This is a genomic window from Methylorubrum salsuginis, assembly GCF_900114375.1.
Lineage (GTDB): Bacteria > Pseudomonadota > Alphaproteobacteria > Rhizobiales > Beijerinckiaceae > Methylobacterium > Methylobacterium salsuginis.
This window is the reverse complement of the sequence record NZ_FOSV01000009.1, coordinates 113,190-169,766: the sequence shown is the minus strand read 5'-3', so window position 1 is coordinate 169,766 and position 56,577 is coordinate 113,190. Positions and strand designations below refer to the sequence as shown.

49 protein-coding genes and 1 tRNA gene (2 of these 50 running past the window's edge) are annotated in these 56,577 nt (G+C 70.3%); 31 read left to right on the top strand and 19 right to left on the bottom strand.

Going from position 1 to position 56,577, the window contains the following annotated elements; translation table 11 throughout:
* From BM140_RS12870 to BM140_RS12845, 6 genes are all read right to left on the bottom strand, one after another.
* On the bottom strand, window positions 1–461 hold the 5' portion of the coding sequence (locus tag BM140_RS12870; protein WP_091946554.1) for a F0F1 ATP synthase subunit B family protein. It extends 142 nt beyond the left edge of the window; the window shows 461 of its 603 coding nt (coding positions 1–461); its start codon is at window positions 459–461; the stop codon falls past the left edge of the window.
* Window positions 462–577: 116 nt separating this feature from the next.
* The gene (locus BM140_RS12865; protein ID WP_003601125.1) at window positions 578–805 is read right to left on the bottom strand and encodes a F0F1 ATP synthase subunit C; all 228 of its coding nucleotides are present in this window, start codon (window positions 803–805) and stop codon (window positions 578–580) included.
* A 56-nt stretch (window positions 806–861) separates the two neighbouring features.
* A complete protein-coding gene (locus BM140_RS12860; protein ID WP_091946551.1) occupies window positions 862–1,617 on the bottom strand; it encodes a F0F1 ATP synthase subunit A in 756 nt (251 codons plus the stop codon).
* 87 nt (window positions 1,618–1,704) lie between these two features.
* Window positions 1,705–2,079, bottom strand: coding sequence for an AtpZ/AtpI family protein (locus BM140_RS12855; protein ID WP_091946548.1), 375 nt, complete (start codon window positions 2,077–2,079; stop codon window positions 1,705–1,707).
* A gap of 163 nt (window positions 2,080–2,242) precedes the next feature.
* A complete protein-coding gene (locus BM140_RS12850; RefSeq protein WP_091946546.1) occupies window positions 2,243–2,896 on the bottom strand; it encodes a DsbA family protein in 654 nt (217 codons plus the stop codon).
* A 141-nt stretch (window positions 2,897–3,037) separates the two neighbouring features.
* Window positions 3,038–3,520, bottom strand: coding sequence for a DUF721 domain-containing protein (locus BM140_RS12845; RefSeq protein WP_091946543.1), 483 nt, complete (start codon window positions 3,518–3,520; stop codon window positions 3,038–3,040).
* A 186-nt stretch (window positions 3,521–3,706) separates the two neighbouring features.
* On the opposite strand from BM140_RS12845, the gene mutY reads away from it, so the two are divergent.
* Window positions 3,707–4,912, top strand: coding sequence for an A/G-specific adenine glycosylase (mutY, locus tag BM140_RS12840; RefSeq protein ID WP_091946540.1), 1,206 nt, complete (start codon window positions 3,707–3,709; stop codon window positions 4,910–4,912).
* 56 nt (window positions 4,913–4,968) lie between these two features.
* Here the strand turns inward: mutY and BM140_RS12835 are convergent, their stop codons facing one another.
* Complete coding sequence (locus tag BM140_RS12835) at window positions 4,969–6,162, bottom strand: site-specific DNA-methyltransferase (protein ID WP_091946538.1); 1,194 nt, start codon at window positions 6,160–6,162, stop codon at window positions 4,969–4,971.
* A 429-nt stretch (window positions 6,163–6,591) separates the two neighbouring features.
* On the opposite strand from BM140_RS12835, the gene BM140_RS12830 reads away from it, so the two are divergent.
* From BM140_RS12830 to BM140_RS12800, 7 genes are all read left to right on the top strand, one after another.
* Window positions 6,592–6,939, top strand: a complete 348-nt coding sequence (locus BM140_RS12830) for a septal ring lytic transglycosylase RlpA family protein (protein WP_091946616.1) — start codon at window positions 6,592–6,594, stop codon at window positions 6,937–6,939.
* A gap of 145 nt (window positions 6,940–7,084) precedes the next feature.
* A complete protein-coding gene (locus tag BM140_RS12825) occupies window positions 7,085–7,402 on the top strand; it encodes a polyhydroxyalkanoic acid system family protein (RefSeq protein WP_091946535.1) in 318 nt (105 codons plus the stop codon).
* Between the two features lie 75 nt (window positions 7,403–7,477).
* Entirely contained in the window at window positions 7,478–7,696 is a 219-nt protein-coding gene (locus tag BM140_RS12820) for a hypothetical protein (protein WP_091946533.1), read from the top strand.
* A gap of 180 nt (window positions 7,697–7,876) precedes the next feature.
* The gene (locus BM140_RS12815; protein WP_091946530.1) at window positions 7,877–9,682 is read left to right on the top strand and encodes an ATP-binding cassette domain-containing protein; all 1,806 of its coding nucleotides are present in this window, start codon (window positions 7,877–7,879) and stop codon (window positions 9,680–9,682) included.
* A gap of 387 nt (window positions 9,683–10,069) precedes the next feature.
* A complete protein-coding gene (locus BM140_RS12810) occupies window positions 10,070–11,764 on the top strand; it encodes a porin (RefSeq protein WP_091946527.1) in 1,695 nt (564 codons plus the stop codon).
* Window positions 11,765–11,997: 233 nt separating this feature from the next.
* Window positions 11,998–13,920, top strand: coding sequence for an OmpA family protein (locus BM140_RS12805; RefSeq protein WP_244535413.1), 1,923 nt, complete (start codon window positions 11,998–12,000; stop codon window positions 13,918–13,920).
* The gene (locus tag BM140_RS12800; RefSeq protein ID WP_091946521.1) at window positions 13,917–14,195 is read left to right on the top strand and encodes a hypothetical protein; all 279 of its coding nucleotides are present in this window, start codon (window positions 13,917–13,919) and stop codon (window positions 14,193–14,195) included. Before BM140_RS12805 ends, BM140_RS12800 begins: the two co-directional genes overlap by 4 nt.
* Here BM140_RS12800 and BM140_RS12795 read toward each other — a convergent pair.
* On the bottom strand, window positions 14,186–15,388 hold the full coding sequence (locus BM140_RS12795) for an adenylate/guanylate cyclase domain-containing protein (RefSeq protein ID WP_091946517.1): 1,203 nt from the start codon (window positions 15,386–15,388) through the stop codon (window positions 14,186–14,188). The two genes, BM140_RS12800 and BM140_RS12795, sit on opposite strands and share 10 nt — an antisense overlap.
* A 96-nt stretch (window positions 15,389–15,484) precedes the next feature.
* Window positions 15,485–17,797 (bottom strand): lytic transglycosylase domain-containing protein, encoded by a 2,313-nt coding sequence (locus BM140_RS12790; RefSeq protein WP_091946514.1) that lies wholly within the window; start codon window positions 17,795–17,797, stop codon window positions 15,485–15,487.
* 293 nt (window positions 17,798–18,090) lie between these two features.
* On the opposite strand from BM140_RS12790, the gene dapA reads away from it, so the two are divergent.
* From dapA to BM140_RS12775, 3 genes are all read left to right on the top strand, one after another.
* On the top strand, window positions 18,091–18,981 hold the full coding sequence (dapA, locus tag BM140_RS12785) for a 4-hydroxy-tetrahydrodipicolinate synthase (RefSeq protein WP_091946512.1): 891 nt from the start codon (window positions 18,091–18,093) through the stop codon (window positions 18,979–18,981).
* Window positions 18,982–19,051: 70 nt separating this feature from the next.
* Window positions 19,052–19,525, top strand: a complete 474-nt coding sequence (smpB, locus tag BM140_RS12780) for an SsrA-binding protein SmpB (RefSeq protein ID WP_091946509.1) — start codon at window positions 19,052–19,054, stop codon at window positions 19,523–19,525.
* A 21-nt stretch (window positions 19,526–19,546) separates the two neighbouring features.
* Window positions 19,547–20,116 (top strand): peroxiredoxin, encoded by a 570-nt coding sequence (locus BM140_RS12775; RefSeq protein ID WP_091946507.1) that lies wholly within the window; start codon window positions 19,547–19,549, stop codon window positions 20,114–20,116.
* Window positions 20,117–20,125: 9 nt separating this feature from the next.
* On the opposite strand, the gene BM140_RS12770 is transcribed toward BM140_RS12775, so the two are convergent.
* The 5 genes from BM140_RS12770 to gntA form a co-directional block, all read right to left on the bottom strand.
* Window positions 20,126–20,623 carry a lipocalin-like domain-containing protein gene (locus tag BM140_RS12770; protein WP_091946504.1) on the bottom strand — a complete coding sequence of 166 codons (498 nt, stop codon included), beginning with the start codon at window positions 20,621–20,623 and terminating at the stop codon, window positions 20,126–20,128.
* Window positions 20,624–20,820: 197 nt separating this feature from the next.
* Complete coding sequence (locus tag BM140_RS12765) at window positions 20,821–21,087, bottom strand: DUF2312 domain-containing protein (RefSeq protein ID WP_003601858.1); 267 nt, start codon at window positions 21,085–21,087, stop codon at window positions 20,821–20,823.
* 111 nt (window positions 21,088–21,198) lie between these two features.
* Window positions 21,199–22,125 (bottom strand): L-histidine N(alpha)-methyltransferase, encoded by a 927-nt coding sequence (gene egtD, locus BM140_RS12760; RefSeq protein ID WP_091946501.1) that lies wholly within the window; start codon window positions 22,123–22,125, stop codon window positions 21,199–21,201.
* A gap of 1 nt (window position 22,126) precedes the next feature.
* The gene (locus tag BM140_RS12755) at window positions 22,127–23,089 is read right to left on the bottom strand and encodes a class I SAM-dependent methyltransferase (protein ID WP_091946496.1); all 963 of its coding nucleotides are present in this window, start codon (window positions 23,087–23,089) and stop codon (window positions 22,127–22,129) included.
* A 2-nt stretch (window positions 23,090–23,091) separates the two neighbouring features.
* Window positions 23,092–23,847 carry a guanitoxin biosynthesis heme-dependent pre-guanitoxin N-hydroxylase GntA gene (gntA, locus tag BM140_RS12750; RefSeq protein ID WP_091946494.1) on the bottom strand — a complete coding sequence of 252 codons (756 nt, stop codon included), beginning with the start codon at window positions 23,845–23,847 and terminating at the stop codon, window positions 23,092–23,094.
* Between the two features lie 331 nt (window positions 23,848–24,178).
* Between gntA and rpoZ the strand changes: the two genes are divergently transcribed.
* The 6 genes from rpoZ to mepK all read left to right on the top strand — a co-directional run bounded on the left by rpoZ (window position 24,179) and on the right by mepK (window position 33,193).
* Entirely contained in the window at window positions 24,179–24,589 is a 411-nt protein-coding gene (rpoZ, locus tag BM140_RS12745) for a DNA-directed RNA polymerase subunit omega (RefSeq protein WP_091946491.1), read from the top strand.
* A gap of 255 nt (window positions 24,590–24,844) precedes the next feature.
* Window positions 24,845–27,055 (top strand): RelA/SpoT family protein, encoded by a 2,211-nt coding sequence (locus BM140_RS12740; protein WP_091946488.1) that lies wholly within the window; start codon window positions 24,845–24,847, stop codon window positions 27,053–27,055.
* 210 nt (window positions 27,056–27,265) lie between these two features.
* The gene (locus BM140_RS12735; RefSeq protein WP_091946485.1) at window positions 27,266–27,814 is read left to right on the top strand and encodes a fasciclin domain-containing protein; all 549 of its coding nucleotides are present in this window, start codon (window positions 27,266–27,268) and stop codon (window positions 27,812–27,814) included.
* A gap of 199 nt (window positions 27,815–28,013) precedes the next feature.
* Window positions 28,014–29,504 (top strand): sigma-54-dependent transcriptional regulator, encoded by a 1,491-nt coding sequence (locus BM140_RS12730; RefSeq protein ID WP_091946482.1) that lies wholly within the window; start codon window positions 28,014–28,016, stop codon window positions 29,502–29,504.
* A 278-nt stretch (window positions 29,505–29,782) separates the two neighbouring features.
* Window positions 29,783–31,528 (top strand): L,D-transpeptidase scaffold domain-containing protein, encoded by a 1,746-nt coding sequence (locus BM140_RS12725; protein WP_091946614.1) that lies wholly within the window; start codon window positions 29,783–29,785, stop codon window positions 31,526–31,528.
* A 180-nt stretch (window positions 31,529–31,708) separates the two neighbouring features.
* A complete protein-coding gene (mepK, locus tag BM140_RS12720) occupies window positions 31,709–33,193 on the top strand; it encodes a peptidoglycan L,D-endopeptidase MepK (protein ID WP_091946480.1) in 1,485 nt (494 codons plus the stop codon).
* Window positions 33,194–33,240: 47 nt separating this feature from the next.
* Here the strand turns inward: mepK and BM140_RS12715 are convergent, their stop codons facing one another.
* Window positions 33,241–33,900 (bottom strand): LabA-like NYN domain-containing protein, encoded by a 660-nt coding sequence (locus BM140_RS12715; RefSeq protein WP_091946477.1) that lies wholly within the window; start codon window positions 33,898–33,900, stop codon window positions 33,241–33,243.
* Between the two features lie 392 nt (window positions 33,901–34,292).
* The gene (gene pyrE, locus BM140_RS12710; RefSeq protein ID WP_091946611.1) at window positions 34,293–34,883 is read right to left on the bottom strand and encodes an orotate phosphoribosyltransferase; all 591 of its coding nucleotides are present in this window, start codon (window positions 34,881–34,883) and stop codon (window positions 34,293–34,295) included.
* Window positions 34,884–35,138: 255 nt separating this feature from the next.
* Between pyrE and BM140_RS12705 the strand changes: the two genes are divergently transcribed.
* The 14 genes from BM140_RS12705 (at window position 35,139) to BM140_RS12640 (ending at window position 53,094) form a co-directional block, all read left to right on the top strand.
* The gene (locus BM140_RS12705; protein WP_091946473.1) at window positions 35,139–37,013 is read left to right on the top strand and encodes a M3 family oligoendopeptidase; all 1,875 of its coding nucleotides are present in this window, start codon (window positions 35,139–35,141) and stop codon (window positions 37,011–37,013) included.
* A 50-nt stretch (window positions 37,014–37,063) separates the two neighbouring features.
* Window positions 37,064–37,288, top strand: coding sequence for an AbrB/MazE/SpoVT family DNA-binding domain-containing protein (locus tag BM140_RS12700; RefSeq protein WP_091946469.1), 225 nt, complete (start codon window positions 37,064–37,066; stop codon window positions 37,286–37,288).
* Complete coding sequence (locus BM140_RS12695; RefSeq protein ID WP_091946466.1) at window positions 37,285–37,671, top strand: type II toxin-antitoxin system death-on-curing family toxin; 387 nt, start codon at window positions 37,285–37,287, stop codon at window positions 37,669–37,671. The genes BM140_RS12700 and BM140_RS12695 overlap by 4 nt, the downstream gene beginning before the upstream one ends.
* 91 nt (window positions 37,672–37,762) lie before the next feature.
* On the top strand, window positions 37,763–39,133 hold the full coding sequence (locus tag BM140_RS12690; RefSeq protein ID WP_091946461.1) for an ABC1 kinase family protein: 1,371 nt from the start codon (window positions 37,763–37,765) through the stop codon (window positions 39,131–39,133).
* Window positions 39,134–39,256: 123 nt separating this feature from the next.
* Window positions 39,257–39,550, top strand: a complete 294-nt coding sequence (locus tag BM140_RS12685) for an aa3-type cytochrome c oxidase subunit IV (protein ID WP_091946458.1) — start codon at window positions 39,257–39,259, stop codon at window positions 39,548–39,550.
* Between the two features lie 119 nt (window positions 39,551–39,669).
* Complete coding sequence (locus BM140_RS12680; protein ID WP_091946454.1) at window positions 39,670–40,809, top strand: Re/Si-specific NAD(P)(+) transhydrogenase subunit alpha; 1,140 nt, start codon at window positions 39,670–39,672, stop codon at window positions 40,807–40,809.
* A 23-nt stretch (window positions 40,810–40,832) separates the two neighbouring features.
* Complete coding sequence (locus BM140_RS12675; RefSeq protein WP_091946451.1) at window positions 40,833–41,279, top strand: proton-translocating transhydrogenase family protein; 447 nt, start codon at window positions 40,833–40,835, stop codon at window positions 41,277–41,279.
* A 4-nt stretch (window positions 41,280–41,283) separates the two neighbouring features.
* Window positions 41,284–42,681: an NAD(P)(+) transhydrogenase (Re/Si-specific) subunit beta gene (locus tag BM140_RS12670; protein WP_091946448.1), complete on the top strand. Its 1,398-nt coding sequence runs from the start codon at window positions 41,284–41,286 to the stop codon at window positions 42,679–42,681.
* A gap of 91 nt (window positions 42,682–42,772) precedes the next feature.
* Window positions 42,773–44,596: a single-stranded-DNA-specific exonuclease RecJ gene (recJ, locus tag BM140_RS12665; RefSeq protein ID WP_091946445.1), complete on the top strand. Its 1,824-nt coding sequence runs from the start codon at window positions 42,773–42,775 to the stop codon at window positions 44,594–44,596.
* Window positions 44,597–44,796: 200 nt separating this feature from the next.
* Window positions 44,797–44,880 (top strand) — tRNA-Tyr (locus BM140_RS12660).
* A 174-nt stretch (window positions 44,881–45,054) separates the two neighbouring features.
* Window positions 45,055–45,795: a Crp/Fnr family transcriptional regulator gene (locus BM140_RS12655; RefSeq protein WP_091946442.1), complete on the top strand. Its 741-nt coding sequence runs from the start codon at window positions 45,055–45,057 to the stop codon at window positions 45,793–45,795.
* A gap of 49 nt (window positions 45,796–45,844) precedes the next feature.
* Window positions 45,845–46,537: a sensor histidine kinase gene (locus tag BM140_RS12650; protein WP_091946439.1), complete on the top strand. Its 693-nt coding sequence runs from the start codon at window positions 45,845–45,847 to the stop codon at window positions 46,535–46,537.
* A gap of 179 nt (window positions 46,538–46,716) precedes the next feature.
* The gene (locus BM140_RS12645; protein WP_091946436.1) at window positions 46,717–48,702 is read left to right on the top strand and encodes an autotransporter assembly complex protein TamA; all 1,986 of its coding nucleotides are present in this window, start codon (window positions 46,717–46,719) and stop codon (window positions 48,700–48,702) included.
* A gap of 66 nt (window positions 48,703–48,768) precedes the next feature.
* The gene (locus BM140_RS12640) at window positions 48,769–53,094 is read left to right on the top strand and encodes a translocation/assembly module TamB domain-containing protein (protein WP_244535412.1); all 4,326 of its coding nucleotides are present in this window, start codon (window positions 48,769–48,771) and stop codon (window positions 53,092–53,094) included.
* 132 nt (window positions 53,095–53,226) lie between these two features.
* On the opposite strand, the gene cynS is transcribed toward BM140_RS12640, so the two are convergent.
* From cynS to BM140_RS12625, 3 genes are all read right to left on the bottom strand, one after another.
* Window positions 53,227–53,715, bottom strand: a complete 489-nt coding sequence (gene cynS / locus BM140_RS12635) for a cyanase (protein ID WP_091946430.1) — start codon at window positions 53,713–53,715, stop codon at window positions 53,227–53,229.
* 117 nt (window positions 53,716–53,832) lie between these two features.
* Window positions 53,833–54,906 (bottom strand): adenylate/guanylate cyclase domain-containing protein, encoded by a 1,074-nt coding sequence (locus BM140_RS12630; protein ID WP_091946427.1) that lies wholly within the window; start codon window positions 54,904–54,906, stop codon window positions 53,833–53,835.
* Between the two features lie 257 nt (window positions 54,907–55,163).
* A protein-coding gene (locus tag BM140_RS12625) for a transglycosylase domain-containing protein (RefSeq protein ID WP_091946608.1) crosses the window boundary here: on the bottom strand, window positions 55,164–56,577 show its 3' portion. It continues 779 nt past the right edge of the window; only the last 1,414 of its 2,193 coding nucleotides appear in the window; its start codon lies beyond the right edge, outside the window — the gene reads right to left on this strand; the stop codon is at window positions 55,164–55,166.

Sequence of the window (56,577 nt, the reverse complement as noted above, 5' to 3'; positions counted from 1 at the left end):
CGGATCGTCGCATCGGAGGCGGCGAGGCGCTGATTCAGCTCGGCCTCGACGGACTTGCGCTTGGCGTCGGCTTCCGCCGAAAGGGCGTTGCGGGTGTCCTGGGCGATGGACTGGGCCTTGGCCTGGGCCTGCCGCAGGGAGGTCTCGTAGGCGGCGCCGGCGGCGTCGGCCTCGGCCTTCATGCGCTGGGCCTCGTCGAGATCGGCCGACAGGCGCCGGGCGCGGTCGCCGAGGATGGCCTCGATGCGCGGGAGCGCAATCTTGGACATCAGATAGTAGAGCAGGCCGAAGGCGAGCGCGAGCCAGATCAGCTGCGAGAGGAAGGTGTGGCTCTCGAAGGGCGGGAAGGCGGAATGGTGGCCGCCGGAAGCCTGTTCGGTGTGAGCCTGGGGGCTCCCGGGCGGAACGATCTTCGTATCCGCGTTCGGGGAAGGGGTCGTGAGGGGATTCTTCTCGGCCATGGCCCTGTCCGGTGACGTCGGAAGGCCGGCTCCGCGGGCGGAGCGGCCGGATCAGAAAGCGGGGGAGGAAAGGCGGGCCGTGTCGGCCGCCTCCCTCTCCCCCGACGTGCGATGCGTCAGACGGCGAACAGGAGCAGCAGGGCGACGAGCAGCGAGAAGATGCCGAGCGCCTCGGTGAGCGCGAAGCCCAGGAGGAGGTTGGTGCGCTGGCTATCGGCGGCCGACGGGTTGCGCAGGGCACCCGCGTAGAACTGACCGAACAGGTTGCCGAGGCCGATGCTGGCGCCCGCCATGCCGAGGCAGGCGAGGCCGGCGCCGATGTACTTCGCAGCGACGGGATCCATGAAACACTCCTGAGGTTCGAACGGTGTTCTCGAGGGGAAGGTCCGACCGATGAGGATCAGTGGCCGGGGTGAAGAGCGTCGGCGAGGTAGACCGCCGTCAGCGTCGCGAACACGTAGGCCTGGAGGGCCGCGACGAGGAATTCGAGGGCCGTCAGCGCGACGGTGAGCGCGAGCGGCAGGGGCGAGAGCACGCCCCAGGCGCCGGCGACCAGCAGCTGGACCACGAAGAAGGCGAAGATCTTCAGCGCGATGTGGCCGGCCAGGACGTTGGCGAAGAGACGGACCGAGAGGCTGATCGGACGCGACAGGAACGACACGATCTCGATCGGAACCATGATCAGCAGCAGCGGCTTGGGCACGCCCGAGGGCACGAACACGCCGAGGAAGTGGGTGCCGTGCTTGGCCACGCCGTAGATCACCACGGTGAGGATCACGATCAGGGCGAGGCCGAAGGTGACGATGAGATGGCTGGTCACCGCGAAGGCGTAGGGAATCATGCCGAACAGGTTGAGCACCAGCACGAACATGAACAGCGAGAAGACCAGCGGCAGGAAGCGCTTGCCGTCGGCGCCCGTGGCCTGGTGAACCGTGTCGGCGATGAATTCGTAGAGCGTCTCGGCGAGCGCCTGAAGGCGGCCCGGCACGACGGAGCGCCCCGAGGTGGCCACGATGGTCAGGAGCGCGATGACGCCCACCGCCGCGAACATGTACAGAGCCGATTGCGTAAACGCGATCTGCTGGTTGCCGATATGCCCCAGCGAGACGAGCGGCTGCAGCTCGAACTGGTGGATCGGGTCGACACTGACCGCCATTGGCTCGCTTCCGCCCTTCTTCGTGTCGCGCCGGGTGCCTGGCGGCTCCCATGTCGCGCGTCGCCCTTACACGATGCCGGGCGAGTCTCAAGACCCTTCCCGGCGATCTTTCTCAGCTTTCTGGCCGCTGAAGCCGCTGACCCGCATGACGTTGTAGATGCCGGTGATGAAGCCCAGCATCAGCAACACGATCATTCCCCAGGGCTTGGTGCCGAAGAGATGATCGAACAGGTATCCGAGGATTCCCCCGGCGATCACACCCGCGATGAACTCGGTCGAGAGGCGCATGGCCTGCCCGAGCTGGGCCGACCCGCCGGGCGTGCCGGCGCGCGCAGGGGCCGGGGCGGCTTTGGGCCGCCTGCCCTCGAGCTGCGTCTCGAGACGTTTGAGCCTCGCGGAGAGATCGCCATCGTCGGGAGGCCCGCCCGGACCGCTCCCAGTGCCGGAGGGATCGCCGCTCACGGGCGACCCCACACGTCGTCGGGAGCGGAGGGATAAGGCCTGCCCCCTCGGCGCGGCGCACCATAGTTTCGCCATCCTAGCGAGTCAAGGCGCATACGGCTCGGGTTAAGCCTCTGATTTTGCATGACTATCCGTGTTTCCGCGCGCCTCGTCCGGCTCCCGTTCACGCGCCGAGGATCGGCTTGATGATCTTCTCCAACTCTTCGATCGAGAGCGCGCCGCTATACTTGGTGCCGTTGATGAAGAAGGTCGGGGTCGATTCGACCTTGAAGGTCTCCAGGCCGCGGGTCTTCACCGCATTGATGGCGCCATAGGTCTTCTGGTCCTTGAGGCAGGTCTCGAACTTCTCCTTCGAGAAGCCCGCCTGGCGCAGAATCTGCTCCAGGGCGTCGACGGGCGATTGGGGCTTGCGCACGAAGGCCCAGTTCTGCTGCTGATCGAACAGGAGGTCGGAGATCGGGTAGTACTTCTCGTTGCCGTCGCAGCGCGACAGCATGAAGGCCGCGGTCGAGAGCGGATCGAGCGGGAATTCACGCAGGGTGAAGCGTACCTTGCCGGTGTCGATGTAGCGCTCCTTCAGGAGCGGATACGTGTCCTTGTGGAAGTGGGCGCAGTGCGAGCAGGTCAGCGAGGCGTACTCGATGATCGTGACCTTGGCATCCGCCGGCCCGAGCCAGACGTCGCCGAGCGGGCCGGGCTGCAGCAGGGCCGCCGTGTCGGCCGACTGCGCCAGCGCCCCGGCGATGAGGCGGGGCATCAGGACGGCCGCGCCGAGGGCGAGACCGGTGGTCTTGAGGGCGTCGCGCCGGGTGATCATGGCAGGGACGGGCTCCGTTGAGGCCGCGAGGGGCCAGAGGCGTCGAGGTATAGGCGGATCGGGGGCGCGCTGACCGCGCACACGTCGCCGCACGGGGTTTGGGCGCCCCTTATCACGTCGCGCGAACCCGAGGCAGCCCCGTCAGCGCGGTTGCCCGGCCACCACGGCGATGCCGAGCCGGTCGAGGGCGTCGCGCAGGGGGTCGTCCTCGATCCGCGAGACCGCGACTGCCACCTCGCCGCGGCGCACCGGATCGAGGGGCGGCGCGGGCTTGCGGCGCGGCGCCCGGTGCAGCCGGTCCTGGCGCAGCACCAGCTTGCCGACGCAGGCCCAGCCGTAATGCGCGTTGACCCGCTGGATCACCACCGGGGCGAGATGCTGGAGTTCGAGCGCGAACGCACCCTCGACCCGCACCACCAGGGTGCCGGGCTCGGGCCGCCCCTCGGCGTCACGCCGGGCGCGGCGGGGCCATTCGAGCTTCACCGGCTGGCAGGCATCGGCCAGCCGCGACCCGACGATGCCGGGCCATACGGAAATAATGTCGGCGGACGCAAAACCCTGCGCCGCGAAGGCCGGGCCGACGCAGGCACCGATCAGGTCGGCCAGGGGTTTTGCGCGCGCCATCGGCTGTCCGGAAGGGGAGGGGTCGGGATCGAGCGGCGGGCCTGCCGCGCCGGGAGTCGTGTCGGCGTCGGAGAGGATACCGGACTTTCCTTTCTCGATCTCCCCATCGCAAAAGCGAAGCTTTGTCGTCCCGGCGTGGCGCGGGGCGTCTTTTGCCGTCCGCGCCGCCCCGCTATGGACTGGCGCATGCCCGCCGCCACGGCCGCCGACCTCCTGACATGGTACGACCGGCACCGCCGGGCGCTGCCCTGGCGCGCGCTCCCCGGCGTGCGGCCCGACCCCTACCGGGTCTGGCTCTCCGAGGTGATGCTGCAGCAGACCACCGTCACGGCGGTCAAACCCTACTTCGAAAAATTCCTGACGCTGTTTCCGAACGTGAAGGCGCTCGCGGCGGCGCCGGAAGAGGCGGTGATGTCGGCCTGGGCCGGGCTCGGCTATTATTCCCGCGCGCGCAACCTCCACGCCTGCGCCAAGGCGGTCGCCGCCGTCGGGCGCTTCCCCGACACGGAAGAGGGATTACGAAAACTTCCCGGCATCGGCGCCTACACGGCGGGCGCCATCGCGGCCATCGCCTTCGACCGGCCCGCGGCGGCGGTGGACGGCAATGTCGAGCGGGTGATGACGCGCCTCCACGCCATCGAAACCCCGCTCCCCGCCGCCCGGGCGCAGATCCGCCTGCTGACGCAGGCCATGGTGCCGCACGACCGGCCCGGCGACTTCGCGCAAGCGGTGATGGACCTCGGCGCCACCCTCTGCACCCCGAAGCGCCCGGCCTGCGCCCTGTGCCCCTGGATGCGCCCCTGCCGCGCCCGCGCCGAGGGCTTGCAGGACACCTTCCCGCGCAAGCTGAAGAAGGAGAAGGGGATTTTGCGCAAGGGCGCGGCCTTCGTCGCGCTCAGGGCCGGCGACGAGGCGATCCTCCTGCGCACGCGCCCGCCGGAAGGGCTGCTGGGTTCGATGGCCGAGCCGCCCGGAAGCCCGTGGCTGCCCGATTACGATCCGGCCAAGGGCCTGCTCGACGCGCCCCTCGACGCCCGTTGGAAGCGCCTGCCCGGCGTGGTGAAGCACGGCTTCACCCATTTCCCGCTGGAGCTGACGGTGTTCTTCGCCCGCGTCGCCGCCGGGACAGTGGCCCCGGAGGGCATGCGCTTCACTCCGCGCGAAAAGCTCGATGAGGAGCCGATTCCCGGCGCGATGAAGAAGGTGCTGGCCCACGCGCTCGCCGGCCCGGTGCCGGTCGCCGTCGCAGCGCCGCCGCCCGTGCGGGAGCCCGATCTAGCGACCCCGCCGGAGCCCGAGCCGGTCAAGCGGCGCGGGCCGATCCCGAAGCCGCCCTCCTTGCGGCCTTCGGAACTGGCGCGGGTCGTGAAAAGGCCGCCGAAGGCCCGTTGACAATCGAGCGCAGGGCTCTGCCCTGCACCCGCGAAAGGACTCGTCCTTTCGTATCCTTATCCCTGCGTCTGCGCCCGCATCTTGGAGCGGAACTCGTCGATACAGACGAGTTTGCCGCCGCGCTCGGCGTACCAGAAGGTCCAGCCGTTGCAGGCGGGCAGACCCTGGACCAGGGCGCCGACCTTGTGGATCGAGCCCATCGCCGGGCCGATGCCGAGCTGACCGTCCGGGCGCACCGTCGCCTTGAAGCGGCGGCGCTCGTCGGTCAGCGTCTCGCCGGGGCGCACCAGCCCCGCCTCGACCACGCTGAGGAACGGCACCCGCGGCTCCGCGCGCTTCGGCGTCGCCAAGGCGAGCGAGGCGGAGGACAGGGGCTCGACCGCGTCGATCCGCGCCTGCGCCGCTGCGGCGTAGGTCGCGTCGCGCTCGCAGCCGATGAAGTGACGGCCGAGCCGCTTGGCCACGGCGCCGGTGGTGCCGGAGCCGAAGAAGGGATCGAGCACCACGTCGCCGGGATTGGTCGCGGCCAAGAGCGTGCGGGCGACGAGCGCCTCAGGCTTCTGGGTCGGATGGACCTTGCGGCCCGCCCCGTCCTTCAGCCGTTCCTCACCGGTGCAGAGCGGCAGGAACCAGTCGGAGCGCATCTGGAGGTCTTCGTTGCCGGCCTTCAGGGCGTCGTAATGGAACGTGTACTTGGCCTGCGGCGAGCGCGAGGCCCAGATCAGGGTTTCGTGGGCGTTGGTGAACCGCTTGCCGCGGAAATTCGGCATCGGGTTGGCCTTGCGCCACACGATGTCGTTCAGGATCCAGTAACCGAGATCCTGCAACGCGCTCCCGACCCGGAAGATGTTGTGGTACGACCCGATCACCCAAAGGGTCGCGTTCGGCTTCATCGCCCGGCGCGCGGCCTTCAGCCAGGCACGGGTGAAGTCGTCGTAGGCTTCGAAGCTCGAGAACTTGTCCCAGTCGTCGTCGACCGCATCGACCACGCTGTGGTCGGGGCGCGTGAGACCGGCTTCTCCGAGCTGGAGATTGTAGGGCGGGTCGGCGAAGACGCAGTCGACGCTTTCCGCCGGCAGACGCTCCATCGCGGCGATGCAGTCGCCGAGCAGGATTTCGTCGAGGGGAAGTCTGGGGAGACGCTGGACGGAGGGTGCGAGACCCATCCGCGGCGCCGACGCGATCCGCCCGGTACGCGAGACTTGTTTCCGGGCGGTGGCGCCGGCAACCGCGGTACGCGGGGAAGCCATGGCAAACACCGGTTACGCGACTGACCACCGGACCATGACGCGGTCACGGTAAAGGCCGCGTTTGCCGTTTCACGAAACATGCGTCTCACTATGGGTCGGCAGTTTTTGCCGGGCCCTGCCATGCGGCGAGCGCGGGGCTGGTCCGCCGCGCATGGTCAGCCGGATACGGGGCTTATTCCGGTCGTCGCGCCCCTCGAACCCATCCGCCGAATGCTTTCGCGGCAAGCAACGATGATTTGGCACGCCGGCCTGCCCAGGCAACGGCAAATAATCAATTCTTACCCGCCGGCCTCACTCTGAAAACCCCTGGCTGTAGTCGCATGCGGGGCGTTTTTGCGGCGCAACATCCGCGTCTTATTTTGGCCGGGTTCAGGCTCATTTTCCGCGGCGCTCGCAACGAACAGCAACAACAAGGGAATGCGTTCGAAGATGAAGGTCACCAGCTGGACCGCCGCCGCCTGTCTCGCCACCGTCCTCGGCAGCGCCGCGGCGCTGCCCGCCCAGGCCCAAGGGGGCAAGGCATCCTGGTACGGGAGCGGTCACCGCACGGCGAACGGCGAGCGGTTCAACCCCAACGGACTCACCGCCGCCCATCGCAGCCTGCCCTTCGGCACCCGCGTCCGCGTCACCAACCGGTCCAACGGCCGCTCCGTGGTCGTGCGCATCAACGACCGCGGCCCGTTCGTCGGCGGTCGCGTGATCGATCTGGCCCGCGGCTCGGCCCGCGCCATCGGTCTCGGCGGCGTCAGCTACGTCTCGCTGTCCGTGGTGCGCTGAGAGCGCCAGCGGATCGGCTCCCTGCGTGGAGCCCCCCTCGGCAACCCCGTTTGCGGCTGGAAAGCCCGGTCGGCGTTGCCGAGGGGACGGCCTCTTCCCATAATCCGGCACACCGATTGTCCGGCGTTGAGGAGGAGAAGTCGCGATGGCGAAGCCGATGGTGGTCGAGATTCCGCACGAACTCGGCCGCGAGGAAGCCCGCCGCCGCATCGCGGAGGGCACCGCCAAGGCGCGGGATGCCCTGGGCAAGAGCGGCATCGCCATCAACGCCCTCGACTGGACCGGCGACCGTCTCGACTATTCCGTCACGGCGCTCGCCCAGACGGTGACCGGCCAGATCGATGTCGGCCAGGACAGCGTCCGGGTCGAGGTGCGCCTGCCGCTGTTGCTCTCGGTTTTCGCCTCGAAGCTCCAGAAGATCGTCGGCCGCGAGGGCAACAACCTGCTCATCACCAAGAAGTAGCGGAACTCCGCTTCGGGCGGCGCTGTTGGCCCCGGTCGCGGCTCCGTCGGGCCGCAGAACCGAAGCGTGCCGCCCATGTCGAATCCCGGACCGATCCCGGAAGCCCCGCAGCCGACGACGCCCGATCCCGCCCCGCCGGTCGAGCCGCCGCAGGTGCCCGAACCCGGACCGGGCCCGGAAATCCCCGGCGGCACCCCTGCCGAGGCGCCGGGCGGGACCCCGACGGAGATTCCGGTCGAGGCTCCCGGATTGCCGGGCTCGACGCCCACCGGACCGGCCAACCCGGTCGCCTGACGCGCGCGCCCGACATCGAACGACGAGGATCCGACTCATCCTCGTTCGCCCACGCGACTGCGTGGCGGCGGCCGTGCGCCGGACGCTCGGACCGGGATCATCGATCCCGGTCCGTGCAACATGAAAAGCCTATCCCGAATCGGGTTTGTTCCGGGCTGCGGCTGCTGCCATAAGCCCGGCATGGCCGCCCCCCCGCTCCTCACCCTGCAAGACGTCGCGCTCACCTTCGGCGGCACGCCGCTGATCGAGCGGGCGGAGTTGACGATCGCCCCCGGCGAGCGCGCCTGCCTCGTCGGCCGCAACGGCTCGGGCAAGTCGACCTTGATGCGCATTGCCGCCGGTTTCGCCGAACCGGACAAGGGCGAGCGCTTCCTCCAGCCCGGCACCACTCTTCGCTACCTCGCGCAGGAGCCGGACTTCACGGGCTTTGCCTCGACGCTCGACTTCGTGCAGGCCGGCCTCGCGCCGGGCGACGACCCCTATCGCGGCCGCTACCTGCTGGAGAGCCTGGGGCTCACCGGCGAGGAGGACCCGTCCCGGCTTTCCGGCGGCGAGGCGCGCCGTGCCGCGCTCGCCCAGGCGCTGGCGCCCGAGCCCGACATCCTGCTGCTGGACGAGCCGACCAACCATCTCGACCTTCCGGCCATCGAGTGGCTCGAGACCGAATTGAAGCGTTCGCGCTCGGCTCTCATCCTGATCAGCCACGACCGGCGCTTCCTCACGGCGCTCTCGCGCGCCACGATCTGGCTCGACCGCGGCGTCACCCGCCGGATCGAGCAGGGCTTCGGCAGCTTCGAGGCGTGGCGCGACGCCTTCTTCGAGGAAGAGGAGCGCGACAAGCACAAGCTCGACCGCAAGATCGCCGCGGAAGAGGACTGGCTTCGCTACGGCGTCACCGCCCGGCGCAAGCGCAACGTCCGCCGCCTGTCTGACCTGCACACCCTGCGCAAGCAGAGCCGCGACCACCGCCGCCCCGTGGGCCAGGCGGTGATGACCGCGACCGAGGGCGAGGCCTCCGGCACGCTCATCGCCGAGGCCCGGCGGGTGTCGAAATCCTACGGAGACCGCAAGATCGTCGACGATCTCTCCCTGCGCGTCGTGCGCGGCGACCGGCTCGGCATCGTCGGCCCCAACGGCGCGGGCAAGACCACGCTGATCAACCTGCTCACCGGCGCGCTCGCCCCCGATTCGGGCGAGATGCGCCTCGGCACCGGCCTCAACATGGTCCATCTCGACCAGCGCCGGGCCTCGCTCGATCCCGAAGCCACCGTCTCCGAGGTGCTGACGGGCGGGCGCGGCGACACCGTCGATGTCGGCGGCCGGAGCCGCCACGTCATCGGCTATCTCAAGGACTTCCTGTTCTCCCCCGAGCAGGCCCGCACGCCGGTGAGCGTCCTGTCGGGCGGCGAGCGCAACCGCCTGCTGATCGCCCGCACCCTGGCGCAGGCCTCCAATCTCCTCGTCCTCGACGAGCCGACCAACGACCTCGATCTCGAGACCCTCGACCTGCTGCAGGAGATGCTCGGCGACTATGCCGGCACCCTGATCCTCGTGAGCCACGACCGCGACTTCCTCGACCGCGTCGCCGGCAGCGTGCTGGTGAGCGAGGGGGAGGGCCGCTGGGTCGAGTATGCCGGCGGCTACACCGACATGCTGGCCCAGCGCGGGCGCGGCGTGGAAGCGCGCGAGGCGAAGGAGAAAGTCCGCGAGCGGGCGCCGCGTGCCGATTCGCCGAAGGAGCCTCAGAAGGAAGCGAAGGCCAAGCTCGGCTTCAAGGAGCAGCACGAACTCAAGACCCTGCCGAACCGGATCGCCGAACTGGAGGCCGGCATCGCCAAGCTGCGCGAGGTGCTGTCCGATTCCGGTCTCTATGCCCGCGATCCCGAGCGCTTCCGCAAGGCCACCGCGCTGCTGGGCGCGGCCGAGACCGAACTCGCGAGCGCCGAGGACCGCTGGCTCACCCTGGAGATGATGCGCGAGGCGTGAGGGCGCCCGAGGGAGTCGGGCCGGAAGCCGTCGGTGATGCTCGACGGCAACGTTAGGCCGATCCGTTAGACAGCAAAGTTCTCCTGTAATTACCGCGATGTGGGGAAAAGCCGCCGGTTGAGCCGACCAATACGTTGCGGCTCTGCAACAGCCCCCGACGAAGCCGGTTTCGGACGCCGTTACGGCCCTCGACTCGGTTGCCCGTACGGCCGCGCTCGCTCATGGTGCCTCGGCGAACGGGAAAACCCCGGCGCACGTTTGGCCGATGTCCCGGCGGGGAGGGCCAAGCACCAAGGGAAATAAGGATTGCGGGCGCGATTCGCCGGAAGGCGGACGTCCCGAAAGAAGTCCGATCCCGTGGGTCTCGAAACTTCTGGAGGTTTCACTATGAAGCTCGTCAAGAGCCTTCTCCTGGGTACGGCGGCGGGGCTGACCGTCGTGGGCGGGGCTCAGGCCGCCGATCTGCCGGTGAAGAAGGCGATTCCGATCGAGTACGTCCGCGTCTGCACCGCCTACGGTGCCGGCTTCTTCTACATCCCGGGCACCGACACCTGCCTTCGCGTCTCGGGCCGTGCCCGCGCCGAGTACGGCTACATCGGCAGCGACAGCCGCAACGTTCCGGGCGGCGGCGACCTCTCGGGCTTCACCGGCCTCGCGCGCTTCAACATCGACGCCCGCACCCAGACCGGCTACGGCACCCTGCGCGCCTTCCTGCGCCTCGACGCCGCCAGCCGCACCGGCCACACCAAGTTCGCCTCGGGCACCAACGAGCGCATCGGCTACGCCTTCTCCGGCACCGGCCAGGACCAGCGCGGCCGCGTGCAGAACTTCATCAACGTCGACAAGGCGTTCGTGCAGTTCGCCGGCCTGACCGCCGGTCGCGCCTCCTCGTTCTTCGACTTCTACGCCGCCGACTACGAGATCATCGGCTCGTCGCTGGGCTCCAACCTGGCCTCCACGAACCTGCTTGCCTACACCCAGAAGTTCGGTGAGGGCTGGTCGGCCACGATCTCGATGGAAGATCCGAACTACCGCAAGAACCCGCTCTTCTCCGACGCCTTCGCGGCGACGGCGCAGCCGGGCGCGGGCGGCATCTCGGGCGTGAACAACGTGTTCACGACGGCGCCGAGCCCGATCATCCTCGCCACCAACGCCGCCGGCAACGCCACCGCGGTCTACTTCGTCGATGCCGTGCAGCGCTCGCGCATGCCCGACTTCGTCGGCACCCTGCGCTACGACGCTCCCTGGGGCTCGGCTCAGCTCTCGGCTGCCGTGAAGGACATCAACATCGGCGGTCCGATCGCCAACTCGGGCATCACCAACCTGCCGGCTCTCGGCGCCACCGTGAACCCTCTCACGGGCGCAATCACGAATGGCGGCCTCAGCAACGCTCAGATCGCCGCTCTGCAGGCCGCTCGCGGCGTCACGGCGGGCTCGCAGACCGAATACGGCTGGGCCGTGCAGGCCGGTGCCAAGTTCAACCTGCCCTTCATCGCCCCGGGCGACGGCCTCTACCTCCAGGGCGCCTACGGCGAGGGCGCTTCGCTCTACACCGGCATCAACCGCTTCACCGCCGGCTACCTGAGCAACGCCTCCGTCTACACCGGCAACCCGTTCAACCAGTTCTTCTCGGACGCGATCATCAACCCGCTCAGCGGCCGGATCGAACTGTCGAACAGCTTCACCGCGGTGGCCTCGTTCCTCCACTACTGGTCGCCCGAGTGGCGTTCGGCCTTCTACGCCAGCTACGGCGAGATCTGGTTCTCGCAGGGCGCCCGCCAGGCCGTCAGCCTGACCAGCACCCTCGTCAACCAGGGCGCGGCCAACTCGCCGCCCTCGTACCTGACCAACCCCTTCGGCTACGCCAACAGCGCCGCGCTCCGCGACACCTACCAGGTCGTCACCGGCGCGAGCCTGATCTGGTCGCCGGTCAAGGATCTCGATATCGGCGTCGAGGGCCAGTACATCAAGACGGGCGTCAAGAACGGCCGCGTCTTCGACGCGAACCGCGGCGGCAACCCGTTCACGGTCTCCTCCGAGGACGTCTACCAAGCCCGCTTCCGCGTCCAGCGCGACTTCTAAGAAGCGGCCCCCTCACGACAGCTCTCCCGTCCCTGCGGACGGGAGAGACATCGATGACAAACCTCCAAGCCCCGGCCTCACGGCCGGGTTTTTTGCGTTTCGGCGCTCTGCCCGTGAGCCGGCTTCCACGCCGTCGCGACGAGCGGCCTTCAAGTCGCCCCGAAGGCGCGTATCCTTGCCGGTCCGTGCATCCGGGCGCCCGCGACGCGCGCCGGCACGCGAGGTCGATGTCCTTGTCCCTGCCTTCGCTTTCCCTGTTCCGCACCCGGCTCGGCTGGCTCGCCGGGCTGCCGGCGCTCGTCCTGATCGGCGCGGGCACGGCCTATCTCGCGGTCCCGAGCATCGAGGATCAGATCGCCCGGGCCGCCGCGGAGGTCGCCCGCACCACGGGGGAGGGGCAGCCCGAGCCGTGGCTGCGGGTTTCCGTTCAAGGCCGCGACCTCGTCGCCGCGGGCGAGGCACCGCAGGCCCCCGACCGCGAGGCCGCCCTCGGGCGGCTCGCCGGAATCGAGGGCGCGCGCCACCTGACCGACCGCACCGGGGTCATCGAGGAGGCCTCGCCCTTCGTCTGGACCGTAGAGCGCCCCGCCGCCGACCGGCTCGAATCGGCCGGCAGCCGTCCGGCGGAGATCGGCGCCTTCGAACTGGCGCAACGCCTCAAGCCGGTCCTGCCCCGCGAAGCGACCCTGGAGGACAAGACGCGCGCCGCCCGCGGCGCGCCGCCTGACTTCCCCGATGCGGCGGCCTACGCGGTCGAGCGGCTGTCCGACCTCACCACCGGTTCGGTCGCGACCGTCAACGACACCGTGATCTCGATCCGCGGCGCCGCCGCGAGTCTGGCCGCCTACGACGCGCTGCGCACCGCGCTCGCCCGCCCGCCGGAGGGCTTCAGCCTCGGCACGATCGAAATCCTGCCGCCGGTCGTGGCCGATATCCGCCTCACCGTGGAGCGCCGGCCCGACGGCAGCCTCGAACTCGGTGGCCACGTCGCCTCGCCCGAGGCCCGCGCGGCGATCCGCGCCGCGGCCGCGGAAACCGCCGAGGGCGCGGCGGTCGACGACCGGATGCAGGACGCCCGCGGCCTCGGGCTCGACGCCCCCACGCTCGCCACCTCCCTGCTCAAGGTCGCCACCCTGCTGCATGAGGGCCGCGTCGCCTACGAGGGCGGCCTCGTCTCGGTCTCCGGTAACGCGCTCGATGCCGGCGCGGTGGGTGAGATCGAGGCGCTGATGCGCGATGGCCTGCCCGCCGGCACCAGGGCCGGATCGATCGCACTCACAGCCAGACCGATTACGCCTTACGTCCTGCGCGTCCGCCGCAGCGAGGACCGGGTCACCGTGAGTGGCCACCTGCCTGACGAGGCCGCCCGCGAGACCCTGCTCGCACGGCTTCGCTCTCGCCTGTTCCGCGAGGCGGTGCAGGACAAGGCGCGCCTCGCCTCCGGCGCCCCCGACGGTTTCGCGGCCGCGGCCGGGGCCGGACTCGACGCGCTGACGACCCTGTCGGGCGGCGAACTCATCATCGCCGGCACGCGGCTGAGCCTGTCCGGCACGAGTCTCTATCCGGAGGCCGCCGCGCGCCTGTCGCGCACGCTGCCGGCCGCGATGCCCGCCGGCTGGAGCGCCGACGTTTCCGTCTCGGGGGGAGATCCGGTGGTGCGGCTCGACCCGCAGGAATGCGGGCGCCGCCTCGCCGAGCGGATCGCCGGCCACCCCTTACGATTTGCTCCCGGCAGCACCGCGCTGGCCGCCGACTTCTATCCCATCCTCGATGCGGTGGCGGCGCTCGCCCGCGACTGCCCGTCCGAGCGCATCGAGATCGTCGGCCATCTCGACGCGCCGAATGCCAAGCCGCCCGAGCCCGACCCGATCGCCGCGGACGCCGCCCGCGAATCGGCGCCCAAGCCCAAGCCCGCCCCGCCGAAGAAGGCGGCCAAGGACGACAAGAAGGCGAGCAAGGCCGAGGCGAAGCCGGCGGCGCCGGAAAAACCCGAACCCGGTCCGGTCGAGACCGGCGCGGACCTCGCCCGCGCGCGGGCGCTGGCCGTGGTCGATTACCTGCAGAAGGCGGGGGTGCCCCTCGACCGCGCCACCGCCGCGGAGAGCGCCTCGCCTCTGACCGAACGCCAGGGCGTCGGCCTCGCCCTCCGCTCGTGACCGCCATCCTCCCGCTCTGGCCCGGCCTCGCGGCCGCCCTCGCGCTCGGCCTGACGATCGGTGCGCTCACCGGCTTTCCGCGCAGCCGCGCCACCTGGATCGCCGCCGCCCTGCCGCTGATGGCGCTCGCCGCGCTGGTCGGCCTCACCGCGGCCGGCACGGTGCCGGGCCGCGCCGGCCTGGGCGTCGAGATCGCAGCGCTGGTGCTCGGCTGCTATCTCGCCGGCTGCGGATTCGGCGCGCTCGGGCGGGTTCTGTCCGGCCGTCAGCCTTGACGCAGGGTCCAGACGCGCTGGGCCCGCTCGATTCCGCGCAACTCGAACGCACCGATCTCGGTGAGCGGCGCGGCACAGCGGCCGGCGAAGGCATCCGAGATCAGGAGCGGCCGGTCGAGGGCGTCGCACAGCCGCTCGATCCGGCTCGCCTCGTTGACGGCACGGCCGATCACCGTGAAGTCGAGGCGCCGGTCGGTGCCGACATTGCCGTACACCACCGGCCCGAAATGCAGGACGATGTCGGCCTCCAGGGTCGGCAGGCCCTGACGCCGACGGTCTGCGTTGAGTTCGTCGTTGCGGGCCAGCGCTTCTTTCGCCGCCGCGAGCGCTCCGGCGCAGGCCGGGCAGGCGGGCGCGTCCGAATCGGCCCTGGAGAAGACCGCCAGGAAGCCGTCGCCGAGGAACTTGAGAATTTCGCCACCGTGACGCCGCACCGGCTCGCCGAGCGCATCGAAATGCTCGTCGAGCCAGCCGACGACCTTCAGCGGGTCGTCGCGGTCGGCGAGCGCCGTGAAACCGCGCAGGTCCACGAGCAGGATCGCCGCCGGCACCACCGTGCTCTGCCCGCGCCGCGTCTCGCCCGACAGCACCCGCGCCGCGGCCGCCGGCCCGAGATAGGTGGACGACACCTCGCGCAGGGTGTGGCTGACGGTGAGCTTGGCGGTGACCAGCGCGATGGTCGGCACCAGCCCGGACAGCGCATCGAGTTCCTCGGGCGTGAAACCGCCGGCCCGGTCGGTGGCAAACGAGAGGCCGACGCCCTCGATCGCGTTGCCCGGCGCGAAGCCGACGAGATGGAGCAGGTAATCCGTGGCCCCGGCCGCCCGAAGCTCGGCCAGCAGCGGCAGGTCCGGAGCCTCGGCGCCTTCGAGGCGCCAGCGCACCACCTCCCGGTCGTTGTCCTTCAGCCAAGCGATCGGAGAGCCGGTGTAGCTCTTCTCGCCCTCCGGCCCGTGCATCGCCGGAAACAGCGCCAGCCCCTCACCGCGGCGCCACGCGAGGCTCATGCCGCGCAACAGCGGATCGATCGCCGGCACCGACAGGCTGAAACGCCACAGCGGAATCCCGGCGGCGATCAGGCCCTCGCAGAGTTCGGTGACGATCGCCTCGCCCGCGTCCGAGGCGACGGCCCCGGCGATCAGCCGGGTTTGGACGGCGTGGAGGGCGGACGGGGGAATCGATGGGGGCGCCATGGTGGCGGGACTGTAGTCTTACGGACGTTTCGTCGTCATGTCGGGGCTCTGCCCCGACGCCCCGCCGAAGGGCCTGGCCTTCGGTAACCCGTTACCTCAAGGCTGCGCTTCGGCGCTCACGGCGGCTCGGGCGCCGCGGGCGAGATCGCGCTCGATGGCGAGCGTGCTCTTGCCGTCGAGGCGGTTGCGATAGACCTGCAGGTTCTCCATCACCCGTTGCACGTAGTTGCGCGTCTCGGTGAAGGGGATGCGCTCGACCCAGTCGACGGCGTCGACCTCTGGCCGGCGCGGATCGCCATAGGCGTCGATCCACTTCTTCACGTTGCCGCCGCCCGCGTTGTAGGAGGCGAAGGCGAGGATGTAGGAGCCCTTCCAATCCTCCATCAGCTCGCCGAGATGGGCCTGCCCCAGCCGCGCGTTGTAGGCCGGATCGCTGGTGAGGCGGTCGGTGTCGTAGGAGGTCGAGACCCGCCGCGCGGTGCGCTGGGCGGTCGCCGGCATCATCTGCATCAGGCCGCGGGCGCCGACGCCGGATTGGGCGCGGGGATCGAACTGGCTCTCCTGCCGGGCGATGGCGAACACCATGGCCCGCTCGACCTGCGGCACCGCCGTAAAGGTCTCGTATTCGGGAATACCGATGGTCGGGTAGGCGTGGGCGTCGAGCGCCAGCCCCCGCTGGGTCGCGAGCTTGCCGATGGCGACGAGGGCGCGAGCGTCCTTCACCTCCACCGCCGTCTCGCCGAGGGCGTTGACCTGCGCCTCGTCGGTCAGCGACTTCGCCGCATCGATGTAGAGCGGCAGCGCCAATTCCTTGAGGCTCGCCGCCGCCAGGAGCTTGAGGCCCCGCACGAACAGACGGTCGTCGAAGGCGGTCCGCGCCGGGGCCGACAACTCCGCGGCCTTGCGCAGGGGCAGGCTGTTCTGGCCGAGCTTGGCCCGGGCGAGCTGGCCGTAATAGGCGATCGGCTGGAGCGCGGCGCGCTCATAGAACCCCTTGGCCTCCGCGGCCTTTCCGGCGGCCTCGGCCGCGCGGCCCTGCCAGTAGGCGGCGCGTGCCAGCGAGATCGGCGTCTCGGCGACCGCGGCGGCCTGGGCGAAGCGGCGCTCGGCCTCGGCCGGATCGTTGAGGAATCGCAGGGCGATCCAACCGGCGTGGAACTCGGCCTCGATCCGCTTCTCGGTGGTGCGGGCGGAATGGCCCGCCGCGACGGCCTGCGCGGTTTTGGCGTCGCCCGCATCCATCAGCTTGCGGGCGACGATGCGGCGCTCGACCCACCACTCGTCGCCGTCGATCAGGATCTCGGGATTGGAGGGCGCGGCGAGCAGGACCTTCGCGGCCTCCTCGGTCTTGTCGGCGCGGCGGAAATACTGCGCCCGGGACAGGAGGTAGGAAGCGTCGTTGCGCAGGGACGGCGGCACCGCGTTGAGCGCCGCGGCGGCGCCCGACTTGTTCTCGACGGCACGGCGGGCCCGCACGAGGCTGGCATAGGAGCCGCCCGCATAGTCCGCGGCGCGGCTCGCCGCCGTGTAATCCTCCTTGAGGAGGGCGCGCTCCATCCGGGCGCGGTGATCGATCACGGTGAGCACGCCGGGGAAGGCGTCGGCCACCTTGGTCTCGAGGCTCTTGCCGAAGCTGTCCTCGCGCCAGAGGTCGCGCACCAAAGCGGCGGCATCCGCATCGAGCCCGTCGGCGCGCAGCGCCAGGGCGAGGGCGAACTTGCCCGGCGCGCTCGCGGGCTTCGAGGTCGCGAAGAAGGCCCGGACGACGGCGGGGCTCTTCTTCTCCGAAAGCAGCATCTCCTCGGCACGCCGCCGCAGCAGCGGGCCGGCGGGCCAATCCGGATTGGCGCGGGTGAAGGCCACGACCCGCTCGAAGCCGATGCCGGCGCCGGCGCGAATCGCCACCCATTCGAGCAGAGCGCGGGCGGCCGGATCGGTGAAGCCCGCCGCCAGCCGGTCGCCGTCCGAGACCTTGCCCTTGCGATAGAGGTCGATCGCCTGCCGCAGCTGGCCCAGATCGGTCTCGCCGGACAGGACCGGGCGGTTCGGATCGGGCACCTCCGGCGCGGGGGCGGCGGGCGAGACTGAGGCGTCGGGGAGCGGGAAGGCGACCGGCGCATCCGAATCGGTCGAGGCGTAGCCGGAGGCGGCAGCGGGCAACGCCTTGTCGGGCGCCGCCTCGCCGGTCCCCTTCGGATCGAGGCGCAGCGCATCGGCCGCGACCGGGTCGGCGGCAGGCTTGGCCTCGTCCTTCATCTGCGCGGCGGGCGCGGTGGCGTCGCTCGCCGGCACCTGCGGGGCGGAGGCCGGGTTCGGGTTGCGGATCTCACCTTGCTGGGCGGCCAGCACGGCGCTGCCGGTCAGCGCGAGACCGAGGATCAGGGGCAGGGAGCGGGCGGGGAACGCCATGTGTGAAGACACCCCGACTCGTGAGGCCAAGCCTTAAGCTGGCCTCCGGGTCGTTAAGAAGGGATAAACCACGCCGGAAATCGAACGCCGATCCTGACGGATCCGCGCCCATCCCCGGCTCGTCCTGTCGGCGCGCCGGCCCGTGTCGAACCGGCCTCCGCTTCGGCGGCCGGGGCACCCGCGAAGCGTTTGCTTACGGCCAAGCGAGCGCCTATGTCTGCGCGTCCCGTCGGCGGGCGGCTCCGGAGCCGGGCCCGCGCGAGGACACGAGAAGTACGGCCGGGAACGCCAGGATGACCGAGACCCACGCCCGCCTCCGCGGTTCGATGACCGCGCTCGCGACCCCCTTCCGCGACGGCGCGTTCGACGAGGCGGCGTTCCGAAAGTTCGTGAACTGGCAGATCGAGCAGGGCACCCACGCTCTGGTACCCACCGGCACCACCGGCGAGAGCCCGACCCTGAGCCACGCCGAACACGATCGCGTGGTCGAGACCTGCATCCGCGAGGCCAACGGCCGGGTGCCGGTGATCGCGGGCGCCGGCTCGAACTCGACCGCCGAGGCGGTGGCGCGGGCCCGTCATGCGGAAAGCGTCGGCGCGGACGCGGTGCTCACGGTCACGCCCTACTACAACAAGCCGACCCAGGACGGGCTGTACGCCCACTTCAAGGCCGTCAACGACGCCGTCGGCATCCCGATCATCATCTACAACATCCCCGGCCGCTCCGTGGTCGACATGAGCGTCGACACGATGAAGCGGCTGTTCGAGCTGAAGAACATCGCCGGCGTGAAGGACGCCACGGCCAAGATCGACCGCGTCAGCCTCCAGCGGCAGGCTTTGGGAGAAGATTTCATCCAGCTTTCTGGCGAAGATGCGACGGCGCTGGGCTTCAACGCCCATGGCGGCCATGGCTGCATCTCGGTCGTCTCGAACGTCGCGCCCCGGCTCTGCGCCGACCTGCAGGAGGCGACGCTCAAGGGCGACTTCGCCAAGGCGCTGGCGATCCAGGACCGGCTGATGCCGCTGCACGTCAACATGTTCTACGAGTCGAACCCCGTGCCGGCGAAGTATGCCCTGTCGCGCCTCGGCCTGATGTCCGAGGAGGTGCGCCTGCCGCTGGTGCCGGCCACCGAGGGCTGCCGCAAGGCGGTCGATGCCGCGCTGGCGCATGCCGGGTTGATCTGAAGCCTCGCCGCCGGACCCGGCGGTCCCCATATCGGAGGACCGCCGCCTTCAGGCTTCGAACGACAAGAAAATGGCACCCAAACCCGAACCCGGCCGGCGCGTCGTCGCCGACAACCGCTCCGCGCGCTACCACTACGCCATCGAGGACGTGATCGAGGCCGGCATCGCCTTGACCGGCACCGAGGTGAAGTCCCTGCGCGGCGGCAAGGCGACCATCGGCGAATCCTATGCCGGCCCGTCGGGCAACGACCTGATGCTGTTCAACGCCTACATCCCGGAATACCTGGAGGCGAACCGCTTCAACCACGACACCAAGCGGCCCCGCCGCCTGCTGCTGCACCGCCGCCAGATCAACAAGCTGATCGGCGCGACCCAGCGCCAGGGCTACACGGTGATCCCGTTGAAGATCTACTTCAACGACAAGGGCCGGGCGAAGGTCGAGCTGGGGCTGGGCAAGGGCAAGCAGCTCCACGACAAGCGCGAGAGCGTGAAGGAGCGCGACTGGCAGCGCGACAAGGCCCGGCTGATGCGCGACAAGGGCTGAGTCCCCGATCGAGCGCACTCGATGACCGCACCCGATTATACTCGATTGCCCGACGACCTTCCGGCGCCTTCCGACGACGGCGCCGCCGATCAACTGACCGGTCTCAAGCTGCCCGACGTGGCCCTGCGGGCGACCGATGGCAGCCTCGTCTCGCTGGCCCGGCTGCCCGGCCGTACCGTCGTCTTCGCCTATCCGCGCACCGGCGTGCCGGGCCAGCCGAATCTCGTGGAGGACTGGGACGCGATCCCCGGGGCGCGGGGCTGCACGCCGCAGGCCTGCGCCTTCCGCGACGCCCATGCCGACCTGCTCGGGCGCGGGGTCGCGCGGGTGTTCGGGCTCTCGACCCAGGACGGGCCGCACCAGCGCGAGGCGGCGGCGCGTCTCCATCTGCCCTACGCGATCCTGTCCGACCGTTCCCGGGCGCTGACCCTGGCCCTGCGCCTGCCGACCTTCGAGGCCGGCGGCGAGGTCCTGCTGAAGCGCCTCACCCTGGTGATCGACGACGGCGCCGTCGCGAAGGTGTTCTACCCGGTCTTCCCGCCGGACCGCAGCGCCGAGGCGGTGGTCGCCTGGCTCGACGCCGAGGCGTGAGGCGGCCGATCAGTCCTTGCCGCGCACGAAGGTGACGATGCTGCGGGTCTCGCCCTTGTCGGCCCAGTTGGGCATGACGCGCCAGGGCGTCAGCACCCGCAGGCGCTCGCCGTCGAGGGTGAACATGCGGGTCTGCTCGGTGCCGACCCATTTCGGGTCCCAGGCCACGTCGAGCTTGGCGGTCCAGCTGTCGCCCTCGGTGCGGAACGTGCCGCTATACGAGACCAGCGTCCCCATCAGGGCGGCGCGCTGGGCGTCCGTCTCGGCGGGCTTGCGGCCTTCGCCGGTCAGCACGAAGAACACGCGGTTCTCGGGCGTGAAGTAGGCGTAGCCGGTGGGGCGCTCGCCCATCACCGGCGCCTTGCTGCCGTCGGCCCGGACCTCGACCTCGTAGGAGACGAGCTTCCACAGCCCGGTCAGCCGCGGATCGGATTCCGCCCACGCGGGCCCCGGCGCGGCGCAGACCGCGAGGGTGAGGAGGGCGGCGAAACGGCCCGATCGATCCATCAAGAAAATCCCCCGTCCGATGTGCGAAGCGCACGTTAACACCAGACGAGGGCGTTCGAGGCCGCCTGCCTGAGACGGTCGGCGGGGTTCGTAACCCGCCCCGTGAGCATCGGCCCGAAAGGTGGGGACCGGCTTTCGGGCCGATGCGGCCCAACAACGGAGAGCATCGTCCCGGATCCGATGTCCGGGACGATGCTTTAGGCCATGCCCAGCGCCTGGAGGTACAGTTCGAGGATCGCCTCCTCCTCTTGGCGCTCGTCGTGGTCGCGCTTGCGCAGGGAGATGATCTTGCGCAGCACCTTCACGTCGAAGCCGTTGGCCTTGGCCTCGGCGTAGACGTCCTTGATGTCGCCCGCGATGCCGGCCTTTTCCTCTTCCAGGCGCTCGATGCGCTCGATGATGCTCTTGAGCTGGTCGGCGGCGACCGAGGACGGGTCGACGGCGGGGGCAGGCGATGCGGCCATGGCGGCGCTCCTTCGTGCGGCAGGCGGGCCGACCCCCACGGGCCGGCGCGCCGGATCGTCCGGGGGTAGCCCATCAACCTTACCCAGCCGTTGATGCCGCGCCGGCTCGCCTCACCCCCGCAGCAGGTGCAGGCTGAACGCACCCTGCTGATCGAGCCACATCTTCTCCGGCCTCCAGCCGCCGCGCTCGGCCAGGGCCCGGAAGGCGGCGGGGGCGTATTTGTGCGAGGTGTCGGTGCGGATGCTCTCGCCCGGCTCGAACCGGATCTCTCGGCCTCCAAGCCGGTAGATCGCGGGGCGGAGCGCCACGAGATGGGCCTCGACCCGAAACGGCGCGTCCACCACCCGCGCCTCGTGGCGGAAGTTGTCGAGGGCGAAATCGGCGCCCAGTTCCCGGTTCATCCGGGCGAGCAGGTTGAGATGGAGCGCGGGCATCAGCCCGTCGCAGGCGCCGTAGGCCCGCTTCAAACGGTCGGGGTCGCGGGTCGGGTCGGCGCCGACGAGGAAGCGGCTGACGCCCAGCGTGTCGCGGGCGCGGGCGAGGAAGCCCGCGGCCTCGTCGGGCGAGAAATTGCCGATGCTGGTGCCGGCGAAGAAGCCGAGCACGTTTTTGCCCGCCAGGCCCTCGGGCAGGCGGATCGGCCGCGAGTAATCGGCGGCGAACGGCGTCATGGTCACGTGCGGATAGTCGGGCGCGAGCCGGGCGATGGCCGCGGCCAAAAAATCACCCGAGATGTCGAGGGCGACGTAGGCCTCGGGCGCCTCCATCGCGTCGAGCAGCACGCGGATCTTGCGGCTCGCCCCCGCCCCGAACTCGACCACGCCGACGCCCGCACCGACGATCCCCGCCACGTCGGCGGCGACCTCGGGCAGAAGCGCCATCTCATGCTTCGTCGGGTAGTAGTCGGGATGGGCGCAGATCCGGTCGAACAGGTCCGAGCCGGTATCGTCCCAGAGATACTTTCCGGGCAGCGTCTTGGTGGGCGCCGTGAGGCCGGCGAGCGCATCCCGCAGGAAGGTCTCGGACGCGTCCGCCATCTCATGCCCTCCGCGTCGCGGTGAGGACGCAAAGGGCGAGGCGCTCGACCTCGGCGTAGACCGGGCCGGACAATTCCTCGCCGTAGGCGTCGGGGTCGTATTCCCGGTAGGCCCAATCCAACCCGGCGCGGTCGCACAGGGCGGTCGCCGCTTCGCGGAAGCCGTCGCGGCCCTCGACGATGGCCGAGCCGGTGAACAGGACGAGGCTTCCGCCGGGGTTCAGCCGCTCGGTCGCGGCTTCCACCACCCGCAGGGGCAGGCCGGCGCCGAGCGTGCCGCCGCCGTCGCGGTAGGCGCGCCCGCCGGCATCGACCATGAAGGGCGGGTTGGAGACGATGAGGTCGAACCCGCCCTCGACGCCCGACAGCATGTCGCTCAGCGCCGGGCGGACGTTCGCCACGCCCGCCACCCGCGCGTTCACCGCGGCGAGTTCGAGCGCGGCGGGGTTGATGTCCACCAGAACCACCTCGGCCTCGGGGACGCGCTTGGCGACCACGATGCCGGCGGCACCCGAGCCGCAGCCGAGATCGACGACACGGCGCGGCAGCGGACGGCCCTCCCGCGCCAGCGCGTCGAGATGCGCCTGCACGGCGCGGACGTAGCGCACGGTGTCGGGGCCGAAGAACACCGCGTCGGCGGCGAGCGGCGGGTAGGCGGCATGGAAGAACAGGTCGTCGTCGAGGCTCGACAGGCGCAAGGCGGCTCGGAACAATCCGGTCTCGGGATCGCGCCCGAGGATGCCGGCCCGCTCCATCAGGTCGGTCAGTTCCGCGGGCAGCAGCCCGGCCTCGAACGGGCGGCTCCAGCCGAGCACGTCGCGCAGGTTTCGGGCGCGGGCATTCTCGGGCCGCGCATTGACGTGGGCGTGGGAGGCCGGCGTCACCGTGGTGAAGCGGTAACCGGAGGCGCGCACGGCGTCGGCGAGGGCGAGAAGCGCGTCGGCGCGCTCGGGGCCGGTCGCCATCCTCAGCCCTCCATCTGGCCGGCCAGGAAGGCGCCCTGGCGCAGGTCGGCGGCGATCTGCTGCGCGTCGTAATCCGGGGCGCCGGCCCGGCGCCGATAGGGGCAGACCCAATCCTCCGGGACCGCCCGGCCGCTGAACTGGCGGGCGGCGGAGCGCTCGCCGTGCTGGGCCAGCATCGGGTTCGGAGAGCCGGCCCAGGCGACGTCGCGCTCGACGATCGACTCGCGCAGACGCTCGTAGCGTCCCTCCTCGCGCAGCCGCTCGAACTGGTCGTGCAGGTTGAACACCAGGGCCGGCGCCTCGAAGCGCCGCGCCTTGCGGCTGGCGCCGGGATGCAGGCCGACGATGAAGAAGCCCTCGCCGCCGAGACTCATCGAGAAATGCGGATCGTCCGGGTCGGCCGCGACCCGCGGGTCGTGCGTGTGCCCGAGCCCGCTGTCGCGGTCGGACAGCGACTGCATCCGCGCCCACAGCGCCGCCTCGAACGCCTCCTCGGACAGGCGGCCCGTGTTCTCGAACACCACCGCGAAGCTCTGAAAAAGTTCGGGCCGGCTCCGATAGCGGGCGATGAAGGCGAGCAGCGCCGGATAGATGCGCCCGTCGTCGCGGTCGGAGGCGACGTCGCGGGCGACCATCACCCTCAGGCGCCCGCGCGACAGCGCGGATTTGGCGCCGACACAGGGGAAGGGCTGTTGGCGGATGAAGTGCCGGAAGCGCTCGGAAAGGGGATGGCCGGCGTCGTCGGTGGGCAGCAGCATGGTACCTCGGGCGAGCGGGCAAGAAGACGGCAGGCAAGAAAACGCAGGCAAGCGTCGTCGACGGACCGGGCGAACCGGCCACCATGAAAGGCTGGGGGAAGTCCTCCGATGGCGCCGCGCGGATCGCGTCCGGTGCAGGTCGGAGTGCCTGGGGAACCGCAGGTTTCTGGCAATGTTCCGGGCAAGCTCGGCTGTCCACAGGCGCGTGGAACCGTTCGGAACGGGGATGGGACACCCCGATTCACCCAGCTTGTTGCCCGCCCCCAACCGGTGTAAGACGCGCGTTCATCACGCATATCGTCCGTTCTGCCCGAGGAAGGAGCCGCCTCGCATGGCTCGCGTCACCGTCGAAGACTGCATCGAGAAGGTCGAGAACCGGTTCGAGCTGGTGCTGCTCGCCAGCCACCGCGCCCGCCTGCTCGCCGCCGGCGCCCCGCTGACGATCGAGCGCGACCGCGACAAGAACCCGGTCGTGGCGCTCCGCGAGATCGGCGACGAGACCATCACCGCCGAGGATCTCAAGGAGCAGCTTATCCACTCGATGCAGAAATACGTCGAGGTGGACGAGCCCGAGGCCGAGACCGTGCCGCTGCTCTCCTCCTCGCCGGCCGCCGCCGCGGTGGCGCCCCAGTCCTCCTCGGACGACAAGGACGTGCAGTTCGACCGCATGAGCGAGGACGACCTGCTCCGCGGCCTGGAAAACCTCGCCCCGCCGACCGAGACGGACGACGAAGCCGAGTAAGTTTCTCGCATTCCTTGCGATTCGCGCCCGCCCTCGCATCCCGAGCGGCGGGCGCTTCCTTTTGGCCCCACCCCGTCATGGCAATCCGGGCCCGGCCCGCCGCGCATGCGTCGCATGCGGGTTTTGGAACACCGCCGTGCGCGTTCTGCGACGCCTTGCATCTGGCGCGCGCGGCTCCGATGCGGGACAGTAAGGCCGGAGCGTCGCGGCCAGCCCGGCCGGACCTGTGATCGTGCTGCTAGGAACCCTCGGCGGATGATGCGCCAATACGAGCTCGTGGAACGGGTCAAGCGCTACAACCCGGCCACGAACGAGGCGCTTCTCAACCGCGCCTACGTCTACGCCATGCGCGCGCACGGCACGCAGAAGCGCGCCTCGGGCGATCCGTTCTTCGCCCACCCGCTCGAGGTGGCGGCCCTCCTCACCGACCTGCATCTCGACGACGCGACCATCGTCGCCGCCGTTTTGCACGACACGGTGGAGGACACCGCCGCGACGCTCGACGAGATCCGCGACATCTTCGGCGACGAGATCCGGGCGCTGGTCGACGGTCTGACCAAGCTCAAGCGGCTCGATCTCGTCTCGAAGCGGGCGGTGCAGGGCGAGAACTTCCGCAAGCTGCTGCTGGCGGTGGCCGAGGACGTGCGGGTGCTGCTGGTCAAGCTGGCCGACCGCACCCACAACATGCGCACCCTCCATTTCATGCCGCCGGAGAAGCGCACCCGGATCGCCGAGGAGACCCTCGACATCTACGCGCCGCTCGCTGGCCGCATGGGCATCCAGGAGATGCGCGACGAATTGGAGGACCTGTCCTTCCGCGTCCTCAAGCCCGAGGTCTACGCCACCATCACCAAGCGGCTCGAGGACCTCTCGGCCAAGTCCAGCAACGTCATCGAGAGCATCGAGCACGATCTCACCGCGCGGTTGGCCGCCCAGGGCATCGCCGCGCAAGTGAAGGGCCGCCTGAAGCGCCCCTACTCGATCTGGTCGAAGATGGAGCGCAAGTCGGTCGCCTTCGAGCAACTGTCCGACATTGTCGGCTTCCGCGTCATCGTCGGCACCCTGGCCGAGTGCTACGCGGCTTTGGGCGTCGTCCACACCAGCTGGCCGATGGTGCCGGGCCGCTACAAGGACTACATCTCGACGCCCAAGCAGAACGATTACCGCTCGATCCACACCACGGTGATCGGCCCGAAGCAGCGCCGCGTCGAATTGCAGATCCGCACCGCGGCGATGGACGAGATCGCCGAATACGGCATCGCGGCGCACGCGCTCTACAAGGACGGCGCCAAGGCCGGCGAAGGCGAGGTGCATCCCCGGCTCGCCACCGAGAGCGGCGCCTATCAATGGCTGCGCCGCACCATCGAACTCCTCGCCGAGGGCGATTCGCCGGAGGAGTTCCTCGAACACACCAAGCTCGAGCTGTTCCAGGATCAGGTCTTCTGCTTCACTCCGAAGGGCCGGCTGATCGCCCTGCCGCGGGGGGCGACGCCGATCGATTTCGCCTATGCGGTCCATACCGACATCGGCAACTCGGCGGTCGGCGCCAAGATCAACGGCCGACTCGCGCCGCTGCTGCACGAACTCGCCAACGGCGACGAGGTCGAGATCGCCTGCTCGGACGGCGCCGCGCCGCCCGCGGCCTGGGAATCCCTCGTCGTCACCGGCAAGGCGCGGGCGGCGATCCGGCGCTCGACGCGGGCCGCCGTGCGCCGCCAATATGCCGGCCTCGGCCGCCAGATCCTCGACCGCGCCTTCGAGCGCGCGGGCAAGAGCTTCTCGGAAGACAAGCTGCGCGGCGCTCTCCCCCGGCTGGCGCGTGCCTCCGCCGACGACGTGTTCGCCGCCGTCGGGCGGGGCGAGATGTTCTCCGGCGACGTGGTGAAGGCGGTCTATCCCGACTTCAAGGACGAGCGCCGCTCCGGCGGGCCCGCGGCCAACGGCGCCGCCGGGCGCCTGACCAAATCCGGCGACCAGACCATGCGCCTGACCTTCGCGGGCGACGGCTCGGCGCAAGGGCCGATCCCGATCCGGGGCTTGGCCGGCGACCTGCCGGTGAGCTTCGCCCCCAACGGCGGCGCGCTACCGGGCGACCGCATCGTCGGCATCCTGACGCCGGGCGTCGGCGTGACGATCTACCCGATCCAGTCGGCGGCGCTGGCCGCCTTCGACAACGAGCCCGAGCGCTGGCTCGACGTCCGCTGGGACGTGGAGGATTCGAACGAGCGCTTCCCCGCCCGCATCGCGCTCGAATCGATGAACGAGCCCGGCACGCTCGCCCAGATCGCCCAGGTCATCGCCGAGCACGACGGCAACATCGACAACGTCTCGATGAAGCGCCGCACCCAGGACTTTACGGACATCGCCATCGACCTGTCGGTGCCGGACCTGAAGCACCTGACCGCCATCGTGGCGGACCTGCGGGGCAAGCGCTCGGTGAGCCGAGTGGAGCGGATCAACGGGTAGGTCTTCGGAAGCTGCGCCGCCCGAGCGTTCTCGGCGCCGTTCCTCCCGGCGCCGGACTCGTCGCCGTGGAGGGCGTTCGGCCCGTCGCCTCGTCAAGGCGGCGTCGAAAAATCGTGAATGCCCCCGGCCCGAGGCTGAAACTTTTCCTCCCCCGGTCTCCGTAAAGGCCCGCGACGCCCCCGCTGGAGGGGTGGATACACGGGAGACATCATGTCCAAGACCTTCCTTCGCCTCGCGCTCGGCGTCGCCCTCGCCGCCGCGGCGGTTCCGGCGCTCGCCAAGAACCCGATGGTCGGCGGCGCGCCGATGTACGCCTCCAAGACGATCGTGGAGAACGCGGTCAACTCGAAGGATCACACCACGCTGGTCGCCGCCGTGAAGGCCGCGGGCCTCGTCGAGACGCTGTCGGGCCCCGGCCCCTTCACCGTGTTCGCGCCGACCAACGCCGCCTTCGCCAAGCTCCCGCCGGGCACGGTCGAGACGCTGGTCCAGCCGCAGAACAAGGCGCAGCTCACCGGCATCCTGACCTACCACGTGGTCCCCGGCGCGCTCACCGCCAAGGACCTGGCGGCTTTGGCCAAGGAAGGCGGCGGCCGGGCCGTCCTCAAGACCGTCAACGGCGCCGCGCTCTCGGTCGAGACGCAGGGCAAGAAGGTCTTCGTGACCGATGCCAAGGGCAACACCGCCACCGTCACCGTGCCCAACGTGATGCAGTCGAACGGCGTGATCCACGTCGTCAACACCGTGCTCATGCCCTGATCCGCGGATCGGGCTCCGGCGGCCGCCGGAGCCCGGCAAAAGCCTTTTGAACGGAAAGTGAGGGCGTCGTTAAGCGCCGCTTTACGCATCTGGGCGACCTTGTGCGCCGAAACGAAACAGCCCGCCCCGCCCCATCGGCCCCGCATGTCGGTGCGCCGCGCGCGGTCGGCCGGGAAAAGCGGAAAGCGAGGCGCCCCGCATGTCCACCACCGTCCTGATCATCGACGACGATCCCGTGCAGCGCCGCCTCGCCGAGGCGATGGTGCGCCGCCTCGGCTTCGAGGCGAAGATCGCCGAGAACGGTCTCGACGGCCTCAACCTGCTCCGCGCGGGCGAGGGCATCGACGTGGTGCTGCTCGACCTCGTCATGCCGGGCGGCATGGACGGGCTCGGCGTTCTGGCCGAGATGCGAAAGGGCGGCATCGACACGCCGGTCATCGTCCAGACCTCGAACGGCTCGATCGACGCCGTCGTCAACGCCATGCGGGCGGGTGCCGTCGACTTCGTGGTCAAGCCCGCGGGCGCCGAGCGGCTGCAGGTCTCGATCAAGAACGCGCTGCGGGTCGATCAACTGGAGGAGGAGGTGCGCCGGATGCGCCGCCGCGCCTCCGGCTCGCTCGGCTTCAAGGATCTGGCCTCGAAGAGCCCGGACATGGACCGGGTGATCCGGCTCGCCGAGCGTTCGGCAAAGTCCAACATCCCGGTGCTGATCGAGGGCGAATCGGGCGTCGGCAAGGAGGTGCTGGCCCGCGCGATCCAGGGCTCGGGGGATCGGCGCGGCAAGGCGTTCGTCACCGTCAATTGCGGCGCGATCCCCGACAACCTCGTCGAATCCACTCTGTTCGGCCACGAGAAGGGCGCCTTCACCGGCGCCACAGAGCGCCATGTCGGCAAGTTCGTCGAGGCGTCGGGTGGCACACTGTTCCTCGACGAGATCGGCGAGCTGCCCCTCGACGCCCAGGTGAAGCTGCTGCGCGCGCTCCAAGAGGGGGAAGTCGATCCCGTCGGCGGCAAGCGGGCGGTGCGGGTCGACATCCGCCTGATCTCGGCGACGAACCGGTCGCTGCTCGACCTCGTCAAGCAGGGCAAGTTCCGCGAGGACCTGTATTACCGCCTCAACGTCTTCCCGATGACCCTGCCCCCGCTGCGGGCGCGGCGCGAGGACATTCCGGACCTCGTCCGCTCGTTCTGCGCCCGCTTCGCGGCGGAAGAGGGCAAGCGCCTGCGCGGCATCACCCAGGAGGCGATGGCGCTGCTCTCCCGCTATCCCTGGCCCGGCAACGTGCGCCAACTGGAGAACGCGCTCTTCCGCGCCGTGGTGCTGGCCGACGGCGACGAACTGACGGTGGCGGAATTCCCGCAGATCGCCGCCCAGGTCGAAGGCTTCGACGTGCGGATCCCGCCGGTGCCGAACCAGCCGGCCCTGCCGGCGGGTGGGCTGGAGCCGGTGCGCGAGATCGTCCGCGTCGAGGTACGCGATCCCCACGCGATGTCGCTGGTCGTCGAGGATACCGGCGAGATGAAGACGATGGAGGCGGTCGAGGCGGAGACCATCCGCTTCGCGCTGCAATTCTACCGCGGCCGAATGTCCGAAGTCTCCCGCCGCCTCGGAATCGGCCGATCCACCCTCTATCGCAAGCTCAAGGAACTGGGCCTCGACGAGGAGGAACGCTCCGAAGACGCGGCGTGAGCCGCTGACGCGGCCACCGCACCGGCTGGCAAATCCGGACCTCGTCCCCGCCCGGATCGTGCGGCAGCCCCGTATGGCCGGGCGCGAAGAGCGCCCCGCGCCGCGGCCTCGGCATTAAGCCGAGGCGTCGAGCGGAGCGATAGCCTGAGGCCGCGGACGCGGCCGCCGGCGCTTGAGGCCGACAAGGAAGAACCGTGCGGTTGCGCACGGTCGCGCTTGGAACGATGATCTTTAACGACGGTTGCGGCAAACTCGGCCGTTTCCAGGGAGTTGCCGCCATGCACGCTGAAACCGGAGCCGGATCGAGCGTCCTGCGGACCCTGTCCGTCGCGTTCGCGGCCCTCATCGCCCTCGCTCCGGCCGTGCGCGGCGAGGAGATCGCGCCCGCCATCAGCAAGGCGGCGGTCGAGGCCCCGGCCGTGCCGGACGCCGCCGCGCCTTCCGTCGAAGCGCCCCCTGCCGATGCGCCGGCTCAAGTCCCGGCTCAGAGTTCGAACCCGGCGTCCCCCCCCGCTCCGGCCGCCGAGACCCCGGCGCCGGCGGCGGAAGCCCCGCCCGCGCCGGTGGCGCCGAGCGAGCCGCTGCCGGCCGCCGTCTTCGCGCGGCTCAACGATGCCGCGCCGCTGCTCGCGCGCCTCACGGGCAAGGAGCGAGAGGCGATGCAGGCCTTCTACGCGCTCGGCAACTTCAAGCCGGCCTGGATCGAGAACGGCGCCTTCAACGCCGCCGCCAACGCGGCGATCGGGCGCCTGCGCGCTGCGGCCGAGGATGGGCTCGACGCAAGTGCCTATCCGGTGCCGGTGCTGGGCAAGCTCGGCCGCCCGGACACCGACGCGGAACTGGCGGAAGCCGACCTGAAGCTCTCGGCCGCGATCGCCCTCTACGCCCGCGACGCGCGGGGCGGGCGGATGAACCCCGCCTCCATCTCCAAGCTCGTCACCCCGACCCTCGACCTGCCGACGGCGGATGCGACGCTGGCCCGCGTGGCGAGCGCGGGCGAGAAGGCCGGCGAGACGCTGCAGGCCTACAACCCGCGCCAGCCCGGCTACCTCGCCCTCAAGAGCCGGCTCGCTTCCTTACGCGCCGGCCATGCGACGGACGCGCCGACGTCGAAATCGGCCAAGCGGCCCAAGACCGGCGGCGGCGAGGCCGAGATCCTCGTCAACATGGAGCGCTGGCGCTGGCTGCCGGCGGAGCTCGGGCCGGATTACGTCTTCGTCAACGTCCCGGAATTCAAGCTGCGGGTCTTCCGCAACGGCGCCCTGAAGGACGAGACCCGCGTCATCGTCGGCAAGCCCGAGAGCCCGACCCCGACCTTCTCGGGAATGATGGAATATGCCGTCGTCAACCCGTCCTGGTACGTGCCGCCCTCTATCCTGAAGCAGATGCTGGCCACGGGCCGCACCGCCGGGTTCGAGGTGGTGCGCCGCGGCGGCCAGATCTCGCTGCGTCAGCCGCCGGGCGAGCGCAACGCGCTCGGCTTCATCAAGTTCATGTTCCCCAACCAGCACGCCGTCTACCTGCACGACACGCCCAACCGCTCGCTGTTCTCGGCCACGACCCGCGCCTTCAGCCACGGCTGCGTGCGCGTGGACGACCCCTTCCGCTTCGCCGACGCGGTGCTGCCGAACTGGACCGAGGAGCGGCTGAAGAAGCTGATCGGCAAGGGCGAGCGCACCCTGCGGCTTCCGGAGAAGCTCCCGGTCCACCTCGCCTATTTCACGGCCTATGTGGACGATGCCGGCACCTACCGGACGCTGAACGACCTCTACGGCTATGACGGGCCGATGAAGGTGGCGCTCGGCCTCGCCGCCCGCTCCGACGCGGTGGCGCGGGCCCCCGGGGCCAAGACGAAGCAGGCGGCGGTCACCCGCCCCGTGGCTCCGGCTTCGGGCAATGTGCGCGACGTCCATCGTCCGGCGCCGCGTCAGGCGGTCCGGTCCGAGCCGCGGCGCAACGTCGACATGTTCGGCGAGCCCTGGCCATCCGAGCCGGTGCGCCAGGAGACCCGCAGCTTCTGGTAGCCACGGGTACCGCGATTCACAGCGGTTTCGGCGCCTGCGTGCGCCGACGCTCTTGCGCGGCACTTTTCCGCCACGGTTGGCCCCCAGCATCGCCACGGTTGCCCCCTACCGGTCCCCAGGACGGTCGGCGTGCGGCCCAACGGGCCGGGCGAGCCCGAGCCATCGGCGGAGGTGAGGACCATGCTGCAGAGTCTGCTGCGGAACCGCGTGCCTGCCCTCTCGATGATGCCCCGGCGGCGCCTCGCCGTCTTCGCGGTGTCGGTCGCCGCCGCGCTCGTCGCCGGCACCGCCGACACCCAGGATGCGGTCGCCAACGGCGACACCCGCCAGATCTCGATGGTGCACGAGCATACCGGCGAGAGCCTCACCGTCGTGTTCAAGCGCGACGGGCGCTACGACCGGGCGGCCCTCGACCAGCTCAACTGGCTCCTGCGCGATTGGCGCGAGAACGAAGCCACCAAGATGGATCCGCGGCTGTTCGACGTGATCTGGGAGGCGCAGCGCTCCATCGGCTCGACCGGCCCGCTGCGCATCGTCTGCGGCTATCGCAGCCCCAAGACCAACGGCATGCTGCGCCGCCGCTCGTCGGGCGTCGCCGAGACCAGCCAGCACATGGCCGGCAAGGCCATCGATTTCTTCCTGACCGATGCCAGCATCGACCAGATCCGGGCCGCGGGCATGCGGCTCCAGCGCGGCGGCGTCGGCTGGTATCCGCGCTCGGGCTCGCCCTTCGTCCATCTCGATGTCGGCTCGGTGCGCTCGTGGCCCCGGATGACGGGCGACCAGCTCGCCCGTCTGTTCCCCGACGGCAAGACCGTGCATCTCCCCGCCGACGGCAAGCCGCTGGCCCGCTACGAGGAGGCCCGCGCCGAGATCCTGTCCCGCGGCGGCACCGTGATGGGCCAGACCACGGTCGCGAGCGCCGACGAGACCGATGACGGTCCCGGCGTGAAGGGTTTCTTCGCCGCCCTGTTCGGCGGTGCTGCCGGCCCGGCTCCGACGGCGGTCGCCGGCGCTCCCGCACCCACCAAGGGCCGGGGCAAGGCCAGCGTCGTGGTGGCGAGCGCCGACCCGTCGGCCGGCGTCACGGCGCCCCAAGCCGCGACGCAGGCCCTCGCCTACGCCGCCCCGAACGCCTCGGAGGCGCTCCGCGACGCCGCGCTCAAGCCGGGCACGCCCTCGGCCAAGGAATTGCTGACCGGCATGGCCGTGCCCGCCGGCGCGGTGGCCGCGCCGCTGCCCCCGCGCCGCCCCGCCGACCTCGCGGTCGCGGGCCCGCACGCGGTTCCGCTGCCGCCGCGCCGCCCGATCCAGCTCGCCTCGCTCGACTACGGTTCGGGGCTCGCCGGGATCGCGGCCGCGCAGGCCGACGAAGCCGCCGTGTCGGAGGTTGCCGAGGCGCCGGCCCCGCTCGTCCCGGCCGATGCCGACCCCCGCGAGCAGGTGCGCAGCCTGTTCGTCGGCGCGGCTCAGCCCGCCGCCGCGGCGACGGCGCCGGTGCGGATCGCCCAGGTGCGCCCGCTGCCCGAGGCGACGCCGCCCGGCATGCTCTGGACCTCGGAGGGCGCGGCCGCGGTCCGCTTCACGAAGGGGCTTGCGCCGAGCGCCGTCCCGGCCGCCCTCTTCGATCGCGCGGCGACGCAGCCGCTGCGACTGCGGAACTGATCGGGGCGGCGGGACCCTCCGGTCTCCGGCCGCCCTTTCGAACCGGATCAGACTTCGGAATCGTCCGACGGCGGGGCCGGCGGGCGGATGCCGTAGCGGCTTTCGAGGCCCGGATTGGCGCGGGGGGCGCGGTCGGCGAAGTCGCGGCGGGGGCCGTCGCCGGGGGCCCGGACCGGGCGCTCGCTCGGGTCGCGGCCGATGCGGTTGGCCAGATGGGCGAGTTCGACGAACTCGTCGGCCTGACGGCGCAGGTCGTCGGCGATCATCGGCGGCTGGGTCTGGATCGTGGAGACGACCGAGACGCGCACGCCCTTGCGCTGCACCGCCTCGACCAGCGAACGGAAGTCGCCGTCGCCGGAGAACAGCACCATGTGGTCCAGATGGGCCGAGAGTTCGAGGGCGTCGATCGCCAGCTCGATGTCCATGTTGCCCTTGATCTTGCGGCGGCCCGAGGAATCGGTGAACTCCTTGACCGGCTTGGTGACGACCCGGTATCCGTTATAGTCGAGCCAGTCGATCAGCGGCCGGATCGAGGAGTATTCCTGATCCTCGATCATCGCGGTGTAGTAGAACGCCCGGATCAGGTTGTCGCGGCTCTGGAAGTCCTTCAAAAGACGCTTGTAATCGATATCGAAGCCTAGCGCTTTCGTGGTGGCGTACAGATTGGCGCCGTCGATAAAAATCGCCGTACGTTGTCGTTCGCTCATTGGACTGTCCATGCGTTCGAGGCGGAAGAAGAATGCCGACCGCTATTGCGGTAAAGAATGTCCGCGATAAAATCGTAAGGTACGAAAGACGCCCGCGCCGTCGCGCCGTCGTCCGCAGTCCCGAGACCGCGTGCGGCGGCGATGATGCACTGGCCTTGAACCAACCGACCTCGGGATCGAACGATCCCCGAAGAGGCTGACGCAATTCGTCTGGCCGAGCTCACGCAAAGTGTCAAGAAAAACAAAAGTTAACGATTTTGCGTGCAAGATATTTCCGTAAGCCGGGTTGCATAACCTCCGACCCACGGTTGCGGTTTTGTAATGTAGCGGACCGTCAATGATTCCCGAAACGATCGGCCCGACTTCGGATTGCCCCGGACGCGCCCGGCCGATCAGGGTTTCACCGTCGCACGACTGCCCGGTTTGGTTGCCGGGATCGCCGCCAGCTCCGGCGGCAGGGCGTCGGCCGGGTAGGTCGGGATGTCGAGGGCGGCGAGCGAGACCAGCGGCAACCCGATCTCGCCACGCCCGCCGGAGCGGTCGATCAGGCAGGCGGCGCCGACCACCTCGCCGGCCTCGCCCTCGAGCGAGGCGAGGCATTCCCGCGCCGAGAGGCCGGTCGTCACGATGTCCTCGACGATCACCGCGCGGGTGCCCGCCGGGATGGAAAAGCCGCGCCGCAGGGTGAACGGCCCGCCGGGATCGCGCTCGACGAAGATCGCCTTCGCGCCGAGATGCCGCGCGGTCTCGTAACCCGGCACGATGCCGCCGATGGCCGGCGAGACCACGATGTCGATCCGCCCGAACCGGGCCGTGATCGCCTCGGCGAGCGCCCGGCACAGCCGCTCGGTCCGCACCGGATCGGAGAAGATCGTCATCTTCTGCAGGAAGGTCGGCGAGCGCAGGCCCGAGCTCAGGATGAAATGCCCCTGGAGCAGCGCCCCAGCCGAGCGGAATTCTTCCAAGACGTCGTCCGCGGTCATGTAGCCTGCCTGCATCTTCGGTCCGGCGCTTGTCGCAGTGGGACGGGCGAGGCGCAAGCGGGGGCCCACCCTCCCGCGCCGTCCAGCCGCCGACGCGTCCCGGGCGGGTCCGGGCCCCGGCGGCGGCCGGAGCCCGCTTGCCCGGATGACGGTGAAGGCGAGTTGATCGGCGACGCAACTCGCTCGATATCAGGCATCCGGAACACGGGCGGGCTCGCCGGCCTTGACCCGTCTCTTCGCGAGGAAGCCACATCGATGTCGAGCCGAGCCGTCACCGCTGCCCTGTCCCCGGAACCGGTGCGGATTCCGGACGGTCTCGCGGCCCTGCGCAGCGCGGCCCAGGCGGCGGATCTCGGCCCGCTGCCCGAATGGGACCTCTCCGACCTCTATTCCGGCATCGATGCCCCGGCCTTCCGCGACGACCTCGAACGGGCCGAGACCGAGGCCCGCGCCTTCACCGAGCGCTATGCCGGCCGGGTCGCCGAGATCGCCGCGGGCCCCGATGCGTCGGTCGAACTCGGCCGGGCGGTGGCGGCCTTCGAGGCGATCGAGGATCTGATGGGCCGGCTGATGTCGTTCGCCGGCCTCGTCTATTCCGGCGACACCACCGACGAGACCCGCGCCAAGTTCTACGGCGACACCCGCGAGCGGCTGACCGCGGCCTCCGGCGACCTCCTGTTCTTCGGGCTGGAGCTGAACCGCGTCGAGGATTCGGTCATGGACCGGGCCATGGCCGCGGGTCCCCTCGCGCAATACCGCCCCTGGATCGAGGATCTGCGGGCCGAAAAGCCCTACCAGCTCGACGACCGCACCGAAAAACTGTTCCTCGAGAAGTCAGTCACCTCGAACGCCGCCTGGGACCGGCTGTTCAACGAGACCATCGCTTCCCTCCGCTTCTCGGTGCAGGGCGAGCAGCTGACCCTTGAGCCGACCCTCAACAAGCTCCAGGACCGCGACGGCGCGGTGCGCCAGGAGGCGGCTTTGGCGCTCGGCGACACGCTGCGGGCGAACCTGCGCGTCTTCGCGCTCATCACCAACACGCTGGCCAAGGACAAGGAGATCTCCGACCGCTGGCGCGGCTTCAAGGACGTGGCGGACGCCCGCCACCTCTCGAACCGCGTCGAGCCGGAGGTGGTCGCCGCCATGGTCGAGGCGGTGCGCGCCGCCTATCCGCGGCTGTCGCACCGCTACTACCGGCTGAAGGCCAAGTGGTTCGGCGTCGAGGCTTTGCCCTACTGGGACCGCAACGCCCCGCTGCCGAAGGTCGAGCAGCGCACGATCCCCTGGGCGGAGGCCCGCGACACGGTGCTCGACGCCTACAACGCCTTCTCGCCGGACATGGCGGGGATCGCCCGACGCTTCTTCGACGGCGGCTGGATCGACGCGCCGACCCGCCCCGGCAAGGCGCCCGGCGCCTTCGCCCACCCGACGGTGCCCTCGGCCCACCCCTACGTGCTGGTCAACTACCAGGGCAAGCCGCGGGACGTGATGACGCTGGCGCACGAACTCGGCCACGGCGTGCATCAGGTGCTCGCCGCCCCCAACGGCGCCCTGATGGCCCCGACCCCGCTGACGCTGGCCGAGACCGCGAGCGTGTTCGGCGAGATGCTGACCTTCCGCAAGCTGCTCGCCGAGACCACCGACCCGACCCAGCGCCGGGCGATGCTGGCGGCCAAGGTCGAGGACATGATCAACACGGTGGTGCGCCAGATCGCGTTCTACTCGTTCGAGCGGAAGGTGCACTTGGCCCGCGCCAAGGGCGAACTGACCGTCGACGAGATCAACGCCCTGTGGATGTCGGTGCAGGCCGAGAGCCTCGGCCCGGCGATCACCCTCGACAAGGGCTACGAGCCGTTCTGGGCCTACATCCCGCACTTCATCCACTCGCCGTTCTACGTCTACGCCTACGCCTTCGGCGACTGCCTCGTGAACTCGCTCTACGGCGTCTACGCCCGGGCCGAGCCCGGCTTCGTCGAGCGCTACTTCGCGCTGCTCTCGGCGGGCGGCTCGAAGCCCTACGGCGAACTGTTGAAGCCGTTCGGACTGGATGCCAGCGATCCGGGCTTCTGGCAGATCGGGCTGGGGATGATCGAGGGCATGATCGCCGAGTTGGAGGCGATGGAAGGGTAGCGATTTTCGATCGGCTCCGTTATACATTTTGTATAACGGAGCCGATCGCGATGAAGCTCGAAGTCAAGAAGATCGGCAACTCGACAGGCCTGATCTTGCCGAAGGAGCTACTCACCCAGCTGAACTTGCAGCAGGGCCAGTGGCTGCATGTCACTCAGATGGCCGACGGCGCCGTGCGGCTGACGCCATACGATCCCAACTTCGACCAGGCGATGGCCGTGGTCGATGAGATCATGGACGAGTATCGCGACACGTTCAGGTCGCTGGCCAAATGAGCGAGCCCCGCTGGCTGACCTCCGGGGAAGTCATCGCTGCCCATGACAAGCAACTCGCGCGTTTCGGCGGACCCGCTGGGATGCGTGACGAAAACGCATTCGAGTCCGCGCTCGCCCGGCCAATCAACCGCTGGCGCTACGACGAAGCGGACCTCGCCTCGCTCGCGGTGGCCTACGCGTTCGACCTCGCCCGCAACCACGCCTTCGTAGACGGCAACAAGCGGATCGCCTTCGTCGCGATGGTGATGTTCCTGCGCTTGAACGGCGTCGCGTTCCGGCCCAATCCCGCAGAAGCTACGGTCGTCGTCTTTGATCTCGCCGCGGGCAAGATCGACGAGTTCAACCTCACCCGCTGGATTCGCGACAACTGGCCCGCCGCGTAACCACCGCGGCGCGCCGTCCCAGCGCCCTCGCCGCGGAGCGGCCTCGCGCCTATCTCGGATCAAATCCCCCTCAGGACCGATCCGCAGCGCCATGGCCGAGACCGACCGCGAAGCCAACCGCTTCACCGCCCGCGCGAGCCGCTACGCCAGCGTCGGCGCCAATGTCGGCGGCGTCGCCGCCCGGATGGCCGCCGCGCGCCTGTTCGGCGGCAAGGACGGCGCCGCGCCAAGCAACGCCGCCGCGCTGGCGCAGGCGCTCGGCGGCCTCAAGGGCCCGATCATGAAGGTGGCGCAACTGCTCGCCACCGTGCCGGACCTGCTCCCGCCCGAATACGCGGCGGAACTGCAAAAACTCCAGGCCGACGCGCCGCCGATGGGGGCGGCCTTCGTCAAGCGGCGGATGATGGCCGAGCTCGGCGCCGATTGGCAGAGCCGGTTCCAGAGCTTCGACCTGAAGCCCGCGGCCGCCGCCTCCCTGGGGCAGGTCCACCGCGCCGCCGCCCTCGACGGCACGCCGCTCGCCTGCAAGCTCCAATATCCGGACATGCAGTCGGCGGTGGAGGCCGACCTCAAGCAGCTCCAGGTGGCCTTCGCCTTCCACCGCCGTATGAATTCCTGGCTCGACACCACCGAGATCGCCAAGGAGATCGGAGCGCGGGTGCGCGAGGAGCTCGATTACGAGCGGGAGGCCAAGCACGCCGCCCTCTACGGCGCCGTCCTGAAGGACATCGATTCGGTCCGCGTGCCGCAGGTCCGCACCGATCTCTCGACGAAGCGGCTTCTGAGCCTCGGCTGGCTCGACGGCGACAAGATCCTGAATTTCGCACAATCGCCGATCGAGATCCGCAACCGGCTGGCGCAGGCGATGTTCAAGGCGTGGTGGCACCCGTTCAGCCGCGCCGCCGTCATCCACGGCGATCCGCATCTCGGCAACTACACCGTCTTCTCCGAGGGCGGGGAGCCGCAGGGCATCAACCTGCTCGATTACGGCTGCGTGCGCATCTTCCATCCGCGCTTCGTCGGCGGCGTGGTCGATCTCTATCGCGGCCTGCTGGAGAACGACCGGGACCGGATCGTCCATGCCTACGAGGTGTGGGGCTTCAAGAAGCTCGACCGCGAGACCGTGGACATCCTCAACATCTGGGCCCGCTTCATCTACGGCCCGCTTCTGGAGGACCGCACCCGCACCGTCGCCGACGGCATCGAACCCGGCGCCTACGGACGGCGCGAGGCCTTCTCGGTGCATCAGGCGCTGAAGGAACGCGGGCCGGTGACCGTGCCTCAGGAATTCGTGTTCATGGACCGGGCCGCGGTCGGTCTCGGGGCGGTCTTCCTGCACCTGCGCTCGGAGCTGAATTACCATCGCCTGTTCGAGGCGGAGATCGAGCGCTTCTCCCTCGAAGCGCTCGCCGGGCGTCAGGAAAGTGCACTCGCGGCCGCGGGGCTGCCACAGCCGGCCTGATCCCGCTTGCGAAAACCCGTCATCCGTTTGTCAACCTGGCGGTCAAGCTGATTGCTCCCCGCTTGGCCTTGCGCTAAATCCGCGCGTGACAAGCAAAACGAAGTCAGGGAACGGGCGCGCAAAATGGCGGACACGAAGACCCTCTCGGGCCTGAATTACAGCCCGGCGATGGACGAGAAGACCCACGAGCAGACCTATCGCGGCTTCATCCGCTTCGTCGAGATCGGCACCGTCACGGTTCTCTGCTGGGTGCTGGCGCTGGCCATCGGCGGCGTGCACGAGGCCTGGATCACCGCGATCATCGGCGTCCTCGTCTCCTGGGGCCTCGCCGCGCTCGGCGCCTTCGTTCCGGCCATCGGCTGGAAGGCACAGGCCGGCCTTTTCGTCGTCCTCGCCGCCATCCTCTTTCTGAGCTGAGCGCCTGCGAACAAGGGTCGGTCCGAACGGGGGCCGGCCTTTGCGTGACAATTGAGCCATACACATAGCTCGGATACCGGCACGCCGAATGGGCGGCTGTAAGAACGGGAGCAAACCGAATGCGCATCTCCGTGTTGACGGAGGCGGATCCCGCGGAACCGCGGGTCGCCTCCGTCCCTGAAACGGTTAAGAAATTCGTCGGCCTGGGCGGCGAGGTCGTGGTCCAATCGGGGGCCGGCGCGAATGCCGGCGTGCCCGATTCGGAATACGAGGCGGCCGGCGCCAAGATCGCCGGGTCGGCCGAGGAGGCCCTGTCCGGCGCCGATCTCGTCCTCAAGGTGCGTCGCCCGAATGCCGAAGAGCTCGGCAAGATCGGCAAAGGCGCCACCGTCGTCGCCATCATGGACCCCTACGGCCATGAGGACGCGCTGAAGGCCATGGCCGATGCAGGCGTGAACGCCTTCGCCATGGAGTTGATGCCCCGCATCACCCGCGCCCAGGTCATGGACGTCCTGTCCTCTCAGGCCAACCTCGCGGGCTACCGCGCCGTCATCGACGGCGCCGCCGAGTACGGCCGCTCCCTGCCGATGATGATGACCGCCGCCGGCACCGTCCCGGCCGCGCGCATCTTCATCATGGGCGTCGGCGTCGCCGGCCTCCAGGCCATCGCCACCGCCCGGCGCCTCGGCGCCGTCGTGACGGCAACCGACGTGCGCCCGGCCACCAAGGAACAGGTCGAATCGCTCGGCGCGAAGTTCGTCGCCGTCGAGGACGAGGAGTTCAAGTCGGCCGAGACCTCCGGCGGCTACGCCAAGGAGATGTCGGCGGAGTACCAGAAGAAGCAGGCGGAGCTGGTCAAGGGCCACATCGCCAAGCAAGACATCGTCATCACCACGGCCCTGATCCCCGGCCGGCCGGCGCCGAAGCTCGTCTCCGAGGAGATGGTCGCCTCGATGAAGCCCGGCTCGGTGCTCGTCGACCTCGCGGTCGAGCGCGGCGGCAACGTCGCGGGTGCCAAGGCCGGCGAGATCGTCACCGTCGGCAACGGCGTGAAGATCGTCGGCCACACCAACGTGCCCGGCCGCCTCGCGGCCACCGCCTCCGCCCTCTACGCCCGCAACCTCTACGCCTTCGTCGAAACCCTGATCGACAAGGAGTCGAAGTCGCTCGCGGTCAAGTGGGACGACGAGCTCGTCAAGGCGACCAACCTCACCCGCGACGGTCAGGTGGTTCACCCGAACTTCCAGCCCAAAGCCTGACCGCTCGCGGAGGATCCTGAGACATGGCCAACGTACCCCTCTCCGCCGCAGAACAGGCCCAGGCCGCTGCGGCCGCCGCGAAGACCGCGGCCGAAATCGCCCAGCAGAACGCCGTCCAGGCCCAGTCCATCGCCGACGCCCTCGGGCACGGCGTGGCGGCGGCCACCCACGGCGCGGTCGATCCCACCGTGTTCCGCCTCGCGATCTTCGTGCTGGCGATCTTCGTCGGCTACTACGTCGTCTGGTCGGTGACCCCGGCGCTGCACACGCCGCTGATGTCGGTCACCAACGCGATCTCCTCGGTCATCATCGTCGGCGCGCTGCTCGCGGTCGGCGTCCCCCTCGTCGAGAAGGGCACCGGTTGGGCCCGCTTCTTCGGCTTCATCGGTATCGTCCTCGCCTCCGTGAACATCTTCGGCGGCTTCCTCGTCACGCAGCGCATGCTCGGCATGTACAAGAAGAAGGTCTGAGGCGATGTCGGAAAACGTCTCTTCCCTTCTCTACATCGTCGCCGGCGTCCTGTTCATCATGGCGCTGCGGGGGCTCTCGCACCCGACGACCGCCCGCCAGGGCAACACCTACGGCATGGTGGGCATGGCGATCGCCATCCTCACCACGCTGATCGGGCATCCGCCCGCCGGCATCGGCGCGTGGTTCCTCGTGCTCCTCGCCCTCGGCATCGGCGGCGGCGCCGGCGCAGTGATCGCCAAGCGCGTTCCCATGACGGCGATGCCGCAGCTGGTCGCGGCCTTCCACTCGCTGGTCGGCCTCGCCGCGGTCGCGGTGGCGGCCGGTGCGCTCTACGCGCCCCAGGCCTTCGGCATCATCGAGAACGGCCACTTCCACAAGCAGTCGCTGTTCGAGATGGGGCTGGGCGTCGCCATCGGCGCGATCACCTTCACGGGTTCGGTCATCGCCTTCGCCAAGCTCGACGGGCGCATGTCCGGCAAGCCGATCCTGCTGCCGGCCCGGCACGCCATCAACCTCGCGACGGCGATCTTCCTCGTCGTTCTGCTGGCGATCTTCATCGGCACCGAATCGAAGGCGGTGTTCTGGCTGATCGTGATCGTGTCGCTGGTCCTCGGCGGCCTGATCATCATTCCGATCGGCGGCGCCGACATGCCCGTCGTCGTGTCGATGCTCAACTCCTACTCGGGCTGGGCCGCGGCCGGCATCGGCTTCACGCTGGGCAACCTCGCGCTCATCATCACCGGCTCGCTGGTCGGCTCGTCGGGCGCGATCCTGTCCTACATCATGTGCCACGCGATGAACCGCTCGTTCATCTCGGTCATCCTCGGCGGCTTCGGCGGCGACACCGCCGCGGCCGGCTCGGGCCAGGTCGAGACGCGCCCCGTCAAGCAGGGCTCGGCGGACGACGCGGCCTACATCATGAAGAACGCCGAGAAGGTCATCATCGTCCCCGGCTACGGCATGGCGGTCGCCCAGGCGCAGCATAGCTTGCGCGAGATGGCCGACCTGCTGAAGAAGGAAGGCGTGGACGTGAAATACGCGATCCACCCGGTCGCGGGCCGCATGCCGGGCCACATGAACGTGCTCTTGGCCGAAGCCAACGTCCCCTACGACGAGGTGTTCGAGCTGGAGGACATCAACGGCGAGTTCCCGCAGGCGGACGTCGCCTTCGTGATCGGCGCCAACGACGTCACCAACCCGGCCGCCAAGACCGACAAGTCGTCCGCCATCTACGGCATGCCGATCCTCGACGTGGAGAAGGCCAAGACCGTGCTCTTCATCAAGCGCGGCATGGGCTCGGGCTACGCGGGCGTGGAGAACGAGGTGTTCTTCCGCGACAACACCATGATGCTGTTCGGCGACGCCAAGAAGGTCGTGGACTCGATCCTCAAGAACCTCTGAGCGACAGCCGACGGATGAGCAGCGGGGCGGGCGATCGATCGCCCGCCCCGCTGTCGTTTCAAGGGCGCAGCCAGAAGCCGGCGAAGCGGGTATGTTGCCGCCCGTGTCCGCCGCAGCCCTCATCCAGTCCGAAAAAACCATCCTCGGCGTCGAGGCCTCCGTGCTGGGGCGGCCCTGGCGCGAGCGTTGCGCCGATCCCGGCCTCCAGGCCTTCGCCACGGCGATGACGCAAGGCTACGGCCTGCCGGACCTGCTCGCCCGCGTGCTGGCCGGGCGCGGCGTGCGGCCGGCGGAGGCGGAAGCCTATCTCGCGCCACGCCTGCGCGACCTGATGCCGGACCCGTCCGTGCTCGTCGCCATGGAGGCGGCGGTGGAGCGCCTCGCCCACGCCGTGCGGAGGCGTGAGCCGGTGGCGATCTTCGGCGATTACGATGTGGACGGCGCCGCGAGCGCGGCGCTGCTCGCCGAGTACCTGCGGGCGCTCGACGTGCCGGTGCGCATCCACATCCCGGACCGGATCACCGAGGGCTACGGCCCGAACGTCGCCGCCGTGACCGCGCTGGCGGAGGAGGGCGCCAAACTCCTCGTCTGCGTCGATTGCGGCACCGCCGGCCACGAACCCCTGGCCGCGGCCGCCGCGCTCGGCCTCGACGTCATCGTCCTCGACCATCACGGCGCCCCGGAGGAACTGCCCCCCGCCCGCGCCCTGGTGAACCCCAACCGCCTCGACGATTTATCCGGCCTCGGCCATCTCTGTGCGGCGGGCGTCGTCTTCATGACGCTGGTCGCGCTCGCCCGGCGGCTGCGGGGGGAGGGCGCTTTCGGGACCGGCGAGGGCCCACGGCTCACCGATTCCCTCGATCTCGTGGCGCTCGCCACCGTCGCCGACGTGGTGCCGCTGAAGGGCTTGAACCGCGCCTTCGTGGTCCAGGGGCTGGCGGTGATGCGGGCGCGCGGTCGGCCGGGTCTGGCCGCGCTCCTCGACGCGGCGGGCCTCGGCGAGCCGCCGGAATCCTGGCATCTCGGCTTCCTGCTCGGCCCCCGCATCAATGCGGGTGGGCGCATCGGCGATGCCGGCCTCGGCGCGCGCCTCCTCACCACGACGGACGCGATCGAGGCACGCGGCATCGCCGCTGAACTCGACCGGCTCAACCGCGAGCGGCAGGCGATCGAGGCCGTCGCCGTGGCGGAAGCCGAAGCCGAGATGGACCGCCGCCTGATGGCCGATCCCGACCGGCCGGTGCTGGTCGCCGCCTCGCCCGAGTGGCATCCGGGCATCGTCGGGCTGATCGCCGCCCGGCTCAAGGAACGCTTCGGCCGCCCGGCCTTCGCCTTCGCGGTCAAGCCCGACGGCACCGCGGTCGGCTCCGGCCGCTCCGTGGCGGGCGCCGATCTCGGGGCGGCGGTGCGCGCCGCGGTCGAGGATGGGCTGGCGATCAAGGGCGGCGGCCACGCCATGGCGGCGGGCGTGACGCTCGCCGCGGGCGGGCTCGATGCCTTCGGTCAGGGGCTCGACCGCGCCCTGTCCGAGTCGGTCGCCCAGGCCCGCGCGGCGGAGGCGCTTCTCATCGACGGCACGGTGAGCGCGGGCGGCGCCACCGCCGAACTCGTGCGGCTGATCCAGCGCGCCGGTCCGTTCGGGCAGGGGGCGCCCGAGCCGGTGATGGCGTTGCCGCGTCATCGCCTCGTCGATGCCGGCATCGTCGGCAACGGTCATGTCCGCGCCCGCTTCGCCAGCGGCGACGGCCAGACGCTCGGCGCCATCGCCTTCCGGGCGGCGCAGGGGCCCGTCGGCACGACGCTGCTCGGTGGCATCGGCCGCACCTTCCACGCCGCCGGCACGCTCTCCTGCGACCGTTGGCGCGGGGCCGAGCGGGCGCAGTTGCGCATCTGCGATCTCGCGCCCTGCGACTGATGCCAATCGGCGATGATCCCGACGCATCGCCGGTTGCCCCCGCGACGGCGGCGCGGCAGCCGACGCCGCGGGGGCGGCGCCTGAAGCCGAGAACAAACCGAGCGATCCCTCCGAACTGTGTTGACACCCGCCCGCAGCCTCACCATAAGGACGACGCCCGCCGCGGAGCGCCAGCCTCTGGCCCGCGGTGACAGCGGTTTGGGGGAATGTCCCGAGCGGCAAAGGGGGCGGACTGTAAATCCGCTGCGTAAGCTTCGTAGGTTCGAGTCCTACTTCCCCCACCAAACCCAGCACATACCGGTATGATCGGACTGCGCCGCTGCGCCACAGGAAAGCCCTGGGGCGCAGGCGGGCTGTTGCGCGTTCTTAAGGGCTGCGCCGTCGTGCAGGATGTAACTTTGTTGAATTTCCGGGCCTGCAAGGACGGTTAGGTTGCCGCGAATTCGTAAGGAAGAGTCGTGGTCAACCCTCTCGTACGCAAGCTGGAGAACTTCGTCCGCCTCTCCGCCGAGGAGCGGGGCGCCCTCGACCGCGTGATCCAGAACGCCCGAAGGCTGGGCCCGCGCGAGGATGTGGTCCGCGACGGCGAGCGGCCGCGCCACGTCAACCTGATCCTCGAAGGCTGGGCCTGCCGCTACAAGCAGCTCGAGGACGGGCGACGTCAGGTGATCTCGATCTTCCTGCCCGGCGACATGTGCGATCCCCACGTCTTCGTCCTGAAGAACATGGATCACTCGCTCGGTACGCTCACCTCCTGCCTCATCGCCGAGGTGTCGGAGACCTCGATCCGCGAGATCACCGCCGAGAGCCGCAAGCTGGAAGAAGCGCTGTGGTGGGAGATGCTGGTCTCGGCGGCGATCCAGCGGGAATGGACCGTCAGCCTTGGGCAGCGCCTCGCCACGGAACGGCTCGGGCACCTGTTCTGCGAGCTGTTCATGCGCCTTGCGGCGGTCGGCCTGACCAACGGGACAAGTTGCGAGTTCCCGATCACCCAGGCCGATCTCGGCGACGCGATGGGCCTCTCGACGGTGCATATCAACCGCACCTTGAAGGAGCTGCGCGCCGCCGGCCTGATCCGTCTGCGCGGACGCCAGCTGACGATTCCCGATTTCGCCGCCTTGCAGTCCGCCTCCCTGTTTGATCCTTCTTACCTGCACTATGAGCGTGATTCTGCCGTATCGGCAGTCGGCGCCCATTGAGCCAGAGGCGGAGGGCCAGCCACATGCGGGCGAGGTGGATGGCACGGCGATGACCCAGGACAATCAAGACCCGCGCATCGCGGAACTCGAGGCCGAGAACAGGCGGCTGCGCCGCTTCCTCGACGAGAAGGGGCTGCCCGCCGAGCAACGCCATCAGGTCCGCAACACGCTCGCGATGCTGCGCGCCATCATCCGGCGCTCCGCCGAGACCGCCGACAGCGTCGAGACCTACGCCGCCCATCTCGACGGACGGCTCGACGCCATCGCCCGCGTGCTCAGCGCGCTGATGCGCAGCGTACCGGAGGGGGTGGCCCTGCATGCGCTCATCGCCGACGAGTTGCTCGCCCATCTCGCCCGCGAGGGCGATCAGGTCGCGATTTCCGGGCCGAACCTGCGCCTGCGCCCGGGCGCCGCCGAGATCATCGCGCTGGCGATCCACGAATTGACCGTCAACGCCCTCGAACACGGCGCCCTGATGGTGCCGCACGGCCGCATCGCGGTGACGTGGTCGGTGGTGCCGCCCGCCGCCGGCGGGGCGTTCACCTTCGTCTGGACCGAGACCGGCCTGGAAAACCTGCCGCCCGAGCCATCGCATCGCGGCTTCGGCACCGAGGTGCTGGAGCGCAGCCTGCGCTACGAACTGAAGGCCGAGACCGACCTCGCCTACACGCCCGACGGTCTGCGCTGCACGATCACGCTCCCGCTCCCAGCGCAGATCAAGCTGGTGGAGGACGACGAGTAGGCCCCCCCGCGCAAGGGTGGGCGCGCGAAGGCGGAGGGCGGCGTTCCGGTCATCACCATGTCTTGAGGCGTCCCAAGCGTGGCCGGGTAGCCGCGGCGGTCATCGACGGGTAGTTTACCGAACGATGCTTTTCTCGCGAGGCATCGGCCCCGCCGGAAGAGACGGACCCGCCTTATCGAATGACCGTCCGGAAGAATCGCCCACTGCGTTCGCCCGTGATCGGTGGCGTGTTTCTCTCGACGGCGCTGGCCGCGGGTCTGCCGCAGCCGGCGGCCGCCTTCGACCTGTTCGGCCTGTTCGGATCGGAAGAAGCGCCGCCCGCCCCGACGCAGGCCGCGCTGCCCTACAGCATCCGCATCACCGGCACCGACGATTCCGACGTCCTGACCGCGCTGCAGGACACCTCGACCCTCTACCGCCTGCGCCAGGAGGCCCCGCCGGACGGCGAGGGGCTGGTGCGCCGCGCCGAGGCGGACCTGCGCCGCCTGACCGACGTGCTCTCGGGCTACGGCTATTATCAGGGCACCGTCTCGATCCGGGTGGACGGCGTGCCGGTCACCGGCGAGGCCTCGCTTCCGGCCGCGGCCCGCGCGGCGGAAGGCTCGCGCGCCCGCGCCCTGGTGCCGGTGAAGATCGCCGTCGATCTCGGCCCCGCCTACACCGTCCGCTCCGTGCGCGCCCTCGATCCGCGGGGTCGGCCGTTCCCGGAGGACACGCTGCCGGAGCGGTTCGTTCGCCCCGGCGACGACGTGCCGGCCCGCTCGGCGACCGTGCTGGCCCGCGAGGCGAAGATCGTCGATCGCTTCCGGGCGCTGGGCCATCCCTTCGCCAAGGCGGTCTCCCGCGATCCGGTGGTGGACGATGCCGCCCACGTCATGGACGTGACCTTCACCATCGATCCCGGCCCCAAGGCGGGCCTGGGCGAGGTCGCCGTGAAGGCGTCCGAGGGGATCGACCCGGCCGTCATCCGCTCGTTCATCTACACCGAGCCGGGCGATCCGTACTCGCCCAAGGCGGTCGCCGACATCCGCCGCTCGGTCGCCCGCATCGAGGGGCTCGGCGCGGTGCGCGTGCGCGAGGGTGAGAGCCTGGACGCGCAGGGCAACCTGCCGATCTTCGTCGAGGTGAGCGAGCGCGAGCGCAACCTCATCGGCGTCTCGGCCCGCTACTCCACCGTCGATGGGCCGGGCATCCGCGCCTATTACGCGAACCGCAACCTGTTCGGCGGCCTGGAGACGCTCCGGCTCGACGCCGACATCTACTATCTCGGCCTTGGCTACGATCCGTTCGCGCAGCAGCGCAAGGCCGCCGGCATCGACACCACGGGCCTCGGCGGGCGCCTGTCGGCGACCTTCGTGAAGCCGGCGCTGTGGGGCACCCGCAACGATCTGCTGGCCAACGCCTTCGTCACCCGCGAGGTGCAGCAGAGCTACTTCGTCGATGCCGCCGGCGCCTCGGTCGCCGTCCGCCACCGCTTCTCCGACACCTTCTCGGCCCAGGTCGGCCTCGACGGGCAGATCGGCCGCTCGCAGGACGCGCTCGGCACGGTGAAGTACCGGCTGATCGGCGTACCGGTCTCGGTCACCTACGATTCGACCGACAACCTGCTCGACCCGACGCAGGGCTTCCGCTTTCAGGCCTCGGCCGCGCCCTATCCGGGCTTCCTCGGCTCGGACCCCGGCATCTTCGTCGCGAAAGCGCAGGGCTCGACCTATTACGCACTGGACGAGGACGCGAATTACGTGCTCGCCGGCCGCCTCGGCTTCGGCTCGGTCTCCGGAGCGCGGCTCGACGAGATCCCGGACAATTTCCGCTTCTTCGCGGGCGGCGGCGGCTCGGTGCGCGGCTTCGCGTTCCGCACGCTGGGACCGCGCGGTCCGTTCAATCTGCCGATCGGCGGGCGCAGCCTGCTCGAAGCGTCCATTGAAGCGCGCATCAAGGTCACCGACACCATCGGCATCGTGCCGTTCTTCGACGCCGGCACCGCCTTCGCCTCGACCCTGCCGGATTTCGATGAGCGTATCCGCAAGGCGGTGGGTCTGGGCCTGCGCTACTATACCGGCATCGGCCCGATCCGCGTGGACGTCGCCTTCCCGCTCGACCGGATCAAGGGATACCACGAGCGCCCGGTCGCCCTGTACATCAGTCTCGGACAGGCCTTCTGAATGGGATTTTTTCGCAGCCGGCGCGGCGCCAACCCTCCCCCCTCCGCGGGGGAGGGTGCCTCGCGGATGCGAGGCGGGAGAGGGGTTCTCGCGGCACTGTTCGTGCTGGTCCTGCTCCTCGCCGCCGCCCTCGTTCCGACCGATCTCACCCGCGCCGCCGACGGCGAAAAAACCGTCCTGGGCGGCATCCTCTCAAAGGCGCTGTCCAGCGATTCCTCGCAGGTCTCCATCGGCGCGGTCGACGGTGCGCTCTCGTCCGACGCCACCATCCGCGACGTCGTCATCAGCGACAGCGAGGGCCCCTGGCTGAAGCTCGACCGCGCCCGCCTCGCGTGGCGCCGCCTCGCCCTGCTGTCGGGCCGGCTCGAAATCGACAGCCTGGAACTCGGCCGGCTCGAAGTGCTGCGCAAGCCGATCCCCGGAATCGCCCCGGTCGAGGCCGAGCCGCCGGACGGCTCGCTGCTGCCCGACCTCCCGGTCAAGGTCGAGATCAAGGCGTTCCGGCTCGCGGAACTCATCCTCGGCGAGACCATCGCCGGCCAGCCGGCCCGGCTGTCGGCGGATGGCAAGGCCAAGCTCGGCAACCCGTCGGAAGGGCTCGACCTCGCGGTGACGGCCCGGCGTCTCGACGCCGCCGGGCTGTTCGACGCCAAGCTGCTGTTCGTGCCGAAAGGCGAGAAGCTGGAAGTGAAGGCCGCGCTGACCGAGCCCGAGGGCGGGCTCCTGTCGAAGGCCGCCAACCTCCCCGGCACGCCGCCGATCCAATTCGACCTCGAAGGCCGCGGCACGCTGGATTCCTTCAACGCCCGGCTCGATTTCGACGCCGGCCCGGAGATCGGCGCCAAGGGTGGCGCCCGGCTGTCGCGCATCGGCAGCGACCGGCGCCTGACCCTCGATCTCGCCTCGCGGATCGAAGGCCTCGTGCCGGGCCCGCTCGCCGCGATCTTTTCGGGCACGACCAAGCTCGACGGCGGGCTGGCGTTCGCCGATTCCGGCGCCTTCCGCATCGACCGGCTCGACCTGACCTCGCGCACCGCCCGCCTCGGCCTCGGCGGTACGCTGAGCGCGGACAAAAACGCCGATTTCCGCATCGAGGCCCGCGCGGTTCCGACCGAGGGCGGCAAGACCAAGGCCGCCGAGAGCGAAATCGAAACGCTGGTCTTCGACGGCAGCCTCAAGGGTCCGCTCACCGCCCCGCAGGTGAAGGGCGCCCTCAAGGCCGCGGGCCTGCGGACCAGGGAATCCACCCTCGACCGCGTCGAGGCCCTGCTCTCGGTCGAGCCGACCGGGACCGACAAGGCGCGCCGCTTCGCCATCAGCGCCGACGGCCGCGTCGAGGGCCTGTCGCTCGCCGACCCGGCGCTCCGCCGGGCGATCGGCGAGCGGGCAAAACTGACCTTGCGGGCCGAGGCCGGCTCCGATGGCGTGATCGATGTCGCCGGCCTCACGCTCGACGCCGACACCGCCCGCGTTTCCTACGTCGGCAAGGTCGGCCAGAACACGCTCGCCGGCACGCTCCAGGCCGCCCTCGCCGATCTCGGCGCCTTCTCCGGCGTCACCGGCCGCGATCTGGCCGGCCATCTCGACGCCAAGGCGATCTTGAGCGGCGACCCCGCCCGCAAGGCGGTCGCCGCCGACCTCGATCTGCGCGGCGGCGGGATGGTGCTGGGACAGGACGTGGTCGACCGCCTCGTCGGCCGGACGCCCTCGCTGAAGGGCCGGGTGTTCCAGACCTATGACGGCTACGGCTTCGACCGCCTGCTGTTCGAGGGCGCCGAACTCGTCGCGACCTTGCAGGGCCAGGCGACCGCCCGCAGCGCCGACGTGACGGCGCGCCTCGACCTCAAGGACCTCTCCGCCCTCGACGCGCGGCTGACCGGCGCCGCGAGCGCCGACGCCAAGCTCACGGGATCGCTGCGCAAGCCCGACCTCACCGCCGCCCTTCGCGCCCCCACGGCGCGGGCCGACGGCAAGCCGATCCAGGATCTGCGCCTCGACGCGACGCTCACCGACCTGACCGGGGCGCTGGACGGCACCATGCGGCTCACCGGCGACGTGGCCGGCAAGGCACTCAAAGCCGACGCGCATGTCGCCCGGCCAAACAAGACCGACTACGCCCTCGACCGCCTCGCCTTCGCGCTGGGCTCGGTGGCCATCGACGGCCGTGCCGTGGTCGATGCCAAGACCCTGCTGGGGGAGGGCAGCCTGACGGTCCGGGCCGGCGACCTCGCCGACCTCTCGGCGCTGGCGCTCGGCCGCATGGGCGGCAGCCTCGACGCGGCGGTGACCCTGTCCCGCGAGGGCGGACGGCAGGACGCCGCGATCCGAGCGACGGGCGCGAACCTCCGCTACGACACGCTCGGTCTGAACAAGCTCGATGCCGACCTCAAGGGCCGCGATCTGCGCGCCCATCCCGCCCTCGACGGGCGGGCGAGCCTCGACCGCATCGTCGCCGCGGGCCAGACCATCGACACCGTGCGGCTGACCGCGACCGGCACGGCCCAGGCGAGCGACCTCGTGCTCACGGCGCAGGCCCGCGGGTTCAACCTCGACGGCGCCGCCCGGCTAGTCCCGGCGGAGCGCACCCGCGTCGAGATCGCCCGGTTCTCGGCCCAGCGCGGCAGCGATCGCCTCGCGCTCGCCGGCCCCGCCGCGATCACCCTCGACGACGGCTCGGCGCTGATCGAGAACCTGGTCATCGCCGCCGGGTCCGGCCGGGTCAGCGTCCAGGGCCGCGCGGGCCAGGAGCTCGATCTGAAGGTCGGCATCCGCACCCTGCCGCTGGCGCTCGCCCGCATCGCGTCCCCCAGCCTCGCGCTCTCCGGCACGGTCGAGGGCGAGGCGGATATCCGCGGCACCGCCGCGCGACCCGAGGGCCGCTACGCGCTCAACGTCGCCAAGCTGGTGACGCCGGAGACCCGCAAGGCCGGCCTGCCGCCGATCGATGCGCGGGCGAGCGGCACGCTCGCCGACGGCGCCGCCACCCTCGACGGGCGCGTCTCCGCCGGCCGCGGCGCGGACGTCACCGTCACCGGCGCGATCCCCGTCGCGCCCGGCGGCCCGCTCAACCTGAAGGCCCGCGGCACTCTCGACGCGGCGCTCGCCAACTCGCTCCTCAGCACGGGCGGCCAGCGCGTGGCCGGTCGCGTCGCGCTGGACGCCGGCGTCACCGGCACGCTGGCGGCGCCGCGGGTCGAGGGCGCGGCGACGTTGTCGGGCGGCAGCCTCACCGATCCGCTCAACGGCATCCGCCTGACCGACATCCAGGGCCGCATCACCGGCCGCGGCGACGCCATCCAGATCGAGCGCCTCACCGCCGCGACCCGCAACGGCGGACGCCTCGCCATCGACGGCCGCGTCGCCGTCGAGCCGGCTTCCGGCTTCCCCGGCGCACTCAAGATCACGGCGGACCGGGCCGAACTCGTGTCGAGTCCGCTGATGACCGCGGTGACGAGCCTCAACCTCGCGCTCTCCGGCCCGCTCGCCCGCACGCCCAGGATTTCGGGCCGGGTCGATGTCGTCTCGATCGACGTGTCGGTGCCCGACCGGCTGCCCGCCACCGTGCAGCCGCTGCCCGGCATCCGCCACGTCAACACCACCCCCGAGATCCGCGAGCGGCTGGCCAAGCGCGGCGAGCGCAAGGCGCAGATCGCGGCCGCCGGCCGCAAGAAGGCCGCAGCACCTTTTGATGCCAGCCTCGACGTGCTGGTGAGTGCCCCGAACCGCATCTTCGTGCGCGGGCGCGGCATCGATGCCGAACTCGGCGGAGAACTGCGCGTCACCGGCTCCTCGCGCGATCCCCGCGCCAACGGCGATTTCGAGATGCGGCGCGGGCGCCTCAGCCTCGTCGGCCAGCGCCTCGACTTCACCCGGGGGCGCATCGCCTTTGCCGGCGACCTCGCCCAGCCCGATCTCGACTTCGTCGCCGAGACCAAGGCCGGCGACGTGACGGCGCGTGTGGCCGTGACCGGCCCGGCGGCGCAGCCGGTCTTCGCGCTCTCCTCCGATCCGAGCCTGCCGCAGGACGAGGTGCTCTCGCGCATCCTGTTCAAGAAGGCGGCCGGCGGCCTCTCGCCGTTCCAGGCGCTGCAACTCGCACAGGCCGTGGCGCAGCTCTCCGGCGGGGCCGGGGGACCGGACGTGTTCGAAGCGGCCCGCAAGGGGCTGGGGCTCGACAGCCTCGACGTCTCGACCGGCGCCAGCGGCGGCCCGGCGGTCGGCGCCTCGCGCTACATCAACGACCGCATCAGCGTCGGCGTGAAGGCCGGCGCCAAGCCCGCCGACACGGCCGCCACGATCAATTACGACGTCACCCGCCGGATCAAGCTCAACGGCGAGGCCGGCAGCGACGGCCGCACGGCGGTGGGGGTCGGCGCCGAGTGGGAGTGGTAGGGCGGGCGCCACCGTTCGAAGCGGCTGGCGTCACGGTGTTGCGCGTCGCGCTCCGGACTCCATCGGCTCCCCCTCTCCCGGAGCGGCGGGGAGAGGGGACGCGTAAAGGGGCGCGATCAACCCGGATTCGCGCTACGGCTCCTTGAAGCCGTATTCCGGCACGCCCTCGTCGTTGCCATAGTACTTGTACGGTAGGAACTTTCCGGACAGATTCATCTTCACCCGGTCGCCCTTGTTGTTGGGCTCGCGCTCCATGGTCATGTTGAAGTCGATCGCCGACATGATGCCGTCGCCGAATTCTTCCTGGATCAGCTCCTTCCACGTCGTGCCGTAGACCATCACCAGCTCGTAAAAGCGGTAGATCAGCGGATCGGTGGGCGGCATCTGCGGGATCGAGCCGCGATAGGGTGCCTCGTTGAGCATCCGCTCCTCGGCCTTCGACAGGCCGAACAATTCCGCGGCCTTGGCGGCCTGGGCCTTGGGCAGCTTCATCTGGCCCATGCAGGCGGCGGTGATCAGGATCGGCGAGATGCCGCCGATCTCGTCCTGGATGTACTTCCAGGTCCAGCCCTTCTCGCGCTTGATGTCGAGCAGCTTCTCGGTCAGGTCTTCGCGCTTCATGGGGTTCCGTGTTTCTCGCTGTCGCGTGACACGGGACCGGAACGCAAGCCGCGCGCCAGACGGCCGCTTTCGCAGGCAGCTGCGCCCCGGAGGGGCGATCTGCCTGGGGCGTGAGCGTCAGCCGGCGGCTTCGCGCGGACGAGCCAGGGGGCGTGCCTCCGGATTGGGCAGCTCTGCCACCCGTTCGAGCGTCGCGACCGACAGGCGACGACCGCGCCCCCGCAGGGCATGGCTGCCGAGCCCCCGGGCGGTGATGCCCTTGGGCAGATGCGGCAGGCGGGTGAGGAGATCCTCGGAGATCAGGGTGTCGACGCCGAGCGGGCGACACAGCGACTCGACCCGCGCCACGACGTTCACCGCGTCGCCGAAATAGGCGATCTTGTGCCGATCCACGCCCACTTCCGCCGTCACCACCGGGCCGCCATGCAGGCCGGCGCGCAGACGCGGCACGGTGCCGAAGCGCGCCTCCCAGGCGGCGGCGTCGGCCTCGATCCGGTCGCGCACGGCGAACAGGCAGGCGACGCAGCGGGCGTCCTTCAGCCCGCGCTCCATCGGCCACGTGATCATGGCGAGGTCGCCGATATAGTCGTCGACCGAGCCGTGGAACCGGCGCACCGGCTCGGCGAGCGTCGCGAAGACGGCGCTGAGATATTCCTGCGCCCGCAGGTCGCCGTGGGTCTCGGCAAAGGCGGTGGAGCCGACGACATCGAGGAACAGGAAGACGCGCTCCTCCTCCACCGGGCGGTGATAGCGCCCGACGAGGAAGTTGATGAAGACCTCGCCGCCGATGAGATCGCGCATGCGGATCACGAAGACGAGCAGGGCCGAGACCGCGAGCGCGTAGGCCAGCACGCGTGGGGTGGTCCGCACCGCCTCCAGCAGCGGATCGGTGGTGAGGCCGAGCAGCCAGACGACGAGGCCGCCGAGCGCGTTGCCGGCCACGATCATGGCCACGTAGGAGAGCTCAGCCGCCACCACGTAGAAGCCGGCGGGCAGTTGGCGGATGCGGGCCTGGAGCCCGGCGAGCAGCACGCCGCGGTCGAAGGCGAGCGCGGCGATGCCGACGCAGAGGCCGTAGGTGAAGCCCGCCGCCGGGCTCGCGCCGCCCGCGAAGATCACGTTGTAGAGCAGGCCCGCCCCGCCGGTGGCGAGCAGGATCAGGAACCAGAACCAGCGATGGTGCGGCAGCATCAGGCGCGGCTCCGGCGTCCGGCGGGGGGCACGCCCGGCCGGCACGCGCGGGCCTGAAGGCCGCGGCGGCTGCGGTCGGGCAGGGGGGAGGACACGGAGGCTCCTTCTCTCGCGACGGGCGGCGCGGCCACCCGTGCCATCCAAGGCTCATGCCCGCAACATGGCGCGAATGTGGCACGCGGCCATGCCGGTGCGACGCCCGGCACCAGCGGGAGGAAATCCCGTCAGGCTTCGGGATAATCCGGCAGAAGCCGCGATTACTCGCCGACCCCGAACAGCTTCTCGAGGAAGTTGCGGTCATCCTGACTCGGCCCCTGGCCGCGTCCGCTCGGCACGGCGCGCGGCGGAGGCGGCACGGAGGCCGTGCGGTCGGGCTCGCCGCCGATGAGTGCGCCGATCAACCCGCCGGGGCCCTCGCGCTCACCCGCATTCGCGACCTGCGGCCGGGCCCGCCAGCGGTTGATGCCGGGCAGGCCGACCGGCTTGTCGGCCTTGAGGGCGACCGTCATGTAGGTCTTCCAGATCTCGGCGGGCAGGCTGCCGCCCGACGCCTTCTTGGTCGGCTCGCCGTCGTCGTTGCCGAGCCAGATTCCGGTCACGAGCGTCCCCGAATAGCCGATGAACCACGCATCGCGGAAATCCTGGCTGGTGCCGGTCTTGCCCGCGAGTTCCCAGCCGGGGATGTCGGCCTTTCGGGCCGTGCCCATGGTGAAGACGTCGTGCATCATGGCGTTCATCATGCCGACGGCGTTCGGATCGATGACGCGGCCGAGCCCGCCCTCGCCCCGCTTGTACAGCACCTTGCCGCTCGCCGACTTGATGCTGGCGATGACGTAGGGGATCACCCCGGTGCCGCCGTTGGCGAAGGCGCAATAGGCGCCGACCATCTCCAGCGGCGTCACCTCGGAGGTGCCGAGCGCGATCGAGCCGTTGGCCTGGAGCGGCGAGGAGATGCCCAGCCGCTGGGCCGTCTGCACCACCGCCTTGGGGCCGACCTCCTGGCCGAGCCGCACCGCCACCGTGTTGAGCGACTGCGCCAGCGCCTCGCGGAGCGTCACCGCGCCGCTGTAGCTGTGCGAGTAGTTCTCAGGCGCCCAGTTGCCGATGCGGATCGGCGCGTCGTCGCGCACCGTGTCGGGGGTCAGGCCCTTCTCGACCGCGGCGAGATAGACGAACGGCTTGAACGAGGAGCCCGGCTGGCGCTTGGCGGTGGTCGCGCGGTTGAACTGGCTCTGCGCGTAGTCGCGCCCGCCGATCAGGGCGCGGATCGCTCCGTCGGGCCGCATCGAGACGAGCGCCCCTTGCGCGACGTTGTAGCGGGCGCCCTTGGCGTTGAGTTCGTCGGTGAGCGCGCGCTCGCCGGTGGCCTGCAAGCCCGCATCGACGGTGGTGGAGACGACGATGTCGTCGTCGAACTTCGGCAGGAAGTCGTCGAGCACGTCCATCACGAGGTCGGCGACGTAGTTCGACGAGCCGCCGCCGCGGGTGGAGGCGGGGCGCGCGGGCTGGGCCAGCGCCACCTTCACGTCGGGGGCCTTGGCGAAGCCCAGTTCCTCCATGGCGGCGAGCACATGGGCGGCCCGCGCCTGCGCGGCCTTGAGGTTGCGGTTCGGCGCGAGCCGCGAGGGCGCCTGGACCAGGCCGCCGAGCATGGCGGCCTCGGCCAACGTC

Bases quoted from the DNA above. Each gene is read 5' to 3' on its own strand.
- BM140_RS12705 (WP_091946473.1), top strand. From the start codon at position 35,139: ATGTCGAGCCGAGCCGTCACCGCTGCCCTGTCCCCGGAACCGGTGCGG.
- BM140_RS12675 (WP_091946451.1), top strand. From the start codon at position 40,833: ATGGCCAACGTACCCCTCTCCGCCGCAGAACAGGCCCAGGCCGCTGCG.
- gntA (WP_091946494.1), bottom strand. From the start codon at position 23,847: ATGCTGCTGCCCACCGACGACGCCGGCCATCCCCTTTCCGAGCGCTTC.
- BM140_RS12700 (WP_091946469.1), top strand. From the start codon at position 37,064: ATGAAGCTCGAAGTCAAGAAGATCGGCAACTCGACAGGCCTGATCTTG.
- BM140_RS12790 (WP_091946514.1), bottom strand. From the start codon at position 17,797: ATGGCGTTCCCCGCCCGCTCCCTGCCCCTGATCCTCGGTCTCGCGCTG.
- BM140_RS12650 (WP_091946439.1), top strand. From the start codon at position 45,845: ATGACCCAGGACAATCAAGACCCGCGCATCGCGGAACTCGAGGCCGAG.
- BM140_RS12715 (WP_091946477.1), bottom strand. From the start codon at position 33,900: ATGAGCGAACGACAACGTACGGCGATTTTTATCGACGGCGCCAATCTG.
- BM140_RS12820 (WP_091946533.1), top strand. From the start codon at position 7,478: ATGTCGAATCCCGGACCGATCCCGGAAGCCCCGCAGCCGACGACGCCC.
- BM140_RS12670 (WP_091946448.1), top strand. From the start codon at position 41,284: ATGTCGGAAAACGTCTCTTCCCTTCTCTACATCGTCGCCGGCGTCCTG.
- recJ (WP_091946445.1), top strand. From the start codon at position 42,773: ATGTTGCCGCCCGTGTCCGCCGCAGCCCTCATCCAGTCCGAAAAAACC.
- mepK (WP_091946480.1), top strand. From the start codon at position 31,709: ATGCTGCAGAGTCTGCTGCGGAACCGCGTGCCTGCCCTCTCGATGATG.
- BM140_RS12735 (WP_091946485.1), top strand. From the start codon at position 27,266: ATGTCCAAGACCTTCCTTCGCCTCGCGCTCGGCGTCGCCCTCGCCGCC.
- BM140_RS12755 (WP_091946496.1), bottom strand. From the start codon at position 23,089: ATGGCGACCGGCCCCGAGCGCGCCGACGCGCTTCTCGCCCTCGCCGAC.
- BM140_RS12690 (WP_091946461.1), top strand. From the start codon at position 37,763: ATGGCCGAGACCGACCGCGAAGCCAACCGCTTCACCGCCCGCGCGAGC.
- BM140_RS12645 (WP_091946436.1), top strand. From the start codon at position 46,717: ATGACCGTCCGGAAGAATCGCCCACTGCGTTCGCCCGTGATCGGTGGC.
- BM140_RS12680 (WP_091946454.1), top strand. From the start codon at position 39,670: ATGCGCATCTCCGTGTTGACGGAGGCGGATCCCGCGGAACCGCGGGTC.
- BM140_RS12865 (WP_003601125.1), bottom strand. From the start codon at position 805: ATGGATCCCGTCGCTGCGAAGTACATCGGCGCCGGCCTCGCCTGCCTC.
- BM140_RS12740 (WP_091946488.1), top strand. From the start codon at position 24,845: ATGATGCGCCAATACGAGCTCGTGGAACGGGTCAAGCGCTACAACCCG.
- mutY (WP_091946540.1), top strand. From the start codon at position 3,707: ATGCCCGCCGCCACGGCCGCCGACCTCCTGACATGGTACGACCGGCAC.
- rpoZ (WP_091946491.1), top strand. From the start codon at position 24,179: ATGGCTCGCGTCACCGTCGAAGACTGCATCGAGAAGGTCGAGAACCGG.
- BM140_RS12765 (WP_003601858.1), bottom strand. From the start codon at position 21,087: ATGGCCGCATCGCCTGCCCCCGCCGTCGACCCGTCCTCGGTCGCCGCC.
- BM140_RS12810 (WP_091946527.1), top strand. From the start codon at position 10,070: ATGAAGCTCGTCAAGAGCCTTCTCCTGGGTACGGCGGCGGGGCTGACC.
- dapA (WP_091946512.1), top strand. From the start codon at position 18,091: ATGACCGAGACCCACGCCCGCCTCCGCGGTTCGATGACCGCGCTCGCG.
- BM140_RS12695 (WP_091946466.1), top strand. From the start codon at position 37,285: ATGAGCGAGCCCCGCTGGCTGACCTCCGGGGAAGTCATCGCTGCCCAT.
- BM140_RS12850 (WP_091946546.1), bottom strand. From the start codon at position 2,896: ATGATCACCCGGCGCGACGCCCTCAAGACCACCGGTCTCGCCCTCGGC.
- BM140_RS12775 (WP_091946507.1), top strand. From the start codon at position 19,547: ATGACCGCACCCGATTATACTCGATTGCCCGACGACCTTCCGGCGCCT.
- BM140_RS12845 (WP_091946543.1), bottom strand. From the start codon at position 3,520: ATGGCGCGCGCAAAACCCCTGGCCGACCTGATCGGTGCCTGCGTCGGC.
- BM140_RS12795 (WP_091946517.1), bottom strand. From the start codon at position 15,388: ATGGCGCCCCCATCGATTCCCCCGTCCGCCCTCCACGCCGTCCAAACC.
- BM140_RS12730 (WP_091946482.1), top strand. From the start codon at position 28,014: ATGTCCACCACCGTCCTGATCATCGACGACGATCCCGTGCAGCGCCGC.
- BM140_RS12630 (WP_091946427.1), bottom strand. From the start codon at position 54,906: ATGCTGCCGCACCATCGCTGGTTCTGGTTCCTGATCCTGCTCGCCACC.
- BM140_RS12640 (WP_244535412.1), top strand. From the start codon at position 48,769: ATGCGAGGCGGGAGAGGGGTTCTCGCGGCACTGTTCGTGCTGGTCCTG.
- BM140_RS12860 (WP_091946551.1), bottom strand. From the start codon at position 1,617: ATGGCGGTCAGTGTCGACCCGATCCACCAGTTCGAGCTGCAGCCGCTC.
- smpB (WP_091946509.1), top strand. From the start codon at position 19,052: ATGGCACCCAAACCCGAACCCGGCCGGCGCGTCGTCGCCGACAACCGC.
- BM140_RS12815 (WP_091946530.1), top strand. From the start codon at position 7,877: ATGGCCGCCCCCCCGCTCCTCACCCTGCAAGACGTCGCGCTCACCTTC.
- BM140_RS12725 (WP_091946614.1), top strand. From the start codon at position 29,783: ATGCACGCTGAAACCGGAGCCGGATCGAGCGTCCTGCGGACCCTGTCC.
- BM140_RS12835 (WP_091946538.1), bottom strand. From the start codon at position 6,162: ATGGCTTCCCCGCGTACCGCGGTTGCCGGCGCCACCGCCCGGAAACAA.
- BM140_RS12685 (WP_091946458.1), top strand. From the start codon at position 39,257: ATGGCGGACACGAAGACCCTCTCGGGCCTGAATTACAGCCCGGCGATG.
- BM140_RS12825 (WP_091946535.1), top strand. From the start codon at position 7,085: ATGGCGAAGCCGATGGTGGTCGAGATTCCGCACGAACTCGGCCGCGAG.
- pyrE (WP_091946611.1), bottom strand. From the start codon at position 34,883: ATGACCGCGGACGACGTCTTGGAAGAATTCCGCTCGGCTGGGGCGCTG.
- egtD (WP_091946501.1), bottom strand. From the start codon at position 22,125: ATGGCGGACGCGTCCGAGACCTTCCTGCGGGATGCGCTCGCCGGCCTC.
- BM140_RS12830 (WP_091946616.1), top strand. From the start codon at position 6,592: ATGAAGGTCACCAGCTGGACCGCCGCCGCCTGTCTCGCCACCGTCCTC.
- BM140_RS12770 (WP_091946504.1), bottom strand. From the start codon at position 20,623: ATGGATCGATCGGGCCGTTTCGCCGCCCTCCTCACCCTCGCGGTCTGC.
- cynS (WP_091946430.1), bottom strand. From the start codon at position 53,715: ATGAAGCGCGAAGACCTGACCGAGAAGCTGCTCGACATCAAGCGCGAG.